The sequence below is a fragment of the Paenibacillus sp. W2I17 genome, from assembly GCF_030815985.1.
In the GTDB taxonomy this organism is placed as follows: domain Bacteria; phylum Bacillota; class Bacilli; order Paenibacillales; family Paenibacillaceae; genus Paenibacillus.
Window position 1 is genome coordinate 2,881,408 of the sequence record NZ_JAUSXM010000001.1, and the last position, 57,671, is coordinate 2,939,078.

49 protein-coding genes and 3 pseudogenes are annotated in these 57,671 nt (G+C 47.6%); 24 read left to right on the plus strand and 28 right to left on the minus strand.

What is annotated here, in order from left to right:
• Positions 1-53: 53 nt before the first annotated feature.
• From QF041_RS31325 to QF041_RS12845, 5 genes and pseudogenes are all read right to left on the minus strand, one after another.
• A pseudogene (locus tag QF041_RS31325) lies at positions 54-212 on the minus strand (DUF3024 domain-containing protein); the annotation flags it as partial.
• 602 nt (positions 213-814) lie between these two features.
• Positions 815-1,651, minus strand: a complete 837-nt coding sequence (locus tag QF041_RS12830; protein WP_307414477.1) for a carbohydrate ABC transporter permease — start codon at positions 1,649-1,651, stop codon at positions 815-817.
• A gap of 14 nt (positions 1,652-1,665) precedes the next feature.
• A complete protein-coding gene (locus QF041_RS12835; protein WP_307414478.1) occupies positions 1,666-2,601 on the minus strand; it encodes a carbohydrate ABC transporter permease in 936 nt (311 codons plus the stop codon).
• A 70-nt stretch (positions 2,602-2,671) separates the two neighbouring features.
• Complete coding sequence (locus tag QF041_RS12840) at positions 2,672-3,973, minus strand: ABC transporter substrate-binding protein (protein ID WP_307414479.1); 1,302 nt, start codon at positions 3,971-3,973, stop codon at positions 2,672-2,674.
• A gap of 525 nt (positions 3,974-4,498) precedes the next feature.
• Positions 4,499-5,623: a GntR family transcriptional regulator gene (locus QF041_RS12845; protein WP_307414480.1), complete on the minus strand. Its 1,125-nt coding sequence runs from the start codon at positions 5,621-5,623 to the stop codon at positions 4,499-4,501.
• 57 nt (positions 5,624-5,680) lie between these two features.
• Between QF041_RS12845 and QF041_RS12850 the strand changes: the two are divergent.
• Positions 5,681-5,821: pseudogene (locus tag QF041_RS12850) on the plus strand (transposase); the annotation flags it as partial.
• A gap of 240 nt (positions 5,822-6,061) precedes the next feature.
• Here QF041_RS12850 and QF041_RS12855 read toward each other — a convergent pair.
• The 8 genes from QF041_RS12855 to QF041_RS12890 form a co-directional block, all read right to left on the minus strand.
• Positions 6,062-9,193 (minus strand): S-layer homology domain-containing protein, encoded by a 3,132-nt coding sequence (locus QF041_RS12855; RefSeq protein WP_307414481.1) that lies wholly within the window; start codon positions 9,191-9,193, stop codon positions 6,062-6,064.
• Between the two features lie 877 nt (positions 9,194-10,070).
• Positions 10,071-12,113 carry a B12-binding domain-containing radical SAM protein gene (locus tag QF041_RS12860; protein ID WP_307414482.1) on the minus strand — a complete coding sequence of 681 codons (2,043 nt, stop codon included), beginning with the start codon at positions 12,111-12,113 and terminating at the stop codon, positions 10,071-10,073.
• Positions 12,114-12,584: 471 nt separating this feature from the next.
• Positions 12,585-14,465, minus strand: coding sequence for a DNA helicase RecQ (gene recQ, locus QF041_RS12865; RefSeq protein WP_307414484.1), 1,881 nt, complete (start codon positions 14,463-14,465; stop codon positions 12,585-12,587).
• Between the two features lie 443 nt (positions 14,466-14,908).
• Positions 14,909-16,039, minus strand: a complete 1,131-nt coding sequence (locus QF041_RS12870) for a glycosyltransferase family 2 protein (RefSeq protein WP_307414485.1) — start codon at positions 16,037-16,039, stop codon at positions 14,909-14,911.
• 932 nt (positions 16,040-16,971) lie between these two features.
• On the minus strand, positions 16,972-17,718 hold the full coding sequence (locus QF041_RS12875) for a class I SAM-dependent methyltransferase (protein ID WP_307414486.1): 747 nt from the start codon (positions 17,716-17,718) through the stop codon (positions 16,972-16,974).
• Entirely contained in the window at positions 17,705-19,108 is a 1,404-nt protein-coding gene (locus QF041_RS12880; RefSeq protein ID WP_307414487.1) for a nucleotide sugar dehydrogenase, read from the minus strand. Before QF041_RS12880 ends, QF041_RS12875 begins: the two co-directional genes overlap by 14 nt.
• A 34-nt stretch (positions 19,109-19,142) precedes the next feature.
• A complete protein-coding gene (locus QF041_RS12885) occupies positions 19,143-20,132 on the minus strand; it encodes a polysaccharide biosynthesis protein (RefSeq protein ID WP_307414488.1) in 990 nt (329 codons plus the stop codon).
• Positions 20,133-20,150: 18 nt separating this feature from the next.
• Entirely contained in the window at positions 20,151-20,840 is a 690-nt protein-coding gene (locus tag QF041_RS12890; protein ID WP_307414489.1) for a glycosyltransferase, read from the minus strand.
• Positions 20,841-21,155: 315 nt separating this feature from the next.
• On the opposite strand from QF041_RS12890, the gene QF041_RS12895 reads away from it, so the two are divergent.
• Positions 21,156-21,866 carry a GT-D fold domain-containing glycosyltransferase gene (locus tag QF041_RS12895; RefSeq protein ID WP_307414490.1) on the plus strand — a complete coding sequence of 237 codons (711 nt, stop codon included), beginning with the start codon at positions 21,156-21,158 and terminating at the stop codon, positions 21,864-21,866.
• Between the two features lie 226 nt (positions 21,867-22,092).
• On the opposite strand, the gene QF041_RS12900 is transcribed toward QF041_RS12895, so the two are convergent.
• The gene (locus QF041_RS12900) at positions 22,093-22,500 is read right to left on the minus strand and encodes a hypothetical protein (RefSeq protein ID WP_307414491.1); all 408 of its coding nucleotides are present in this window, start codon (positions 22,498-22,500) and stop codon (positions 22,093-22,095) included.
• A 330-nt stretch (positions 22,501-22,830) separates the two neighbouring features.
• Between QF041_RS12900 and QF041_RS12905 the strand changes: the two genes are divergently transcribed.
• From QF041_RS12905 to QF041_RS12970, 14 genes and pseudogenes are all read left to right on the plus strand, one after another.
• Positions 22,831-23,838, plus strand: coding sequence for an RluA family pseudouridine synthase (locus QF041_RS12905; RefSeq protein WP_373461389.1), 1,008 nt, complete (start codon positions 22,831-22,833; stop codon positions 23,836-23,838).
• A 59-nt stretch (positions 23,839-23,897) separates the two neighbouring features.
• Complete coding sequence (locus QF041_RS12910) at positions 23,898-24,476, plus strand: SLOG family protein (RefSeq protein ID WP_105597766.1); 579 nt, start codon at positions 23,898-23,900, stop codon at positions 24,474-24,476.
• A 139-nt stretch (positions 24,477-24,615) separates the two neighbouring features.
• Entirely contained in the window at positions 24,616-25,431 is an 816-nt protein-coding gene (speD, locus tag QF041_RS12915; RefSeq protein ID WP_036610662.1) for an adenosylmethionine decarboxylase, read from the plus strand.
• 182 nt (positions 25,432-25,613) lie between these two features.
• Complete coding sequence (gene flgB / locus QF041_RS12920) at positions 25,614-26,024, plus strand: flagellar basal body rod protein FlgB (RefSeq protein ID WP_133386825.1); 411 nt, start codon at positions 25,614-25,616, stop codon at positions 26,022-26,024.
• A 148-nt stretch (positions 26,025-26,172) separates the two neighbouring features.
• Positions 26,173-26,661 (plus strand): annotated as a pseudogene (locus tag QF041_RS12925) (GNAT family N-acetyltransferase); the annotation flags it as partial.
• 210 nt (positions 26,662-26,871) lie between these two features.
• Positions 26,872-27,273 (plus strand): NUDIX domain-containing protein, encoded by a 402-nt coding sequence (locus tag QF041_RS12930; protein WP_240768276.1) that lies wholly within the window; start codon positions 26,872-26,874, stop codon positions 27,271-27,273.
• Positions 27,274-27,291: 18 nt separating this feature from the next.
• On the plus strand, positions 27,292-28,155 hold the full coding sequence (locus QF041_RS12935; protein WP_307414493.1) for a helix-turn-helix transcriptional regulator: 864 nt from the start codon (positions 27,292-27,294) through the stop codon (positions 28,153-28,155).
• Between the two features lie 68 nt (positions 28,156-28,223).
• The gene (locus QF041_RS12940) at positions 28,224-28,751 is read left to right on the plus strand and encodes an ankyrin repeat domain-containing protein (protein ID WP_307414494.1); all 528 of its coding nucleotides are present in this window, start codon (positions 28,224-28,226) and stop codon (positions 28,749-28,751) included.
• A 218-nt stretch (positions 28,752-28,969) separates the two neighbouring features.
• On the plus strand, positions 28,970-29,485 hold the full coding sequence (locus tag QF041_RS12945) for a sigma-70 family RNA polymerase sigma factor (protein WP_307414495.1): 516 nt from the start codon (positions 28,970-28,972) through the stop codon (positions 29,483-29,485).
• Positions 29,482-30,798: a DUF4179 domain-containing protein gene (locus QF041_RS12950; RefSeq protein WP_307414496.1), complete on the plus strand. Its 1,317-nt coding sequence runs from the start codon at positions 29,482-29,484 to the stop codon at positions 30,796-30,798. The genes QF041_RS12945 and QF041_RS12950 overlap by 4 nt, the downstream gene beginning before the upstream one ends.
• 110 nt (positions 30,799-30,908) lie before the next feature.
• The gene (locus QF041_RS12955) at positions 30,909-31,952 is read left to right on the plus strand and encodes a S66 family peptidase (protein ID WP_307414497.1); all 1,044 of its coding nucleotides are present in this window, start codon (positions 30,909-30,911) and stop codon (positions 31,950-31,952) included.
• Between the two features lie 64 nt (positions 31,953-32,016).
• Positions 32,017-32,322 (plus strand): acetyl-CoA acetyltransferase, encoded by a 306-nt coding sequence (locus QF041_RS12960; protein WP_211084081.1) that lies wholly within the window; start codon positions 32,017-32,019, stop codon positions 32,320-32,322.
• Positions 32,323-32,557: 235 nt separating this feature from the next.
• Positions 32,558-33,319 carry a threonine/serine exporter family protein gene (locus tag QF041_RS12965; RefSeq protein WP_307416956.1) on the plus strand — a complete coding sequence of 254 codons (762 nt, stop codon included), beginning with the start codon at positions 32,558-32,560 and terminating at the stop codon, positions 33,317-33,319.
• An 18-nt stretch (positions 33,320-33,337) separates the two neighbouring features.
• Positions 33,338-33,796 carry a threonine/serine exporter family protein gene (locus QF041_RS12970; RefSeq protein ID WP_047842069.1) on the plus strand — a complete coding sequence of 153 codons (459 nt, stop codon included), beginning with the start codon at positions 33,338-33,340 and terminating at the stop codon, positions 33,794-33,796.
• A gap of 132 nt (positions 33,797-33,928) precedes the next feature.
• Here QF041_RS12970 and QF041_RS12975 read toward each other — a convergent pair whose 3' ends face one another.
• From QF041_RS12975 to QF041_RS13020, 10 genes are all read right to left on the minus strand, one after another.
• Complete coding sequence (locus tag QF041_RS12975; RefSeq protein WP_307414498.1) at positions 33,929-34,480, minus strand: DUF2569 domain-containing protein; 552 nt, start codon at positions 34,478-34,480, stop codon at positions 33,929-33,931.
• Positions 34,481-34,592: 112 nt separating this feature from the next.
• The gene (locus QF041_RS12980) at positions 34,593-36,434 is read right to left on the minus strand and encodes a transglycosylase domain-containing protein (protein ID WP_307414499.1); all 1,842 of its coding nucleotides are present in this window, start codon (positions 36,432-36,434) and stop codon (positions 34,593-34,595) included.
• Between the two features lie 20 nt (positions 36,435-36,454).
• Positions 36,455-37,195, minus strand: a complete 741-nt coding sequence (locus tag QF041_RS12985) for a hypothetical protein (protein ID WP_307414500.1) — start codon at positions 37,193-37,195, stop codon at positions 36,455-36,457.
• Positions 37,196-37,293: 98 nt separating this feature from the next.
• A complete protein-coding gene (locus QF041_RS12990) occupies positions 37,294-38,427 on the minus strand; it encodes a sensor histidine kinase (protein WP_307414501.1) in 1,134 nt (377 codons plus the stop codon).
• A 55-nt stretch (positions 38,428-38,482) separates the two neighbouring features.
• The gene (locus QF041_RS12995) at positions 38,483-39,217 is read right to left on the minus strand and encodes a response regulator transcription factor (RefSeq protein WP_307414502.1); all 735 of its coding nucleotides are present in this window, start codon (positions 39,215-39,217) and stop codon (positions 38,483-38,485) included.
• Positions 39,214-40,170, minus strand: coding sequence for an aminoglycoside phosphotransferase family protein (locus QF041_RS13000; protein ID WP_307414503.1), 957 nt, complete (start codon positions 40,168-40,170; stop codon positions 39,214-39,216). Before QF041_RS13000 ends, QF041_RS12995 begins: the two co-directional genes overlap by 4 nt.
• A gap of 107 nt (positions 40,171-40,277) precedes the next feature.
• A complete protein-coding gene (locus tag QF041_RS13005) occupies positions 40,278-40,736 on the minus strand; it encodes a DinB family protein (protein WP_051449640.1) in 459 nt (152 codons plus the stop codon).
• 363 nt (positions 40,737-41,099) lie between these two features.
• On the minus strand, positions 41,100-42,041 hold the full coding sequence (locus QF041_RS13010; RefSeq protein ID WP_307414504.1) for a DUF1963 domain-containing protein: 942 nt from the start codon (positions 42,039-42,041) through the stop codon (positions 41,100-41,102).
• 342 nt (positions 42,042-42,383) lie between these two features.
• Positions 42,384-43,673 carry an ammonium transporter gene (locus QF041_RS13015; protein ID WP_036610695.1) on the minus strand — a complete coding sequence of 430 codons (1,290 nt, stop codon included), beginning with the start codon at positions 43,671-43,673 and terminating at the stop codon, positions 42,384-42,386.
• On the minus strand, positions 43,670-44,089 hold the full coding sequence (locus QF041_RS13020; protein ID WP_036610699.1) for a hypothetical protein: 420 nt from the start codon (positions 44,087-44,089) through the stop codon (positions 43,670-43,672). The genes QF041_RS13015 and QF041_RS13020 overlap by 4 nt, the downstream gene beginning before the upstream one ends.
• A 285-nt stretch (positions 44,090-44,374) precedes the next feature.
• On the opposite strand from QF041_RS13020, the gene QF041_RS13025 reads away from it, so the two are divergent.
• Complete coding sequence (locus QF041_RS13025; protein ID WP_307414505.1) at positions 44,375-44,866, plus strand: DinB family protein; 492 nt, start codon at positions 44,375-44,377, stop codon at positions 44,864-44,866.
• Between the two features lie 117 nt (positions 44,867-44,983).
• Here the strand turns inward: QF041_RS13025 and QF041_RS13030 are convergent, their stop codons facing one another.
• Together QF041_RS13030 and QF041_RS13035 are read right to left on the minus strand one after the other, a co-directional pair.
• Entirely contained in the window at positions 44,984-45,487 is a 504-nt protein-coding gene (locus QF041_RS13030; RefSeq protein WP_289391572.1) for a GNAT family N-acetyltransferase, read from the minus strand.
• 107 nt (positions 45,488-45,594) lie between these two features.
• Positions 45,595-46,695, minus strand: coding sequence for a peptidoglycan DD-metalloendopeptidase family protein (locus QF041_RS13035; protein WP_307414506.1), 1,101 nt, complete (start codon positions 46,693-46,695; stop codon positions 45,595-45,597).
• A gap of 220 nt (positions 46,696-46,915) precedes the next feature.
• Between QF041_RS13035 and QF041_RS13040 the strand changes: the two genes are divergently transcribed.
• The 3 genes from QF041_RS13040 to thrS all read left to right on the plus strand — a co-directional run bounded on the left by QF041_RS13040 (position 46,916) and on the right by thrS (position 51,906).
• Entirely contained in the window at positions 46,916-47,677 is a 762-nt protein-coding gene (locus tag QF041_RS13040) for a response regulator transcription factor (protein WP_307414507.1), read from the plus strand.
• Entirely contained in the window at positions 47,674-49,434 is a 1,761-nt protein-coding gene (locus QF041_RS13045; protein ID WP_307414508.1) for a sensor histidine kinase, read from the plus strand. The genes QF041_RS13040 and QF041_RS13045 overlap by 4 nt, the downstream gene beginning before the upstream one ends.
• A gap of 471 nt (positions 49,435-49,905) precedes the next feature.
• Positions 49,906-51,906, plus strand: coding sequence for a threonine--tRNA ligase (thrS, locus tag QF041_RS13050; RefSeq protein WP_307414509.1), 2,001 nt, complete (start codon positions 49,906-49,908; stop codon positions 51,904-51,906).
• A gap of 12 nt (positions 51,907-51,918) precedes the next feature.
• On the opposite strand, the gene QF041_RS13055 is transcribed toward thrS, so the two are convergent.
• Positions 51,919-52,782, minus strand: a complete 864-nt coding sequence (locus QF041_RS13055) for an SDR family oxidoreductase (RefSeq protein ID WP_307414510.1) — start codon at positions 52,780-52,782, stop codon at positions 51,919-51,921.
• Between the two features lie 104 nt (positions 52,783-52,886).
• Here QF041_RS13055 and QF041_RS13060 point away from each other — a divergent pair, with 104 nt between their 5' ends.
• The 4 genes from QF041_RS13060 to QF041_RS13075 all read left to right on the plus strand — a co-directional run bounded on the left by QF041_RS13060 (position 52,887) and on the right by QF041_RS13075 (position 55,952).
• On the plus strand, positions 52,887-53,429 hold the full coding sequence (locus QF041_RS13060; protein ID WP_076319141.1) for a hypothetical protein: 543 nt from the start codon (positions 52,887-52,889) through the stop codon (positions 53,427-53,429).
• A gap of 29 nt (positions 53,430-53,458) precedes the next feature.
• Positions 53,459-54,217, plus strand: a complete 759-nt coding sequence (locus QF041_RS13065; RefSeq protein ID WP_307414511.1) for an MBL fold metallo-hydrolase — start codon at positions 53,459-53,461, stop codon at positions 54,215-54,217.
• A gap of 542 nt (positions 54,218-54,759) precedes the next feature.
• Entirely contained in the window at positions 54,760-55,077 is a 318-nt protein-coding gene (locus QF041_RS13070) for a transposase (RefSeq protein ID WP_036673079.1), read from the plus strand.
• A gap of 11 nt (positions 55,078-55,088) precedes the next feature.
• Positions 55,089-55,952 (plus strand): IS3 family transposase, encoded by an 864-nt coding sequence (locus tag QF041_RS13075; RefSeq protein ID WP_307414512.1) that lies wholly within the window; start codon positions 55,089-55,091, stop codon positions 55,950-55,952.
• Between the two features lie 324 nt (positions 55,953-56,276).
• On the opposite strand, the gene QF041_RS13080 is transcribed toward QF041_RS13075, so the two are convergent.
• Positions 56,277-57,488, minus strand: coding sequence for a PQQ-dependent sugar dehydrogenase (locus tag QF041_RS13080; RefSeq protein ID WP_307414513.1), 1,212 nt, complete (start codon positions 57,486-57,488; stop codon positions 56,277-56,279).
• Positions 57,489-57,671: the final 183 nt, after the last annotated feature.

Sequence of the window (57,671 nt, forward strand, 5' to 3'; positions counted from 1 at the left end):
CGTCTCTTCAATGGTTTCCGGTTAGGCATTCAGATCTTTTAATGTTAATTGGGTTACTCAACTCTCCAACACTTTTTTTGAAAAATTAACCCCATCTGTACCCATTGATCACTTCGAAAGGCTTGTCTTTCTTCAATCAACGTCACATGTTTTCCTCTGATTTTATAACTAATCTTTATCTGACTTTTCACATGCTCGGGTACAGCATTTTCGGTGTAATGGTCTTGATTATATCATGTTGTTCTCTCCGATTTAAATGATGCTTTTAGTGTTGTAAAAGGTGAAACGGAGCGCGGCTTATGCAATGGCAAGCCGCGTCAGGATGAGTTGCTGCACCCAATGGGGCAGTACCTCATGGGGTTGCACCGCGTGCATTAGTGCGGTGCTCATGCTGCCATCACGAGCACACTTTCATGATGGCAACACTTGGTGCATCACGATAGCTACGCCGTGATGCCCGCAAAAAAGCGCCGCGACTTCATCGTCGTGGCGCTTCCTCCTGCTGTATAAGCCAATCGGCCATGCAGCTTTTGTTATGCTACTGCGTCCCATAGGCGCAGCATAACGTTTTCTTTCGATTTTACAATTTTAACAATGGGGCTATGCTAATCATTTACGACTTAGGGAACAGACCACGAGCTGGATGTTTCTCCTCATCTAAAAGCTGCCTCTCAACCCAACAGAGCCTGAGCGATCTGATCGATAATGCCATTGATGCCTTTGGGTCCATAACAGCCGATCCATGTCGCGGAATGATCCGTCCTAACATCCCTGGGGTTCCACATCGCTGGAGCTTAATTCATACCAATGATGTTCAACCTTTTATACCACTAAATGTAATGCCGCTAATAAACGTCTTTTGAAGAAAAAAGAACAAAACAATAATAGGTAATGTCATCAAGGTGGATACCGCCATTAATAGACCCCATTCGGATCCCTTTTGACTCTGAAATTGCTGCAATCCGAGCGAAACCGTGTAAGATGGTTCATTGGTTAAATAGAGCAAGGGGCCCATGAAATCAGTCCAGCTCCCCATAAATTGAAACAATGCCACGGCTAATACGGCGGATTTGGCTAGTGGAAACATGATCTGTAAATATATGCGGAACTCACTAGCGCCGTCTAAGCGGGCCGCTTCGCGCAGGGCATCAGGCAGTCCCATGAAAAACTGCCGCAATAGAAAAATGTAAATGGGCACTCCAAAAAATTGGGGTACAATCAGTGGAAGAGGTGTTCCTACCCAACCTAATTTAGTAAACAACAGGAATAGAGGAATCATTGTCACCTGTCCGGGGATCATCATAACAGCAAGGGTAACAAAGAAAAGTAAACCTCTCCCACGGTACTCTAACTTGGCAAAACTATATGCAACCAAGGGACAGGATATGATCACACCAAGCGTACTAACGATAGTTATAATCGCCGTGTTTTTCAGATATGTCCAGAAAGGGATATACTCAACAGCACGGGAATAATTACTCCACAGAATTGGACGCGGAATCCACTCTGGTGGGAATGTAAAGATTTGTGTGAGTGGTTTAAGAGAAGTCGAAAGCAGCCATATGAACGGAATCATGAAAAATGCAGAAGCAACAATTAGACATAAATAGGCTAACGCACGATTGATTCTTTTGATAGCGGTAGGATTCATCCCTTACTTCCTCCTTATTTCCCTTGATAATGAACCCAGCGTTTAGACGTAATAAAAATAATTCCGGTTAATGCCATAACGATAATAAATAAGATCCATGCCATTGCGGAGGCATAACCCATTTTGAAATACCTGAATCCGTTCTCATATAAATACATGACGTAAAAAGTCATGGAATTTGCAGGAGTTCCTTGCCCTTTGGTCAACGTATAGGGAAGAGTAAACTGTTGGAATGCACCAATCATTCCCATGACAAGGTTGTAGAAAATAACGGGAGTGAGCAAAGGCAGCGTTACCTTTCTCGTTTTCTGAAACCAGTTAGCTCCATCGATTTGCGCCGCTTCATAGTACTCCTCAGGGATGTCTCCTAATCCAGCAAGGTAGATGACGACAGCTTGCCCAATACCCCAAAGCGACATCAGAATGAGAGAGGGCTTGGACCACGACTCACCACCAAGCCAGGAAGGCCCATCGATACCGATATTCGCTAACATCCCGTTCACCAATCCGAAGTTTGGATGTAACAGCCACATCCACAGAACAGCCAAAGCCACTTGTGGAACAAGTGTAGGCAAGAAAAAGATCGTTCTGAATACAGCCATACCCTTGACCTTCATATTCAACATCATAGCGAGTGCCACACCGAAAAATATACTTAAGGGAACAAAAAATACGGTAAAATAAAGCGTATTGTATATGGATTTCCAAAACAGAGGATCATGGAAAAGATCTTTATAATTATTCATTCCGACAAATTCACCAGGCTGCAGAATGCTGTAAGTCGTGAAGCTGAAGTAGATGGACATTAGCATCGGAATTGCATAAAAGCACAGCAGCCCTATAGCCCAAGGTGAAGCAAACAGCCAACCAATCACATTGGTTCTGTGGAGTGCTCGTTTCCTTGCCGATGGAATTGCGTTTACTTTAACTGGATCGGCCAGTTTCGCCATGTGCATTCTCCTTCCAATTGTCATTCATGAATAGGCAAGGAGAGAGTTCCCTCCCTGCCTACCGAGCACCCTATTTGTCGTATTTTTCCAAAGCCTTATTAACAGTCTCTGTTACTCTATCCAGGTTCTCTTTCGGAGTACCGTTACCGCGGGTAGCCTTTTCCGTAGCGGAAGCTAACTCATTCCACAGCAGCTGGCCTTCAGGAATAACCGGGCGGTTATGTGAATTGGGTAAAATATTGATAAATTCCTTCATAATCGGATCGTCCTTGTAACCGTATTTGTCGTTAACCGAATCGATAACGGAAATTTGAGAGTCAGCGTTTAATAACGTTTGCCCCTCTTCTTTCCCTAAGAATTCGAGGAATTTCCAAGCAGCAGCGACGTTCTTGGCGCCTTTAGGGATAATAGCGGACCCGCCTCCCGACCATGTCGTAAAATTAGTACCTGTTGGGGTCGGTATTGGTGCAACACCGTAGTTTAAATCCGGCTTAAATTTTTCGATACCCTTCACCGTAAAGTTTCCACTTATCTTCATGCTGACTTGACCGGAAATGAACGGATCCATTTCCTCCGTACCCGCTGCACTTGTGAATCCGGCAATATCCTCGACATTGTATTTTTTGCCGAAGTCGGTCATCCATTGTAGCGCTTCCACGACTTTAGGATCATTTGCCGTAATTTTGCCGGTGGCAGCATCCTGGAATTCTCCTCCAAATGCCCATCCCCAAGTATACAGCCAGCCTTGCGAATACCATGGGATGAACCCGATCCGTTTGAAACGTTTACCTTCCTTGATGGTTAACTTATCGGCGGCCGCTTCAAGCTCGGCGATCGTTTGTGGTGGTTTGTTGGGATCCAACCCCACTTCTTTGAAATGATCCTTATTGTAAAATAGCAGGCGAGAGTCCGTATCCATCGGCATTGCATAAAGCTTTCCTTGATAACTGGACTCCTCCCATGCAAATGGATAATACATTTCCTTACGTATTCCGGATTCTGCTGCCATCGAGGATAAGTCAGTAAGAGAACCTTGCGCAGCCCAAGTACCGACCTTAAACCGATCGAAAAGTGCAACGTCAGGAGGATTGCCGCCTGCGACTGCAGTCAGCAGCTTCTGATCGGATCCCTCGTTGGATTCTGTATAAACCAAATTCATTTTGATCGTAGGGTTTTTCTCTTCAAATGCCTTCACGACTTTATTCATATTATCTAAATCAATTGAGGTAAGACCATGCCACATCGTAACCGTTGTAATCCCCTCTCCGGCCTGATCGCTAGAGCCTCCATTCGTTGAACAAGCCGTTACAAGTAGTAACATAACCAGAAAGCAAACAAGAATTGGAAATGCGATTTTTTTGGATCTCCTCATTCAAAGTCCCCCTTAGTTAAATGAATTCGTTTAACTTGAATTCCTATAGGATCCACTTCATTTTCTGATCATCCACAACTTATGTAAGCGTTAACAACTTTGGTGATATGAACTATTAAAATCAGAAAATGATGAACACCGTGAATTTGTTATAGGAACCCACTAGTTATACTAAGTATATTAATATGACATCATAAAACATGTCAATTGCAATATTACGACATCACTATTCATGATGTATGGCTATAATTTAGATATAGAAATCGACGTTTCAAGGTTGGTTAATCTCCGGTCCCCTAACCAATTCCCTGATGTGAAACATGCTTTACCATAAGAACATCGCCTATCGACATACTTCATAGAAGACAGACCGCGTCTAAAAGGGGTTTTTCTTGCGATATCAGGTCAGGAAGGTCCCTGCTTCGAAGTTTATATGTCTGATATCAAAAAAAAGTGCCGATAAGCCCCTTGGGACTTCTCGACACTTTGAACAATTGCTTTGGTTTAGCTGCACTTGTATAAACCCTACCCGTTATTTTTCACGACCATACGATGTTTAATAATGTTCAGCTCGGGAACTGCTGTTCCATGCAATTGAGAGATTAACATATCCACTGCCAATTCACCCATCTGCTTCTCATCCTGCTTAATATGAGTGAAGATGGGTTGACCCAGGTGATCGTTCAGGGAGTCGAAACAAACGATCTCGAATTCCTCCAGAGATTTCCCCATCGAGTGGATGACTTGAGCCAGCATGGTAGCTATTAGAAATTCCGATGCGACAAACGCCTTTACATCAGGGTGTTGTTTCAAAAAATTCTTTACTATTTCTTTATCATTTTCAATCGCTGTTCCATTTATGTTCTTGGGAAGGGTGCCCTTCAAGTTTGTCAATACATAATCTTTGTTCAAATTCATTCCTTCCTGGGTGAAGGCAAACGTATATCCGAGCAGCCTTTCCTCCAATGTTGAAGTGTTCTCTTCCGGCGGAGATAAAAAGGCAATTTTTTTATGACCTTTGCTAATCAGATGACGCGTAAGATCCATGGCTGCTTTCTTATTGTCTGTATATACCGAACAAACCGGAATTCCTTTTAGATATCTATCGGCCAAAACAATTGGAAACCGATCTAATACAAGTCGAAGCAGTTCAGAATTATAGTGTTGACCATGAATGGGGGTCACGATTAATCCTTTGATGCCTAAACCAATAAATAAGTCAATCGCACGTTTTTCCTCATCACGATCCCCGCAAGTTCGCTTGATAATGAGTTGATAATTATGCTCAGCACTCCGCTTTTCCATCGATCTAAGAAGTTGCAGGCCAAACTCGTCAGAAAAATTCGGTATAATAAATCCGATCACCCGCTTATCGTCCTCAGGAACCAAAGTTGTTCTTACTTCTGAATAATGCTTCGGTTCTTGTCCTCCAATGATACCATCGGCCACATATGAACCTTTTCCTTGTATTCGTTTGATAACCCCAGAATCTGCCAATTTCTCCAGAGCCTTTTTAGATGTAATACGACTGACGCCAAATTTTTCAGCCAACTCTTTTTCAGAAGAGACTCGGTCACCTTCTTTTAAACGACCTTCTTTAATCTCTTGTACAATATAGCTATATATCTGCTCGTATAAATGCAATTCCACAAAACCACCCTGACATCATAATATTAATATACTAAGTATATTACACAAGAAGTAATTCGCAAAGTTACTGAAAATACCGACGAACTTCTGTGCATGGAGTTTTCCAAGTCTACGGTGTCAGACCTCTGCTTACAATTAGACCCCCTGGCAGGGGCATGGAATAACCGGCCTTTAGTCGACAGCCGATTCCTGTTCTTGTGAATGGCAAGCCGCGTGAGGATGAGGTGCTGCCCCTAATAAGGCAGTACCTCACGAGGTGGCACCGCATGCATTAGCGTGGTCCTAATGCTGCCATCACGAGCACAGTTCCGTGGTTGAAACACTTGGTGCATCACGATAGCTGCGCCGTGATGCACGCAAAAAAAGCGCCGCGATCAATGTATAAAAAAACAACCACTGACGGTTTTAGGCTGTCAGTGGTTGATTGAATAAACTTGCTTACTTGTCAATTAAATTGGTAATTTTCAGCATCCTTGCAATCAGTGCCGTCACTTCAGCACGCGTCATCGGAGCTTTCGGGCTGAGATGAGTACCTTCGCCCTGAATGATGCCTGCTTCGATCAATTGCCCCACATCCGCCTTGGCCCAGTTCGATACGCTCGCACCGTCTTTATATTCGGACAGAGCAGAAGTATTCTGACTAACGACAGCTTCGGATTTAATCAGGCGGTACGCGCGGGCTACCATTGCGAAGCCCTGCTCTCTCGTAATTGGCTGGTTGCCGTAGAAGTTGCCATCGTCATAACCGCGAACGATATCAAATTCATCCGCAATCGCGAGGGCATTTCCGTACCAGGCGGAAGTCGGTACATCCGGGAAGTTATTCTGCGACGCTTCCTGACGCATCAGACCCAGGCCGAGGACCACGATCTCCGCGAACTCGGAACGGGTTACGCTGCGTCCCGGCGAGAACGTGTTATCCCCGTTCCCCTTCAGATCCAGTCGTGCCGCAATGTTATTCACATCCGCTTGACCCCAATGGGTTTTCACATCCGTGAAATCCTGCGGATTCCAGATTACCGAGTACGTACCGATGCTGCGCAAATCATGGATTTGTGCATAATAACGATTGCCGATCTTCGTTACAACGGTTGGCAGATGATATACGCTGCCGTCCGGATTCACTACAACACCCGTCGTAATCCGGTTCGGATCGATGCCTTCCGGGAGAGCGATGTATTTCGCCGCATAGCCGTTCAATTGACCGGATTTTACGGTTTGACCCCCATGGCTAAACGTCAGGTCCAGATCAACCGGATCAACCAGCAGCTCATAACCTCCTGCTGCTGCCTTGTTCTTCGCAGATGCAATCAAGGCATCCGAAGAACGCTTGATGTCGATGCGAACACCGATATCGTTCAGCGCTGCATTGCCCAATTGACCGGCGACAGCATTCAGGTTCATTTTTCCGACAGGTACCGGATAAATGGCCAGTGGGTTACTTATTTTCAGGCTTGCGCCCTTATCGCCCAGTTTCTTCAAAGTGTCTGCCGTCAAGCCATCAACCGTCATATCCCCTTCATTTGGCGAGTGAATCGACAGATCCTGGCCTGTACCTTCCGATACAGCTTTACCCAGCTTGTCCGGGTCTACCTTAACTGACGTTGTCGTACGGCCGTCTGCAGTTGAAGTTGTGCCTGTTGCAAACGGATCGTCTTTGCCGTTCAAAGTTACGTCGAGATTACCCTTTGGAGCTTCAGGAGTACTTGGTGCTGCTGGCGTTGTTGGAGTCGTGCTTCCGCCACCTCCGCCTCCGCTGTTACCATTATTTCCATTATTGAATGCACGGAAGACGGTCAGCGTATAGAGTTTTTCCCTTCCGTTAACGGTAACCTTAACAACAATCGTGTTGCTGCCTTCATTCAAAGGCAATTCATTGCTGGCTTTACCGCTGGCTGCATCCGTCCAGGCACCATTGTTGAGCGAAAACTCAATCTTGGCGTTCGGATCCAGACCTGCAAGCGAGTCCAGTGTTGGTGTGAAATATACGCTGTACGTTGCAGTAGTAGCAGTGTAATTGTACGTATTCTCAGCAAAAGCCGGTGACAGAGGTATCGAAGTTCCATCGTTGGCATTCAGCTCGAGACCGGTAAGATGCGATTTTTGAGCAGACTCGACTACGATTGTCTTGGATTGTTTGGTCACTTTTCCATTTTTCAATGCCGTTACATCAACCGTATATTTTCCATCCGGCAATTCTGCCGACGGGGTAAAGCTCCAATTTCCATTACTATCTGCTTCTACTTCCCTTGTTTCAATCACTTTGCCGTTCTCATCCTTCAATTCAACGGTGACTTTCGAATCTTGGTCTACCACACCTTTGAGTTCAGGCTTGGACACGTTGACCAGCCCACCGCTCGGCTCGGTGATCAACATGGGTTTCAGCAGCTCTCTCGCTGTTTTCAATTCCTGAAGTGCTTTATCTACTTCTTCTTGAGTTTTGGTTTTGTTGTCAAGCACGGCTCTGGCGTCTTCCAGAGCTTTTTTATACGCTTGCCATTCCGCTACCATATAATCTTCTTGGTCCAGTTGATCCCCTTCTTCAACGGCTTGCTTAAGATCGGTACTATTGACAATAGCAACGGTTTTCTCGGCGATGATATCCAAATTTTCGTCGCCCGCCATGCCGCCGTATTCAATAACATACCCTGTAACATTGTTGCTCAAAGGGTAATCGTTCCAATGTCCTGCTTCTCTGCCGGGCCCATAAATATGGGCAACATATTCCAAACCAGAATAATTATTAGGTTCACTGGCGGCCCAATTTGCATACCCTATTTTTGTGCCGCCCAGATAACCCTCATAGAACTTCTGACCATTCCCGCTATCTTGCTGGCCCTCCGGCCCGGTTACCCAACGCCAGTCACCAGTATTTACGGGTTCACCGTTTTTCCGTTGGATATCTTGTGCGCCAATCCATCCAAGACCTAACGTCTTTTCTTTTACAAACTCATTCTCTTGAGCATCTGTAATCGTGACCAGATATCCTTCGCGCCCGAAATAATTGTCGGCGGCAGCCTCATTCTTCGCGGCAGCCCAGGTAATACTGCTTCTCTTATTGATATATTTATAAAAATGGCCGTTAGCATCATTTGGAAGGGCATCACCCAAGGCAAACCTAACGGTTCTGACTGACGTATTACTGGAGGTTGTTGAGAACGCAACAGTTGATAATGTCTGATTATAGGCTTCCGATGAAGCAGTTCCCTTCAACGTTAAGACACCATTCGCAGGATTATATGTTCCTGTGATTCCTGTCGCTGCGGTAAATGTCAATTGATCCCCTGCTTGAAAATTTTCAAGCAGCACGGTGGCAGCGTCCAGATTTATTGTATAAGGGGAGTCTTGAATCAGAATTCCAGGATCAATAACGGCCCCGGACGATTGCTCTCCGTCCACAATATCGTATCTGGTTGTACCACCTGATGTGGATATTAAAGCTTCGCCTGCATCAGCTGCACTTGCTGTCGTCGGGAACATTGCTGGTGGTAAACCGCCCACGGTCAGAGCCGCTGCGAGAAATAATGCTCCATGCTTTTTCTTAAGAAACTTGTTGTTTTGTTTTGACACGTACCTTTCCCCCAATTCTTTTTTAGACTTTCTGATGTAGACAAATCCTTTTTAGCACTTTTTCATATGAGCAAATGTTTTTCTTTTTTTCGATGATCCCCCTAATTTAATTATCAATTTATGAAGTTACCTCATGTTGGATTGTAAAAATAGAGCTCTATTTTCCATCCAATCTCTTCTAATTAACATGGGGTTATATTCTCGACAATTCCCCACAGTTTCTGCAACTCATATTTTAACGATTGAATCTATACAAAAACTATACAACTCATCTGGCCGGGTAGTAATCTGCACATATACTGCATCAAAATGGTTCGTTAAATCCTGGATGGTTGCAATAGAGTAGGAATGATCCACAGTTTCTTATTTGGCTCCCACCGTCTGCCCTTTAACTGACGAATGCGTTGAATATGTACAGCGTTATAGGGAATATGGACATGCAATGAGTCAGCTGAACCTTTAGTTACTGTGTTTGTCTCTTCAGTTTTGGCCTTATCATTCATACGAAACTATCCTTTGACTGAATTGGGTATGTGATTCTATGGGGATTTGGAAAACAAAAAAAGGAAGATCATTCTTCATCCCGTATAGGAGTCAGATGACCTTCCGATGCTTTCGAAACATATATGATTTTTTAAAAGGTGGAGCGGAGCGCGGCTTGTGCAATGGCAAGCCGCGTAAGGGTGAGGTGCTGCGCCCAATGGGTGCAGCACCTTCTTGAGACACACCGCGTTCATTAGCGCGGTGCTCATCATTGCAGCATCACGATTGCGACGCCGTGATGCATGCAAAAAAAGCGCCACGACTGCATAGTCGTGGCGCTTCCTCATGCTACATGGCACCAATTAGCCATGTAGCTTATCTCAAGCCGCTGCACCTACATGGCAGCGGCTTCTTCTCCCAGCGGCAGCGTGTAATACTGCGCCTGCTGCCCTTCGTGCTGCTGGTACACAACGACCAGCAGCGTCCGGCCTTTCGCGGCAAGCGGGCTGGCGCCAGCTAGCACACGCTCAAGCCGGAACGGAAGCACATCCAATACGGTGTGCTTCTGCAGTTCTTTTTCGCCGAGACCAAGGTCGGCGAAAGCACGGGCACCCATGACCGTCTGTGCGGTCATGGCCGAGGTCATCGGCAACGCACGCGAAGCGTTGCCGTCCACCATGTCCGCCGCTCCATCCGCGGCGGACCCTGTTGCGTCGCCCGAAGTGAGCGACGCTGCATCCCCGGCTTCGCTGCCGATTACACCCGCCGCATTCGCGGCAGAGTCTTCCTCGGCAGCAGCCGAACTTGCCACAGCGGCACTCGGACCCGTGCCGCTGCTTTCCAGCCATGCCGTGCCTGCGGCGCCGGCGACACGTGGCAGTCGAACGTCCTCCGGACGTTCAGCCAACGTTTTCATATAACCCGCCCACTGGTCTTTCTGGAGCGGATCTTCCCACCAGATTTTGCGTGGTTTGTATTTGTGACCGAGGAAATAATCCAGCTTCATCAAGCCGAGCACGATATCCATATGCGGCGTATTCCGCGACTCCAGGAAGCTGTGCAGACGAGTGAACAGATCCTCCAGTTGGTGACCGATCTTCTGCCAACCTTGACCCTCCCAATAATCCCCGAACGCCTGGAAGAAATCAAACGGCGAGTTGAACTCCTGCTCCATCAGATACTTCAGCGTATAGTCCATCCGATGTGCGTTCCAGTATTTCTCCAATACATCCTCCAGCCGCTTCAAGCGCACGATGTCACTGAACGGCAGCACGTCACTGCCCAGAATCTCATACGGCGCGTGATCCATGTACGTGTAGTTGTACTTTTCCGCATCCAGACGCAGACCCGTACCGCGCAGCATTTTAAGGAATCCGAGTTGAAGTTCTTCCGGCCCCAGTGCAAACACATCGTTAAACGTTTTGCGGAACGTATTGTAATCTTCCTCCGGCAGTCCGGCGATGAGATCCAGATGCTGGTCGATTTTACCGCTGGCTTTCACCTTGTTCACGGTACGACTCAGCTTGGTAAAGTTCTGGCGACGTTTCACCAGTTCATTTGTCGGATCATTCGTAGACTGAACCCCGATCTCGAACCGGAACGTGCCCGGAGGCGCATTCTCTGCCAGATAATCCAGTACTTCGGGACGCATAATATCCGCCGTAATTTCAAACTGGAACACCGTCCCCTGATGATTCTCGATCAGGAATTTGAACATTTCGAGCGCATAATCCCGCTTGATGTTGAACGTCCGGTCCACAAACTTGATCAGCTTCGCACCCTTCTCAATCAGATACAGAATATCCGACTTCGTCCGCTCAATATCGTAATACCGCACGCCGACCTCAATACTGGACAGACAGAACTGACAACTGAACGGACAGCCCCGACTGGTCTCAAAATAAACAACCCGTTTCCCAAGATCCGGGATATCCTCTTCAAATCGATGCGGTGACGGCAGATCGTTCAGATCCGCCTTTGGCCGCCCTGGCATGAGAATGACCTCTTCCCCTTTGCGATACGCCAGTCCATAGACAAAGTGGAACTTCTTGCTTCCTTCCAGCTCCGTCAAAAGCTGATGCAACGTCTCTTCCCCTTCACCCATCACGATGAAATCAACATTGGGAATCCGGTTCATCCAATATTCCGTGTCGTAGGACACTTCCGGCCCGCCCAGCAGAATTTTCACATTCGGCATAACCTTTTTCAGATTATCAATGACCTTGATCGTCTCTTCAATGTTCCATATATAACAAGAGAAACCAATCACGTCCGCGCCGCGCTGGTACAGATCAGACACAATATTCATCACCGGGTCCTTGATCGTATACTCCGCCAGATCAATATCAAAATCCTTCTCACTGTATGCCTTCAGACACCGCAAGGCCAAGGAGGTATGGATGTACTTTGCATTTAATGTAGAAAGAATAACCTTCATGGTTCACAACCTTTGCCTGGACACCCAGACCATATTTTTTGGTAAAAAGAAAGCTGCACAGCCATCCTGTCCCGGATGCTGTTCATCTAAACCTCTTTTGAACTAGCCACTCCATGCCTCATGGACATATCCAACTTTTGTCTTTCAAAGAGTGGACACTCTTTTCAAAAAGACATATACACCCCGCCAAATGAAAACCACAACATACAGTATAAAACCCATATAATAAAACTACATGCTGTATACGATACGGTCAGCCATTTCTAACCCCAATGTCCACCCTGAAAGACAATTCGCCACCATTTGTCCACTCTACAGAGACACGATAATCAACTTCAAACTCAACTTCAACTTGTAAAAGACCTCAATAGTGTTCAATTATCTATCATCTTTTCAATCATTTAAGCTTTACGCACATGAACTTCAAATATTGTAAAGTCCGATATCTAACAATTCATACTCATTCCACACTCACTCATACTCGTAAAACGCATCATCATCCGTATCCACTTCTTCGCCCGATTGCTTCTGGAAAAACTCCAGGAACGGCAGTCCGTACTTGCGGTACTTGACCTCACCGACCCCTTTGATATCCAGCATGTCACGTTCTGTCTGTGGACATACCACACTCATCTCACGCAGGGTCGCATCATTGAAGATAATGTACGATGGTACATGCTCTTTCGCCGCCAGATCACGCCGGATCAGGCGCAACTGTTCAAATACCGTCTCATTAACCGCAGATGGCATCGCATCGCGCCCACGACGTCCGCCATAGTTCGTACCCGAAGCCGTCGCCGCTGTTTTGCGGACGACACGTTGCATCACTTCACGCTGGCCTTTGAGCACTTCCACCGCTAGTGGTTGCAGACGTACAACCGGATACTGTCCCTCAGACAGCATCAGATACCCTTCGGATACCATCACGTTGATGATCTCCGATATCTCACGCTCTGTCCGATTGCCCATCACACCGTAGGTTGGCAGAGAGTTGAAGCCATAATCAAGCACTTTTTTGGCACGGGAACCTTTGAGCACCGAAGCGACCAGCGATACACCATACCGTTCACGCATGCGGTGAATGCAGCTGAATATTTTCTGTGCATCAATCGTCATGTCTACCAGCTCGCGGTCGTCCGTACAGGAACTGCAAATACCGCAAGGTGTATCGTCATGCACCTCACCGAAATAATCCAGCTGTGCACTGCGCAGACAGCGGGTCGTGTAACAGTAATCCACCATCTGTTGCAGCTTCCGGTAATCGTTCTGTTTACGGTCGCCCTCCATCGGATTCTGCTCAATCAGAAACTTCTGGGTGATAATGTCCTGTGCCCCGAATAACAGAATACACTGACTTGGCTCTCCATCCCGGCCTGCACGTCCGGCTTCCTGCACGTATGCCTCCATATTTTTCGGCATGCTGTTATGAATAACGTAACGCACGTTCGACTTATCAATCCCCATCCCAAACGCATTGGTCGCCACCATCACTCGGATATCATCGTACAAAAAAGCTTCCTGGCTCTGCGAGCGTTCATCGTCCGTCATCCCAGCATGATAGCGTCCTGCGGGCAATCCCGCCTGCAACAAACGCTGATGCAGATCGTCCACATCCTTACGGGTCGCGGCGTATATAATACCTGGCTCGCTGGCATGCTCGCGCGCGTAATTCAGGACAAAATCCTTCTTGCTCTCACCGCGTAGCACGCTAAACGCCAAATTATCCCGCCCAAGTCCGGTCACATATGTCTGCGGGTCCTGCAAACGCAGCAACCGCAGAATATCGCCCATGACCTCGGGCGTCGCTGTAGCCGTAAAGGCCGCAACCACCGGCCGCTCCGGCAAACTGTCCACAAACGGCGCTACCGCCAGGTAGCTTGTCCGAAAATCATGCCCCCACTGCGATACACAGTGGGCCTCATCCACGGCAACGCACGAGATCGGCAAATAGCCCATCTCCTCGCGGAACCAATCCAGCTCCAGTCGCTCAGGCGCGACATAGAGCAACTTCAGCTCACCGCGCTGCGCCGCGCGGATACGATCATTCACTTCTTTGCCGCTAAGTGTACTATTAATATACGCGGCAGCAATTCCGGCGGTCGTCAACGCATCGACCTGGTCCTTCATCAATGAGATCAACGGGGAGACAACAAGCGTCAGACCCGAATATAACAGAGCGGGGATCTGATAACAGATCGACTTACCGCCCCCGGTTGGCATAATGCCCAACGTATCTTCACGTTCGAGCAGGCTGGCTACGATCTTTTTCTGTCCCTCACGGAAGTCGGGGTAGCCATAATATTTTTGCAGGAGACCCTGCGCTTCTTCTAATGTAGGTGTTTGCACACTCATGTAAAGACTCCTTACTTATCACCGGTGTTTTTCCACCAGCTTGGTCCGATCCGATTCTGACATCCGAAAGCGGCTCATATCCCGCATCCTTGACAACAAAATGGCGTTCTCATGACTTGTCCGTCAAGCAAACGCCGCTCCCTTTAGTTTAACGGCCCAGCCCCGAATGAGCAACCGCGTTTTACTGTAAAACGTTTGAAGCTTCTTCATCAAAATAAAAACAACCGTCCTGCCCTAGTTGGACAAAACGATTGCATCTAATTTTGACAAACTACTACACCCTCCAGAGACTGTTTCGTACTGGTTATACTTCTGATCTTTCTATTACTAAATTCATACTCAGATAAGCCGCTTGTTTTGGCAATCTTCTATTTCAATCTATTTTCCCTATTTCATAATAACACTTCAAACCCTTCTGTCCTCATCTGTCCCAATTCGTCTCCCTACTTACGCGGTGACACTTCACCACGTTCTTCCCGCTCTTTCATCTCTTTGCGTACCACCACTTCGAGCTTCTGGCGATTGGCAAGCAATCCGGGATCGTTGGGCAAGTACTCACGGGCTTTGGTGTTATACATCAATGCCTGCTCCCAGTTGCCCAGATGAGCATAACAAAGGGATAAACGAGCATGTGGCAGCCATGTACGGCAAGCCATAGGCACCGGGCGCAGACCCGGATCGCGGCTGCTCACGTCCACCGCCTGCATATACCAGTAGATGGCCGAGACGGGTTCCTGCCGCTCATGGAAACAGGCCGCAATGGCGCAGCAGAAATCCGCATGTGGCAGATCATACTGGAACGACTGCAGCAATGCACCCAGCTTACGGCCCGGCTCACCCAGTCGTTCATAACATTCCGCCAGCCGCGCGCAGGCAATCAGGCGATCCTCGCGGTAACCGCTTGGCTGCTCCAGCAGCTTCGCGTAACCGCGTGCCGCCGCCGCATAACGCTGGCGGTCATAACATTCGCCTGCATAATAAAACAGCAGGCGACCTTGGGCTACGCCCTCTTCGGCGATCCATTTGCGCAGAATGCGCACGTTTCGCGCCGAATGATGTCCCGCTTCGCGGCGATGCGTAACGGCAATGTCTGCCGTAATAACCTCGCCCCGCGGGAAGCTAAGCTGCTCGTGCAGCCGGCCATGCCAGCGGCACCCGGCATCCCGCTTGACCAGGCGAAGGCGTCGGTCCGTCACAAGTGGACTCTCCTCCGCTCCCTCGGCCAGCGTGTAGTTCAAGATCACAGCTTCCGTCTCCTCCCCAGACGGAAGCTGCTGCTTCAACACCTCCAGCTTCGCCCGTTCCGCGGGCAGCAGCACATCATCCGCATCCAGCCACAGGATATACTCCTGCGTGGCCTTGGCGAATGACTCATTCCGCGCTGCGGCAAAGTCTTCCTTCCATTCATACGTGAAGACCTGGTCGGTATACTGCGCAGCGATGTCCATCGTGCGATCCGATGAACCAGTATCCACAATGACGATCTCGTCCGCGATGCTGGCAACCGAGTCCAGACAGCGTGCCAGCGTGCGTTCCTCGTTCTTCACAATCATGCACAGACTGATGGTGATCACGTTTTGAGCCCCTTCCTGTCGTACGCGTATTGCGAAATGTCATAACGATTTGCTTTCGTTGGTTAAATACTTCGAACAAAGTCTATCGTAATTTGAACTAAAAGATATTTACACTGGACACTCCGATAACAGAACAACCTTCCGATCGTTGTTATCCCAAGGCGAAGCATATGCTTCCGATGCAGCTTTCATTCAGAACGCTTTTAGCTCCGCTTCTTGAAATACTTTTTGTTTTCTCCGTTTCGTGTAAATGTTTATTCCAATTTATTTGGCATTTGGTATTGGTCACGGAATTCATATCATTTTCACTGTGGCTAACGAACTGAGGCGACGCTATTTGTTGTATTTCAGCCACTTGGAAAATGTAACGAATCTGAGACACGCTATTCTCGCATTTTAGGAAACTATTCGTCGTTTATCGCAGCTTTCAGATGAAATAGGATCGCTGAGATTCGTTACATTTCTCATCTCTCCAAAATCATCAAAATAAGGCGTGTGAGATTCGTTAGAACATAGAATAGATCTGTCGTTATACTAAACAGCAGTGTTGAATAGAGGTGATCTAGCTAAGTGATCTGATAAATGCTCTGGGAAGCTTGCAGGGGAAAATTTCGGGACCATTTCTTTAATCTAAGCGGAAGCGCCCTAGTCCCCTTCATAACAAGAACCGCAATGATGCTCCAGAGCACCCTCCTATTCACATTTACTCTGACAGGCGGTTTTCCTCTGGTCTTAAAATTTAAGTTTAGATTTACGTTTGCCTTTACAGTTACTTGTAGCACAGTTTCAGCGTCAGTGTCCTTATCCTTAGCTTTGGGTTTGGGTTTGGGTTTGCCCTTGCCCTTGCCCCTACACTTGCAGTGTCCTTAGCTTTGGCTCTAACCCTGCTCTTACCCTTGCTGCTTTCTCTGTCCCTGTCCCTACCTTCACTGTTATACTTCTCCACTCTCGTGACGGCGAAGCCGTTTCACCTGCTCCACCGCACTGTCCAGTACCTTCTTGCGCTGCTTCATTACGCGGAGATGCTGTTGTTCCACCTCGGCAAAATGGGTATGATCCAGCGCCATCCACTCCATCAGTTGATCCAAACTCGGCGACATATGCACCTGAGTTCTCCGCCGTTTGCGGGCCACACAACATAGATATTTATGATGAACTTCGAGTTTCAAGACTTCAAAATACGGCATCAGACACATCGCCAGGCTTCCTGCATAGAACGTCTGCTTGTGGTCATAGAACGGATGATATCCATACGGCACGGTCACAACCAGCGTCCCATCCTCTTGCAGCAGCCGATGAATCTGGACCAACAACATCTCCGGATGAGCAAAATGCTCAAGCACTTCTCCAAGCAGCACAGTGTCAAAGGTAGTCCTTACTTTCCATTGCGTAATATCCAGCATCCGAAAATCCACATTGTTCCTAACAGGTCGGGACTCTTTGGCAAGCTCTCCTTGGGCATACCGGATACTTTCTTCCTCCAGATCAATGCCTGTTACACGAAATCCTTCACGTGCCAGCAGAATCGACGTAATACCCTGACTACACCCGACATCCAGGATGCGTTTGCCTGTCGCCTCACGGCACATCCAGTGGATACGTGTTCTTGTCGCTTCATGAGAATCCTCCGAATTGATCTCGCCGTAATAGCGTTCACTCACTCGATCATGATTCGCCATAGGTTTCTCCCGTTTTCGCTCGCCGAACAGGCTGGCCCAGCACTACAATATTTCCCCCGTGACATCCGGCTGTTGCATTGCGTGTATCGAAGATCAGCTTCGCTTGATCCGCCATCTCCTGATAATCGAATGCCGAATGATCCGTCGTGATGATCACCAGATCAGCCCATGTCCACAATTCCGGCGTAGCCGGCCGGGATTGAAGCAACGTACCGTCATCCTTACGGAAGACAGGCACCATTGGATCAGTGAAAACGACTTCTGCACCCGCTTTGCTCAACAGCCGGAAGACATCCAGCGCTGGAGATTCACGCAAGTCGTCGATGTCTTTTTTATAAGCCATACCCGCCAGAACAATGCGCGCTCCCCGAACAGATACACCATTCTGCTCCAGCAGCTCCGCTGCACGCTTCACCACTCGCTCTGGCATCTGCCGATTGGTTGCATCCGCCAGCTGGATGAATTGCAGCTCCGATCCCTGACGGCTTGCAGCCCAGGACAGATAGATCGGATCGATTGGGATACAGTGTCCGCCGATGCCGGGACCGGGATAGAATGGCATATAACCAAACGGCTTGGTGGCCGCCGCACCCAGCACCTCCCAGATGTTCACACCCATCTGTTCACAAGCCGGAGTCAACTCATTCACCAGTGCAATATTCACACTGCGAAATGTATTTTCGAACAGTTTTGCCGTTTCCGCTACGGTTGTTGAACTGACCGGAACAACTTCGTTGAGGAATGAACCGTAGAACTGTTTGCCATAGGTCAGACAAGCCGGTGTGGAGCCGCCAATGATTTTTGGGGTATTTTTCACACCATAATGTACACTGCCCGGATCTACACGCTCTGGAGAATAACAGACATAGAACTGCTCTCCAGCTCGCCAGCCGTTTGCTGCTTCAATCGGTTGCTTCACACGTTCCTCGGTCGTTCCTGGATAAGTCGTACTCTCCAATATGACGAGACTGCCCTCCAGCAGATAAGGAGTCATACCATCCACCGCTGCCGAGATATAAGAGATATCCGGTTGATGCTTGGCGGTCAGCGGAGTGGGCACACAGATGACAATGACATGGGCCTGCGCCACTTCTGCATAATCGTCACTTGCCGTGAACAGTCCTGTCTGCATAAGCGACTGCAGGACATCATCTTCTATACCGATGACATATGAATGCCCGGCGTTCAGCTTGGTTATCTTGGAGGTATCGATGTCAATCCCGTGGACCTGATAACCTGCCTGTGCCATCTCCACGGCCATGGGTAAACCAACATAACCGAGACCGATGACAACAGCCTTCAGGGAGCGATCATTGATGTGTTGAAGTGTATTATGTTGCTGCGGCCCTTCTTTTCCTTCGTGCTGCTCGTGCTGATGTTTCTCTTCCATCCCTTCCACCTCCAAACGCTCCGCCTCCCTTCGATTAGTCGATATAGCCGCCTGCACGCAAGAAATTGGCAATCGCTGGCTTGTTCATCATGGCACTGTCCGAACGATACTCGGAGAAGTTCACACGAGGCAGGTTGCTGTACTGATCTGTCAGCCCCTTGTCCGGGTGCTCCGGCAAGATCACGTAATACTGCGCATCGTATTGACGAGTGCGTGGTGCTTCAAAAGGCGAGATCAGCACTTCATGCAATTTCTCACCTGGACGTATGCCTGTCACCTTATAGTCGAAGGATGGACGACCTGCCTGTTCCAACATGACGGAGGCCAGTTCCGTCATCTTGCAAGCTTTCATTTTCATCACAAACGTCTCCCCGCCCACAGCAGCCTCAGCTGCCTTAAGCAGTAGATGTATGGCTTCGGTGCGCGTCAGGAAAAAGCGGGTCATGCCTTTGTCCGTAATGGTCAGGCTCTTGCCTTCATCAATCTGACGTCGGAATAAAGGCACCACGCTACCACTGGTTCCAAGCACATTGCCTCCACGAATGCAGACAAACCGCGTACCTTCACTCAGCCAATTGGCACGAATCATCATTTTCTCACCCAAGGCCTTCGTCATGCCGTATACGTTAATCGGATCTACCGCCTTATCGGTGGACACATCAATGACTTTCGGAACCTGCATGCGAATGGCAGCCCGAATAATATTCTGCGTCCCGATCACATTGGTCTTGAACGCTTCATCTGGCTGGTCCTCGCAGACCGGAACATGCTTCAGCGCAGCCAGATGGAAGAGCACATCCACGCCTTTACACGCATCTTCCACTGCCCGATAATCACGGATATCCCCGATGACGAATCGCAGACGCGGGTCATGATTGAATTCACGCTGCATCGCAATCTGGCCATATTCGTTACGAGACAGGAGACGAATCTCTGCCGGGTCCTGTTCCAGCAGCACCTCGGTCAGCTTTTGACCCCAGGAGCCTGTGCCCCCGGTAACCAGAATCGTTTGTCCTTTAATCATGCATATACCCCTCCCTGATCAGATCATGAATTCGCGTAATACCTGTGCCATCTCTTCGCGGCTTAATCGGTCTTTAGGCGGTACCTTTTTGACTGACGTATTGCTCGAATGCACGATGTTGACATAGTTACGCGGCGTCAGCAGCTCATGCGGCAGATCGATGACATTGCCATGCGTACCTCTGCCCGGCAGCTTCACCCGATACCCGGATGCGTACTCCGCTGTTTTATACAGGTAGACATAGAATTGCGGAGAACGATGAAACGCAGGTGCCATCTCGTTGTTCACGCTATCCCAGAGATAGCCGTTCTGGTTAATCAGGGCAATCGTCTGCGGCTGTGGCTGCACATCATATAGCTGCTGTACAAAGGTCCGGTGATATAGGTCATCCGAATCCAGACGGGCAATATAGATGTGCTCCGCCCCTTCAGCAAATGCCAAAATCGCCCGTACACTCTCAATATGGGTTCCAAAACGAATGTTGGCAGGCAGCGGCTCCTGTTCCGCGAGAATCTCCTGCATCACTTCTCCCGACTCCTTGGATAACTTCACCACCGTGAGGAAATCCTGATTCGTCTGAGCTTTAAGACAGTGCAAAGTAAATGTGCGAAAAATGCTCATCCGCCGCTCCAGCCATTCTCTCGTCAATCGCTGAGGGTCGAGCCCATAATTGTTGAAGTTAATCTCAATAACCACTTTCCTGGACATAACATTCCTCCTCATAAACTCTGCCATTATTTCAGCGGATACCGACCATTTTCATAGTTTCAACAGTCGTTTGGAACGAAACACAACTTCCGGCTGTCTGGTAACTGACAGTCCATCCAGGTCTCGCTTGCCAATCCTGCCGACTCTATAAGGTATGAAATGTTAATAGAAGCGGTACGGACTAATGCACTGATTTCAACGAAATAGATTGATATACAGCTGAAGATGGTGCCCTGCGGGTCGAACGTACATATCATTGCTGCAGCCGCAACATAGAATAGAGCAATTCAATTTTCAAAGGAGGCAACCACTCGAATGAATTCGATCTATCTTGAAATGGATGGTGTGCTTGATCAGCTTGAAGCGGCAGTGCTCGAAGAGCGACCGCTGTCTCTTGTACGCGTTGGCGATGGAGAGAATATCGTCATGTCCCAGGAAACGGTGTGGACTACGGAACAGGTTCTTCAGGAGCGTTGGGCCATTAAGGCCAATCTCGGTCAGAAGGGACTTCGCCTTCCAAACATACAGCTCCGTGACGAAGTCGCCGCTTCCCTGCAACGTGCAAGTATCGTCGGGGTGCTTCCCCGTGGTGACACTACCATCAAAGCTCCGGATTATCTCAAAAGACCCCTGACCGATATGCTGTTTGCACACTTTGGCATCTCCCCCCCACTGACCTGTCATGCCTGTGTGAATCGGGAGCTCGCGCAAAATCCCCGTTTCTGGCAGATGCTTGCAGGCAAGCGGGTGCTCCTGGTTACTCGTGAGACCCAAGAACTGCGTGCCGCACTCGTTCGAGATCCATACCATCTAGACATCGTGAGCGCACTGCCCTTCGACAGCTATGATCAGATGCAGGAGACACTCGAATGGATTCAGACCAATCAACATACCTTCGATGTCGCTCTCTTCTCCTGCGGAGTAAACGCGGTTGTTCTTGCTGAGCGAACAGCCGCACTGGCTGGCAAAGTCGCCATCGACTTTGGCAAAGCCAACAACATCATTCTGAAAGGCCGTGCCAACTGATTTTCAGACACCTCCAACCTCGAATCAGTGAGTTTGCAGCGAATCTTGCATATGGTTGTATGACAAAAACCCCCGGCTCTTTGAGTCGGGGGTTTCATGCTGAGCGCTAGTCGAAACTGGTCGCTGCATTACTTTGTACGTCTGGTTGTCTGGGGTATGAAGCGAACTCTGCCGTCAACAGAAGTGATGACGAAGCACTCTGCCTGTCATAATACGTCCTTCACTACTAGCCGATGGCTGCAATACCGTATAACATCTCCGGCCCGGTTCTTACTGCTGTGGACACCCCAGAGATGAACGAAGTATACACACTTTCCAATGCTGGTGGTGCAGACAGATCCTGAGCTGTGAACGAATGGAATTCGGCACCTCCGTTCTGTCCAATCGTACCTTCAGCACGGTAGATGATATAGAAAGGATCATATAAAAAACCACGCACAAGCTCCACAACAAAGGTATCTCCCAGTTCTCCCGTAACACCTACTGTCCCGTTCAACGTAATAATGGGATTCACCACACCTTGCGTCTGTAGACCAATGGTGCCGAAAGCTGTCGGGGATTCTGACAGTGACAAACCGGGCTGTCCTACGGTTGCCGAGTTCATCGAAGTTCTCATATCGAGAAACACGCCCATGAGTAACACCTCCAATGCTATGGGATACCCTATCCTATGAATCTCACTACTCTTATGATTGGATGTATGCAGATTGCATGAACCTATTTTTATTTGTCGACTGTTAATGGTATATTGAACTGCATAACGAAAATGAACGGATCGTATGCACACAAGCGGTACAGGCTGTTCAGAAGGAGATTACTATTCATGAATAAACGCAAACGTCCAACAGGCAAGACATCGGCCTCGGCCAAGGGGAAATCTTATACAGGTTCATCTTCAGCATGGTCCGGCAAGTCCAACTTCTCATCTGCCAAAACATCAGGTGCTTCCGCATCACGTAATACGGTGGAGAATAAGAAGCCAATAGCCGCGAAATCATCGGGTGCACCAAATAAAGCTGGAGGCAACAAACCCAAAAATGCCAGCGCATCCAAACGACCAGGCAATTCCTACTATCGCAAGCAGGAACCACCACGCCAATACAAAGTGACCGAACCGGATGAACTGTTGAACTTCCTGTTGCAGCATTTGAAATCAGGACGGAATGCAGTGAAGTCCATTCTGGGTCGTGGACAGGTATCCGTGGATCAGAAGGTCGTAACCAAGTTTAATGAAGCGCTGACGCCAGGTCAGATTGTCTACATTCGAAAAGAAGGTGCAGTCGCTGCTCCTTCCTTGACGGGTATTAACATTTTGCATGAAGACGATGATATCATAGTCATCCGCAAGGAAGCCGGACTGTTGTCCATTGCCGCTGACAAGACAGATGACCTGACGGCTTATCGCCAACTGACAGAGCATGTACGCCGCACCAATCCGCTCAACCGGATCTTTGTTGTCCATCGTCTGGATCGGGACACATCGGGTGTCATGATGTTTGCCAAAAGTGAAGAGGTACAGCAGAAGCTGCAAAACAACTGGAAGGAAAATGTGCAGGACCGCGTCTACGTTGCCCTTGTTGAAGGTTCGGTAGCCAAAGAAGAAGGCACCATCTCTTCCTGGCTGAAGGAAACCAAAACGCTGAAAATGTATTCCAGCTCTCGTCCGAATGATGGACAACATGCCATTACACATTACAAACGTCTGAAGTCGAACCGTGAGTTCTCCCTGCTGGAAGTGCGTCTGGAGACAGGACGTAAAAATCAGATTCGTGTGCATATGGAAGATCTCGGTCATCCGATTGCCGGTGACAGAAAATATGGTGCACGCACAAGAGACCTTGGACGTCTCGGACTTCATGCACGTATACTCTCGTTTATTCATCCCACAACGGATGAGTTAATGTCATTCGAAACGGATATTCCGAAGCCATTCCTGTATCCGTTCCGTGCAGAAACTCCACCTGCGAAATAACTGCATCGTTATATAGAACCGACTGATCGATTGATCATGCCTGAAAGGAGGAACGGACACTGAAAAACCTGTTGATCACCGGTTACCGGGCACATGAATTGCAGATTTTTGGACAGAAACATGAAGGTATTCCTTTTATCAAAAAAGCCATCTCCTCCCGTCTTACTCCCCTTGTCGAAGATGGTCTGGAATGGGTGCTGACGCCGGGACAATACGGTGTGGACCTGTGGGCCTGCGAAGTGGTGATTGATCTAAAGAAGATGTATCCACATCTGAAACTGTCGATCATCACTGCCTTTCAGAACCCAGAAGAGCAATGGAAAGAAGACAAGCAGGAGTATTACCGTTCCATCCTCTCGGGTGTGGACTATTACGGTGCAATTAGCAATCAACCTTATATCGGGCCGTGGCAGTTCACTGCACGGGATGACCTGTTGCTGCGTAAAAGCGACGGTCTTCTGCTCGTCTATGACGAAGATGCCGGAGAAGGCAGTCCCCGTTTTGTGAAGGAAAAAGCCGTGAAGAAACAGCAAAACGAGGACTATACAATCATCAGTGTCACTTCAGAGGATATTCAATCTGTAGCTGAGGATGAGCGCATGAACGATGTTATAGACTTTGATGATTCTTCATTCTAATTCATTGTGTATCAGTATAGTTCGTCAGAGGTGCATAACATTTCGAATGACGTACATATGTTTTTTTTCGAGGCAGGTTGGGTATAAGTAGTATTATAACTGCGATGATATGTCGTATGGGATAAGGGGAACTGCAGCCATGACAATTACGCCAGAGCAGCGCATTCAACTGCATGGATTTAACAACCTGACCAAGTCGTTGAGTTTCAATATGTACGATATTTGTTATACCAAAACCAAAGACGAACGCGAAGCTTACATTGAATATATTGATGAACAGTATAACGCCGCCCGGCTGAGTAAAATTCTGAACAACGTCTCCGATATCATCGGAGCCCACGTTCTTAATGTTGCCCAGCAGGATTACGTGCCTCAAGGTGCGAGTGTTACGATGCTTGTCTCGGAAGGTCCAATTGTGGAGATCCCTGAAGAATCACTCGATGAATCTCCCGGCCCTCTGCCAGATAACGTTGTCATGCAGCTGGATAAAAGCCATATCACTGTGCACACCTACCCTGAGTTTCATCCTAGTGAAGGTATCAGTACCTTCCGTGCGGACATTGATGTCTCCACCTGCGGTGAGATCTCACCGCTTAAGGCGCTGAATTATCTGATCCACTCATTTGATACGGACATTATGACGATGGATTACCGGGTGCGTGGTTTTACGCGGGATACAAGCGGGCGCAAGCTGTTCATTGACCATGAGATTGGCTCGATTCAGAATTACATTCCGGACGAGATCAAGAGCAGCTTTGACATGATTGACGTGAACGTCTATCAGGAGAATATTTTTCACACCAAGTGTAAACTGAGGGAATTTGATCTCGACAATTATCTGTTTGGGTACACTAAAGATAAGCTCAGCAAGAAGGAACAACAGGAGATTACGGAGTGGCTGAAGCTGGAGATGGACGAGATATATTACGGCAAAAATATTAATCGTCCCTCTTAAAGAGGTTGTTCAACGCTGATCCATAAGGGCAAGGGCTAAGACAAGATTTCATGAAGGCAGGGTTCTTCTTATCGGGGACCTCCGGCATGTGCTTGTCTTTTTCTTTGTTTTGTTGACAGTGTGCAACTTTATTTCTTATTATAGAAGTAACTGTACAATCTACAGTGAAGGAGACTGAGCCCGTGATCGAAACGAATACGACAAGACGTAACGAATCACTGTTACAAGCACTGACTGCACAACACAATGCCATCACCAACAACATTGCCAATGCAGACACACCCAACTACAAAAAGAAAACGGTAGAATTTCAGGAAGAGTTGCGACGTATCGTTGAAAATGGCAAAACAGATCAGCTCGCCATGAAGCGGACTCATAACAAACACTTTCCTATCAGTGATCCCAATTCTTCCATCGTTCAGTACCGAATTGTCGAGAACAATGAAACAACGATGAACAATAACAACAATAACGTTGACATTGACAAGGAAATGGCGGACCTTTCAGAGAACCAGCTCATGTATAACTACATGGTTGATCGGGTCAGTGGACATTACAAAAAAATGAAGAATTTATTGAATGATCTGAAATAATGAATGTACAAGCAGCCCGAAATGGCTGCTTTTTTTTGTTGTTTTTCCCTGAGTGCAGCTCGTTTGGTGCCATTTTTCGGTATCCTCTCCTGTTCGTAGTATAATGGGAAGAAACGAATGATTTCATATCGTATAAAAGAGGTGCAACATGTCTCCACGTCATTTAAATGGATTTCAAGGTTCCAAAGTCAGATTAGCGGCCCCATGCCCGGAAGATTGCATGCGTCTCTCCCGCTTCACAGACGATTATGAATATTTGCGCAACATGGATACCGATATCGCGATCCCGTTAACGCCGGATGAGACAGGTTCCTCCTCTGTCCGCCGAGACAACGGATTTGAATTTGCATTACGTACACTGGAGGGTAACCGATTCATTGGATTCACAGCCCTCTACCGGATTGAATGGAACAATCGCTCTGCTCGTCTGGCCATTGGTATCGGCGAAGAAAATGATCGGGGTAAAGGATACGGAAGCGACGCTCTGGCTCTGATTTTAAGGTATGGATTCCACGAATTGAACCTGAACCGGATTGCGCTGGAAGTCATCGAATACAATGAAGCTGCTAGACATGCGTACCTAAAAGCCGGATTCCGGGAAGAGGGTCGCCAGCGTTCTGCAGTTTTGCGCGATGGCATGCATTATGACCTGATCTCGATGAGTATCCTTACGGAAGAATGGTCGGCACAGTCTGGGCTTCCCTTATCATTCCGGTCTAATCGTACTCCTGAATCTGGGGATATGGTAGCGGGTGGTTTTTCACAACGAAACGGGAACGAACAAGCTGCGCTGTCTCTGTCGGAATTAAGTTCTGTTCCAAAAGATGAATCTAAAATTTCACCTCGCATCGGCGTAGGTGCGGTCATCCTGAATGAACGGGGCGAAGTGCTTCTCGCCTGGCGGAATCGTCAACCCGAGCAGCACACCTGGAGTATTCCTGGTGGGAAAGTAGATCCCTATGAATCACTGGAAACTGCTGTTATCCGTGAAATCAAGGAGGAAGTGAATCTGGATATCGCCATCGACAGTCTGCTCTGTACGGCGGAGACAATCCAGCCACAACAGAAGGAACATTGGATATCCGTGCTCTATTCCACCAAGGTGATTGGCGGCCATGCTCGTAATCTGGAAGAAGGCGGAGCCATCGGTGAGATCGGCTGGTTTCCACTCCATGATCTGCCCTCTCCACTCGCCTGCTTCGCCGTACCTGGGCTGGAAGCTGTGAAGAAGTTATATAACCAGAATTAAGCTTGGAGGTGCTTGCAAGTGTTGGAGATTCCTCTTCCTCGACCTGTACCCTTCATTCTGCATGAATCGAGTTCTCAATTCGATTGGAAAGGCAGCGGCTCGCTATCACTGAAAACATTCCGTAACGGAAAAACGCTCTATGAAGCGGGACGCGGTCACTTCGCAGTCAATAATGAGAACTATCTACTTCTGAATGAGGGCCAGGAATATAGTCTTCACATTGATTCATCTACTCCAGTTGAATCCTTCTGTATCTTCTTCCCTCCCGGTTATGTGGAAGAGATCGGCCGGAATCTAATTACCAGTGATCTTCGGCTACTTGATGAGCCGTATAGTTATTCATCCTCAAACAAGATGGAGTGGGTAGAACGTACATATTCCATGGATAATCGGCTTGGCGCAGCTCTAAATTATTTGCGGAATTTGTACAGTCAAGACACGCTGGATTCCTGGACAATAGCGGAGCAGCTTCATCAGCTCGCTGTCCACATGCTGGATCTACACCGTAACGTTCAGCAAGAGATCAACGAACTGGATATGATCAGACGTTCAACCCGAGAAGAGTTGTATCGAAGAGTGTATATCGGGCATGAGTATATCTCCGCCTACTATGATCAGCCGTTAACGCTAGAACAGACTGCAGCGGCTGCACAACTATCCGTGAATCATTTTCTACGCAGTTATAGGAAGTTGTTTGGTACTTCACCCCATCGTTATCTGACTGAATGCAGACTATTGGCTGCGAAGCGGCTTTTGCTATATTCGGACAGGTCTGTCACCAATATCTGTTATGATGTGGGCTTCGAGAGCCTCGGTTCGTTCAGTTCATTATTCACTAGACGCTTCCATAGCTCTCCTTCCCAGCTGCGGGCAAAAAGGTGATTATGAAGAAGAACCTCTGAAGAGGAACATCTATAATTACATTATCTCATCAGATGGAGGTATTCCTTATGAATCATGCAGAACAGATGAATCAACTATTTCAGGCTGCACAGTCTGGAGATTTGGCCAACCTGCAATTATTGCTCGCTTCTCACCCGGAACTCACCAATACTGAAAATCAGGATGGGTTAACTCCGCTGGGATATGCCTCTCATTATGGACAAGCAGGAGCAGTTCGTCTTCTTCTGCAGCATGGAGCCGATGTTAACGCCCTTTCTCATTCCAAGATTTCCTTTATTCCGTCCAATACTGCACTTCATGCCGCACTTGCCGGAGAACGTTCACTAGAAGTTATCCAACTTTTACTCGAACATGGGGCAGCCACGAGTATTCTGGACAGCGATGGACAATATGCGTTGCACTCCGCAGCATTTCATACGGATCAGATCGAACTTATCGAGATGTTACTTCAGCATGGAGCTGATCCAAACGCGCTAAACTCAGCGGGCAAGACCTCACTGGAGATTTCACTTGAACGTGGTAACACGTCTACAGCCTCATGTCTGCGAGCAGCCGTTACAGCGCATCAGCAATAATGATTAGATAACGTGAGCAATACCGTTAATAACCGTCAGGACTCTTTTTGGAGTACAAAGAGAAGGTCTGACGGTTATTTCTGTCCTCTACGTTCTCATGCAAATACGTAGTTCAACTATATAGAAATCGGATACATACATATTTTTCTAAGAAAATAAGAACCGTTTGGAGCCTTACGCGGTCTAATACTCAACATATTCAGGAAAGGAGGAGCCATGTGACCCCTATTCAGCTCACCATCGCCGCACAAAAAGGGGATGCCGAGGCTTTTGCAGCCTTAATGGAATTACATCAGAGCCAACTGTACCGTATCGCCTATGCATACCTGCATAACGAAGGTGATGCGCTCGAAGCGATTCAGGAATCAACGTTCAGGGCGTTCCATAAACTCAAAAAATTAAAAGAGCCCTCCTACTTTGGCACTTGGCTCATCCGCATTCTGCTCAACTACTGTGCGGACGAACGCAAACGCAAAAGTCGGTTCCGTCCCGTCACCAAGATTCAGGAATCCAGCAGTTGGGATCGTCCTGCGGACCCCGATCTTGCCGCCGCCGTCTCCACTCTTGACCGGGATTGCAAACAAATTATTATTTTGAGTTATTTCGAAGGTTTCTCCTTAACTGAAGTTGCCGATATTCTCGAAATCCCGACCGGAACTGTAAAATCCCGATTACATCGGGCACTCGGACAGCTCCGTGATCAACTTGAAACGAAAGGAGATGCATCCTCATGACGGATGAACACAACTCATTTGACGCATTGGAAGAACGGCTGAATGCTCGCAAGACGGAATACGAATCCATGCCTATACCGGATGCTGCCTATCAGGCTGTTCAGTCCGGAATCCACCAGGCTGCTAGCAAACGCAAGTCCCGGCTGCGCTGGTACATGAGTTCCATCTCGGCAGCGGCCCTCATCCTGCTATTTACCGGATGTATCCGTGTCTCTCCCGCTTTTGCGTCCTTTGTGGAGCAATTGCCCGGCATGGAAGGCATTGTGGGTATGATTCGCCAGGACAAAGGATTAATGATGGCGATTGATCAGTCCCTCTTACAGCAGGTCGGTGTCACCGACGAGCATGATGGTGCTTCCTTGACCGTTGAAGGCATTATCACAGACGAGTCACGTATGGTCATTTTTTACACGATGAAGGGCATGAAAGATCCCGAAAAATTCAACTATGACATCGATTTGCTGGATGAGAATGGTAAAAAGTTACCTGTTGCGTTTAGCTATTCCTCTCCTAATCCGGATTCAGAAAGTGGCGTTTACGAGGACAAAATCGATGTCTCATTCACAGAATCTTTACCGCCACAAGAGCTGACCGTTGTATTTAAGAAACGAGGTAAGGAACCGAATAATAAGTGGAAGGTTACCTTCCCCGTGGATCACAGCTTAACAAAAGGCATGAAAAAAAACATTCCCGTAAACCAAACTATGACCGTGGACGGGCAGCGTATTTATGTAAAACAGGCCGTTCTGTATCCCACACGTCTTGTACTTGATATCGAATATGATCGGAACAACACCAAAAAGATCTTTGGCATTCGTGATCTGCACTTGGTAGATGAGCAAGGCCGAGCATGGAGAACGGATTCATCTTCCATCGGAGGCTCTGGAAGTTCCGTCTTTTTCGAAAGCATGTACTTCTCCACTCCGAAAAAACTGACTTTGCAAGGGTCTGGACTTTCAGCAGTGGATAAGGATGAACTGGTTATCAGCATCGATCCATCTTCAGGTGAAATACAAGGCGGCCCATCGAGTTTGAAATTGCTGCAAAGCACGGTCCAGGGCAATAATCTGATCCTCGAGTTTTCAATTGCAGATGCTCAAAATGCTACTTCAGGGCTATCATTTACCAATATCGAAGACAGTAAAGGAAACCCTTTCGACATTAATGAAGTAGGCTGGAGCCCTTCCGTCTTTGAAGCAAGAGTTGTCATTAAAAATGGAGCCGCAGCCAAAGGAAATCTGACAATGGAAATAGACTCTTACCCTGACCAAATTCGTGCACCGTTCTCTATTGAAATTCCTGTGACTCCCTAAAGAAATGTAACAGCCATAATTGTAAGCCACACGACGTAGTCATGCACTATAATGAAAATATTAAACAACTACATTAAATCGATATATTCCCAGGAAAGGGTGTTTCCACAATGAATCAACGTTCGATCCGTTATCCACAACCACTCGCTCCGGGAAATACCATCGGTGTGGCAGCACCCTCCAGCGGTGTTGGCGAATCCCTGCACCATTACCTTGAGGAGAGTAAACGCAACATGGAGCGCCTTGGTTTTGGCGTTATGGAAAGCCCGTCGCTCCGCCACAATACCAAATGTGTGAGTGCCTCCAAAGAAGAACGCGCCGAAGAGATGAATGAATTTTTCCGCAATCCAAATATTCAAGCCATTATCCCTCCATGGGGCGGGGAATTTCTGATGGATATCCTCCCCCTGCTGGATTGGGAAGCCTTAAAATCGTTGCCGCCCAAATGGGTCATGGGATATTCGGATATCAGTACGTTCTTGTTCGCCTATACCCTGATCACCGGAACAGCATCAGCACATGGCACCAACTATGTTGATCTAAGATCAAACGCCCTCGATCCCGTGACTGCGCGCTGGATTGATGTGTTACAGACCAAATACGGCGGACAGATCACACAATCGTCTTCTACACATTATCAATCGGCATGGAAACCGGAATCTCCTGGATTTAACCTGGATACACCTTCGTGCTGGAAACAGCTCGGCCACTCGGAAGATGCAGATACAGATGTGGCGTTCTCCGGTCGGCTGATCGGCGGCTGCATGGATACGATCTCCAGTCTGATTGGCACGCCGTATGCACCTGTTGCATTCTATCTGGATCAGTACTGTGCAGACGAAGGAACGATCTGGTATCTGGAAAGCTGTGAGATGAATGCGGGGGATATCTACCGTCATCTGTGGCAGATGAAACAGGCTGGCTGGTTTGCAGGTGTAAAAGGCTTCATGTTCGGCCGACCTGCCGGTTATTCCGATACAGCCGATTTTAATTTCACCGATGCCCTATCCTCTGCACTTGGGGATCTGGATGTCCCTGTACTGTACGATGTGGATCTCGGCCATGTTCCGCCCCAGCTCACCTTTGTGAATGGAGCATTAGGCAAAGTCGCTTATGAAAATGGACGCGGGAGCCTTGAGATGGCGTTTGTGTAATCACCTTTTATAGGCAGATGCATACCTTGAAGTAAGAACTTATTTTGAGGAAGGGTTGTGCATCATGTCTGAATCCACATCCACGCCATCCACGCGTGTCGTGTATCAAGCCAATCAACCGACGCTTCAATCCGTGCAAAGTGTACGGAATATGCTTCATCATACAGCCCGGCAGCATGTAGGCAAGAAGGTACAAGTCCAGAATATCGATGGGCAAGTGTGGGAAGGTGTCATCATCAGTGCAGACCGGGGGATTTTGTATCTCCAGGTTACCCCGATGCATGGATATCCTGAACCGCGCGCCTTGTTTGGACCAACCATTTTGCCGCTTGTGCTGTATGAATTGTTGGTTATCACACTGTTGATGTAGTGGTATTGTACTTCCATATTCGAACCTGTTCCAAGAAGCTTCGCTCCTGAGATCTTTAAGTCTTGGGAACGAGGCTTTTTTATCGTCCTGGCGATGGTGCGGTATGATTCCTTGCGAGCGTGTGAAATATGATACAATGGTGTCGCACCACCCCATATCTCATATGAAACGGAGCTTGATCCGGTTGGAATACATACGTCATGATTCATCACCCGTATCGCAAGCCGAGACGGGTATGATTGGCAGCAACCCTACTGAACAATCCCGCGTGATTGCAATCTGTCTGCTCGCAGGCAAAATCATGCTGCAAAGCGGTGGTGAAACCTACCGTGTGGAAGATACGATGAAACGTATGGCGGCTGCGCTTGGTTTACCCCATTCGCACAGTTACGTTGTTCCGACAGGTATCTTCTTCTCTGTTGATGCAACCGAACCCGCCAAGCTGATTCGTATCTCCGAACGTACAACGGATCTGGACAAGGTGTCCGAGGTGAATGCGGTCTCCCGCCGCATCGGACAAGGTGAGCTATCCGCTCAGGAAGCCCATGATCTGTTGGTACAGATCGAAGGCAAGCCCTCCTCCTATTCAACGGCTGTGCAACTTACGGCCGCAGCGTTATCCAGTGGTTGTTTTACCATTATGTTTGGCGGGGGCTGGAGCGACTTTCTTCCGGCGCTAATCTGCGGGGGCATAGGTTATGCAGCCGTTATTGCCTTTCACCGGTTGGTGCGGGTCAAATTCTTTGCCGAGCTTACGGCATCCTTTGTTATTGGCTTACTCGCTTTTCTCCTGATCTATCTGGGGGTCGGTCATGAACGGGACAAAATCATCATTGGTTCGGTTATGCCGCTGGTTCCAGGGCTACTGATTACCAATGCAGTACGCGACTTGATGGCCGGGCATCTCGTATCCGGATTATCCAAGGGAGCCGAGGCATTTCTGACTGCTTTTGCCATAGGTACAGGCATTGCAGTTGTATTTTCACTTTTTATGTAAGACGGAGGAATGCAGGATATGCTCCATTTTATTGAACAAGCCTTAACCAGTTTTGTCGCTTCAGCCGCGTTTGGGATCATCTTCAACGCACCACGGCGCATGCTGCTCCACGGTGGATTTGTCGGCATGATCGGCTGGATCATCTATATCGTGCTTGAATATGCAGCGGATGCGGTTCCTGCTACACTTGCAGCGACCATAGCCGTAGGTGTCATCAGTCAAGTATTCTCTCGCATGTTTCGCGCACCCGTTATCATCTTCAGCGTCGCAGGCATCATTCCTCTCGTTCCTGGTGGACTGGCGTATAATGCAATGCGAAGTTTTGTGCAAAATGACTACAGTGCCGCTATGGAGATGGCCGCCAAGGCACTCATGTTATCCGGCGCTATTGCTGTAGGCTTGGTGTTATCGGAGGTATTAAACCAGATGATACGCCGAATTCCCGCCTCACTGCGGACAAAATCATCATCGAAATGATTATTCTTTTCATAATATTCAACACGTGGAAGGCCCGTTAGGCATACAGGATGAAATCTTGTATACTAACGGGCCTTCCGTATCGCTTTTTATAGAGCACTATAGTGCAGTGAGACAATCAAAGAAATCTATTTACTTCACAAACGTATTTTTCACACGTACCGACCTCAGGAAATATGGAATGAAGATACAGCACGTCAGAATGGATCGTACGATCAACTGAAAAGCCGGAGTTGCATCAAGCACATGCTGTTCTCTTGGGATTTCATTGCGCGCAATCAGAATCCACGTCACGATGCTTATGATCACATTCATCAGGTACATCACCATCATCATACGCGGAAACTGTCTCTTCCGTTTATATAAAAGAATGAGATTCACGATAACGATCATTAATAGAATGGTACTGCTTATGAAACCAAACCACAGGAGTGGACGGATCATCTCCGTGTAAATCTGAGGATCGACACCACGGCTTACTTCCCATCTGGCAGGGTCCATGATGACATTCACCTGCGATACATCCGAGATGAGAAACACCAGCGCAAGCCAAAGACTGATCTGGATTAAAATAAGCCATCCGCCCAATCCGGAGATACCAGGCCGTTCCGGTCTGATACCGGTTTTGGATTGCAGCGAGTTCATATCCGTATCTGTATCCGAGTTCCTATATTTATAGTTCATTTCAGCCTCCGTTTACGATAGATAAGACACATATTATACACTAGAAGCTATACTCTGTGTTATCCAAGAGAAGGAAAGAACCGTCTGGGCTATAGTCTCTCTCTCTTGCATTCTATTGGGTAGCACGTCTCATCACTGTTGCGAACAACTCCGCTGCAACACCACTTCCTGACCTCATATAATGTTCTTCATCCGTATGATCAAATCCCATCCAGACCGCCGCAGTCCAGCTGCTCGTATAGCCCACAAACCACAGATCCCGATTGGCCTCTCTTCCCACACCAGGTAATGCAGCCTGTGTTGTTCCCGTTTTCCCTGCTACCTTGTGCTGACCTAACTGTGCACGGCTTCCTGTTCCCTGACTGACTACATTTTGCAGCATTCTGGTCATGGCATTCGCCGTACTGGAGGAGATTACCTGCTTATTTTCCGACTTATGAGCAAATATTGTCCGTCCTTGTGAATCTGTAATCTCGCGTATCAGATGGGCTGTATTCAACTTGCCATTATTCGCAAACACCGTGTAGGCCTGAGCCATCTTCATTGGAGACGCCCCCTGATGCACACCGCCCAGAGCAATCGAGAGATTCATATCCTCTTTCCCCAGTTCAATACCGAGCCGTGCTGCAAATTGATGTGCATAGTTCAGTCCGGTCTCATGAAGCAGCCATACGGCTGGGGCATTGATGGACTTTTGCAAGGCTTGGGACATGGCAATTAAACCACTGTAACGCCCACCGAGATTGGAAGGTTGATAGCTGCCATATTGCATGCGTTTATCCGGTAGTATGCTCTCTGGCTTGAACTTCCCCGACTCCAACGCAGGGCCATATGCAATAATCGGTTTAAAAGAAGAGCCTGGCTGCCTTGCATCCATAATCGCTCGGTTGATGCCCCCTTTTAAAGGATTACGTCCACCCATCATTGCTTTCACTTCACCGTTATGCTGGTCGATAATAACCATACTTGCCTGAACCAGCTCGTCTTGGCGATCATCGGGGAATCGGGTAGCGTCTGCAAAAGTTTCTTCCATCGCCAGTTGCGCCTGTTGGTCTAGCCCAGTTTGAATAACCCAACCTGCCGATTGAATCTCTGCTTCACTTTTACCTGTGAGCCGAGAAGCCTCCTGAATCACAGCATCCACGGCAGACACATATGCGGGCTCGCTCAAGCCCGGTGAAGTTGTTGCATTCAATACGGTTTCAGGCGGCGTGAAATCGACGTCACGGGCTACGAGCATCTGCTTTCGTGTAATTAGTCCCTGTTCATGCATTAGTCCAAGGATAACGGCACGTCTTTGTTTGGAAAGTTCAGGATGATCTACTGGATTGTATATGGATGGACCTTTGGGGATTCCGGCTAATGTAGCAATCTGCCATAGTTCCAACTGGTGCATATCCTTAATTCCGAAATACCGCCAGGCTGCCGCTTTTACACCATACTGCTGGCGTCCCATGTAGATCTGATTCAGATACATTCCCAGAATTTCAGCCTTGCTATACTTCTTCTCCAGGGCCATCGCAATCGATATCTCATTCACCTTTCGACTCAACGTTTTATCCCCATTCAAATACAGATTTCTTGCCAGTTGCTGCGTAATGGAGCTTCCTCCCTGACTCAGATCCATATGTATAATGTCTTGCACAATGGCCCTGCCGAGGCCGATGAAATCCAGTCCATCATGGTTGTAGAAACGTCGATCTTCTGTAGCCAAAAAGGCCATCTTTAATAAATCTGGCATAGCGTTCAGGTCAGCATATTCGGAATACCCTTTGGTCTGCGTATGCAACCTCGAAATTTCGGTCCCCTCTGCATTCGTAATAATGGTTGAAGAGGCCTCCTGCATGGCCTCTGGACGATTGCGAAGCATTCCTTCGCCATAAGTAATTAGATAGAGATAGAAAAGGGTCAATATCAAAACTACAATCACTGCGGCATCAAAAACGTAATACATCCATCGCTTGCTCCCGTGCTTCAACATTCAGGCTCCTTGTTTACCCGTTCAATTGAAACTTCGTGTTCCTGTCTATCTCGTTGTGTAATCTCCAGAGCATGTTGAAGCAGCAATGTCTGTTCATACGCCAACTTGACCCAATGCTGAACTTCAAACTCGCCCTGGCACCGGCCTTGGATGATCTCATCCAGAGAAGATTGAATACCGTAGAGAGTAAGTTTTATTGGCAAGTCAACCTGTATAGAAGTAGTTTGAGCCTTCTCCTTGTCTTCTTCATTCTTTTGCTGAAGGCCGGGTTGCTCATTCTGAATAGATGCTCCCTCTATCTCTCTTCTCTCCTGTTTCGGTCCTGATATGCTCAGCCCATCCTTATGCATGAGAAACGCAATCGTATTCAGATTAGCAGCAATTTGTTGTAATTCACCACCACTTAGAACATCAATTCTTCCAGGATTGTGGCCCAATGCAAGTTCGGCTGTTCTGCGTGCAAGTTGACTGAGATCTTCCGCAATCTTCTGGGATCGAATCCAGAAAAAGATCGCAAACACGGCTCCTCCAATGAAGATAAAGAGCGGCTTTGTTCCGATATGGTTGATTCCCCAGTTCATCATACGCGTTATCCATGCTGCATCTGGAAGGACGTGGTGATGCGCAAATCGTAGCACGTGATAAACGACAAAAAGGAGCGCTGCACTCAGTAACGCGCTTGCTCCTGCAATGTATATGTATCTTAGTCTTACAGTACTGAATTGAGACTTCATACTCGGTATCCTCCTCATACAATAATATGGTAATAGAGGTAGCATACCGAATATTTCTTAATGAGGAAGTAGTTAACTTCTTACCAAATTCTTAATTATTATTCCTCTGAGTAGTTACTTGATGGAGCAACAGTTACAGGGAATCGGGTAACAAAATCCGTTCTGCCATTTTCACTGTAAGCAACGATACTTCCTCGATGTAATTCAATCATCGATTTGGCAATCGCTAGACCGAGACCGGTACCTCCCGTATCGCGGGAACGGGATTTATCTACCCGATAAAATCGATCAAATAGATGTGGCAGATCTTGTGCCGGGATCGGTTCACCATAATTACTGATGCGGACTACAGCCTCTTTACCTTCAAGGGCCAGCCCAATCTCCATTAGTTTACCTTGCGAACCATACCGAATGGCATTGCTGAACAGATTCTCATATGCTCTTACAAGCTCCCCCGGAGCAGCTTGTATCCATAGTGGCTCTTGCCCGCCGATGATCTTGTAGGTCATGCCAGCATCCTCCAGCATGGGAGCAAACTCTTCAGCCAGTTGCATCAGAAACGAATTCAGGTTCAACGCTTGAAAAGACAACGGAAGACTCCCGCCGCTCACACGCGTATATTCAAACAAGTCATCGATTAACTTGCGAAGGGTCAGGGATTTCTCATAGGCGATGCTAACGTAATAGCGCATCTCAATCTCATCCTGGTACCGATCCTTCTCAATGTACTCCAGAAATCCCAGAATAGAAGTGAGTGGTGTTCTCAGATCATGTGATATCCCCGTAATCAGATCGTTTTTGGCAGCTACCGCATTACGCTCTTCCTGAAGCGATAACTGCAATTGTTCAGCCATCTGATTAATGCTTGCAGCAACCACTCCAAATTCATCCGAGGTCTTCACTTCGATGCGATGGGATAACTCTCCTTTGGCAACCTCCTGAATTCCTGCCGTAATTTCATCCAGAACCCGCATCACCTTACGAGAGAACAGGAAAAAAAACAGCACAAAACTGAGCACGCCTACCACAATCATCAAAGGCACCGAACCGATATTATTCACCAACCACCTGATCCCTTGGGCTGGAATGGAATAATCGGGATACGTCTGAGCTTCCAGGATGGTCTGCCCCACCTGACTGCCCCCGTACAAAATAACTGCAGTCAATATGCCGCTCAGCAGAAATGCATAGATAAATTTCCATCGGACTGTATTAATCAACTTTGAATTCATAGTAGGAACTCCCTGAATGTGTTCATGTCACATGACATCCTTTGGATGTACATGTTTATTGCGGTTTGATCATCTTATAACCAACACCCCATACGGTCTGAATGAACTTGGGATGTTTGCTATCGAGTTCAATCTTCTCACGAATCTTGCGAATATGCACCATGACGGTATTGTTCGACTCCATGAATTCTTCTTTCCAAACTTGACGATAGATCTGTTCCATACTGAGTACTGAACCTTGGTGGCGAGCCAGTAATTCAAGAACAGCAAATTCACGCGGAGTCAGACGAACCGGCTGCTCATCCACCCAAACTTCATGTGTATCGGTATTAATGACCAGATCATCAATAACCCACTCGTGCTCTTTGTTCTCCCGACCTTCATTGAAGGTATGATACCTGCGCAGCTGGGATTTCGCCCGTGCGACAAGTTCAAGCGGGTTAAACGGCTTGGTCACATAATCATCAGCACCTATGCTTAGCCCTGTGATTTTATCCATATCCATACTTTTGGCGGACAGCATAATAATCGGCATTTTTTGCTCTTCCCGAATTTTCATACAAGCTTCGATTCCGTCCATATTTGGCATCATGACATCCAGAATAATGAGATCGATCGACTCTTTTTTCAATTGTTCCAGTGCTTCAAGCCCATCATTCGCGGTGAGAATCCGATAACCCTCGTTGCCAAAATAAATTTCCATCAGTTTAATAATCTCCTGCTCATCATCCACAAGCAGAATGGTTGCTGGCTGTGCCACGGCATTATTCCTTTCCCTTTCATAATTCATGATCTGTTCAAAGTATACCACCGAGGTATGAAACTACGAAAATCATCGTGATCTTCACGGACACGCTCGATCTTGGCCATCATCTCAAGCGTCTCTTCAGGCTTCACCTGCTGAATCCACACCACAGAAGACACCAGCGCCATAGCCGTATACAGTGAATACAATCTCCAGAATAACTCATCCGGTTCATTGCCATCGAAATAGCCCTGAATTTGACCTATGGAATATGGAATACTGATCTCCGAAGCAAACAAACCCAGCTTCAAAAATTCATGAATGGGATCACCTTGATCATAACGATTAAAATCAATCACTCCTGCGAGTTTATCCTGCTTAACGACAAGATTGCTCGGGTGAAAGTCATCATGCTGAAATCCATCTGGACGATTTTTCATCCAACCGAGATGATCTGCAATAAACGTTAGAATAGCATGATCCTTTTTCATCACGATAGGGCACTGTTTATAACGCTCCACGTACCGTTGATGCTTCGTGCTCTTGCGTATATACCATGATTCGGTCTGTTCCCCCATCGGCAACTGGTGAATCAGCTGTAGCTGCACCCCTGCTTCAAAGCCAACCGCCCACTGTTGCTGTTCATTCAGTTGTGGCAATCTCTGGGAAGCATCTTCGCCTTCAATGTAGCTAAGAATCATATATCCGTTCTTCTCATCCAATCTACCTGTGCCCAACGTTGCTGGACACAGTACACCTAATTGTTGCATGCTCTGCAAATATTGATATTCCCTTTGCTTCATCCATTCCTCAGCGATATCATACACCCTCACCAGCACATGGCCTTGACCAGGGACAAACATTTTGAATTTAGTATCTGCTGAATAACCCTTCATAACAGGTTCAATCCGCGTGGCCTGACCAAGTTCAGGAATCTGTTTTAACCTGTCAATCAACGTATTGTCCATCGATGCATTCCATGTATCGTGTTGTTCCACATCCCGAATCCTCCGTTATTTCACGTATGGCGTGTAGTATCGTCGGTCTATTCCCACTTTAACCTATGATGTTTCCTATAACATGCTTATATGTATTCTATCCGTTTCTATTTAAAAAGTACTGATTCGGGTTCTTTGCCCGTTAGGGTCAGCATCGTATACAATTGTCCTCTGTGATGATATACATGCCCCATAATCTCAAGTAACCACTCCAGACGACTATAGGAAGCTCCCCAGTACGAATCCGTCACATGTAGTAACTCTTCCGTGTTAAACTGCCTGTACCGTTGGTATAGATACATCTGGTTATCAATCAAAGCCTGCTTGATCTCACCGAGCGAATGCACCTGATTCTCTGCATAGAATTGAGCCATCTCTTCTTCCGATGCACCTTCGGAAATATAAACATCCGCTCGGCAGATCACAGACAGATGGGCTAGTAGTTCTCCAACAGGCCGTTTACCTTCAATTGGAGTCAAAGCCAAATCTTCTTCCGACAGCTGATCACATATATCAATCAACGATGTTACGGCCACGTCAATATGTTTGAACGCAGATTGAATCAACAGATACACTTCCTTTTTATCCCATTATACAGAACATATGATCGGTTATCAACCAAGATATCCCTCCCTAATTTATACCCCAAATCTATATAAATTGAACAAAACATTTACACAAAACGTAGAAGACAGAAAGGACCTGAAGAAGCGGAGTGTTCGCCTTTATCACCGGACTTCCCCTTTATAAGAGGAATCAAAAAAATCTGGGGATAACAGCGATCGGAAGGTTGTTCTGTCATCGGAGTGTGCAGTGTAAATATTCTTTAGTTCAATTTATATAACAATCTACGAACAAAAAAAGTCCTTCCTCCTTCTTATAGACGGGATTCAGGACATTTTGTTGCCTATTTGTTTTCAAATCTTTGCTCAACTTGAGTATAACGAACAATACGTATGCTCGAATCGTCCAGCCTCCAAGTCAGACTTGCGAATGAAAAATTGCAGTTCCCCGCAATCCCACCATTGGAAACCAATAGCATCATGTGTATCTATCTTCAACAGCAGCAGCGTATCGGATAGTTCCTGCCATGTCCGATCCTCATCACCGCCGTAATGCTTGGTCAGCTTCTTCTCACACTCCTGCTCATTATAATCGTACTCTTCTCCCAGTGCGATCTGTAACAAGGCACGATGCTCGGCATCCGGATGCTGCCCGTCAGGATATCCAAACATACCACCCCAATTCAGCGTACTCGGATGATTCCAGCTCGACTCGAATTCAAGGTATCGGTCATACAGACTCACTTCCGTTTCGGCCTCATCGGTCTCAAGCAGAGACGGCGAGAGCTCATTCAGCGCGTTGGCGTCAATATATGCATATGTAGGAAACTCAAGGTTAGGCAGCACGGTCACCGAATGTGCAACAAACGGGGCTCCATCCAGCGCGGTATCACCCTCAGGCTCTCGCCTTATCAGGTTATGAGAACTCGGCTCAAAAATCACACGATGTTCAATGGGACAAGCAGTTTCATCCGTGCCAACGAAAAAGTATAACATTCCACGTTCAGGCAAAGTCCCGCGCCCATCATTCGGCGTATACGGCGACAAATCCACCAGGTTCAACTGGGCCAGGAAAGTCATTGGGACTCCTTCTTGTGTTACAGGCCATTCCATGCGACTTGGCAAATCCGGATGTCCACCCACACGTGAGTTTCCTGTTCTGCGATATTCATCCAGTGTGGATACATCGAGGCGAATTCCCCAGCGGCTTGAAGATAACAACAGATCGGCAGCAACTCCCAAACCATATTCCTCAAGTGTTTTACGGGCTTTTCTGGTCAGACGTTCACATTGTTCTGGCTTAATCATATAGATCCTCCCCTTTTGACAATACACCTATGCTGAGACATATTCAGGTTCACACCTGTATATTCTTCCGTCCCGACGTCTTTCCCTGCTTCTATATAAATTGAACTTAAGAATATTTTACACTTACCACTCCGATGACAGAACAACCTTCCGATCGCTGTTATCCCCAGAATTTTTTAGATTCACCTTTGCAAAGGTAAAAACCCGGGGATAAAGGCGAACTCTTCGATTCTACAGGTTCTTTCTGTCCTCTACGTTCTCGTGTAAATGTGTAGTCCAATTTATATAGAAAAAAGAGACTGACATCCCCTGTCAGTCTACTTCCTTAATTCTATATTCCATTTAACGATTTGGATCAGAAGACTTTTCCTGGTAAGCACGCATATGCTCCTCACCGTCCAGGAATTCATGGGCCTGATGGGCTGCCATCACACCATGATAGCTGATATCCAGACCCAGATCTTCCTCTTCTTCTGTCGAACGCACAGGCACAATTTTGCCAATCAACTTTAACCCGATCCAGGTCATGGCGAATCCCCAGATGACCAAGGCTGTAAGGCCAAGTGCTTGAACACCCAGCAACCTCCAGCCGCCGCCCATGAATAATCCACCATCCGTGGCAAACAGACCTACAGCAATCGTGCCCCACATTCCGGATGCAGCATGCACCGGGAAAGCACCAACTGGATCATCAATCTGCCGACGGTCCAGCCAGTTAGTGGCAGCCATCATCAACAAGCCAGATACTGCCCCAATGAATATCGCTGCTACATCACCAACAAAAGCACAGCCTGCCGTAATACCGACCAGTCCCGCAAGCGAACCGTTAATGACCGAGGGTGCATCTGAACGATTGAAGCGGAATAACGTATACAACAGCGTAACCGCACCACCCGAAGCCGCAGATAACATCGTGACAATCGCAATGTGACCAATTCTTACATCCGTCGCGCTGAGTGTACTACCCGCATTGAAGCCAAACCAGCCGAACCATAACAGAAATGCACCTACAGATGCCAATGGCAGATTGCTCGGGAGTGCAATGGCACTTACGCCAAGTGGCGTGTACTTCCCTTTACGCGGACCAATGATAATCGCAGCAGCCAGTGCTGAGAATCCGCCGAGCGCATGGATGACAGCAGAACCGGCAAAGTCTTGCATCCCCAGCTGACTAAGCCAGCCGCCGCCCCATGCCCAGTGTCCACCAATTGGATAGATGATCGCCGTCATCAATATGATATACAACAGATAGGCACGGAAGTTGATGCGCTCGGCTACCGCTCCTGAAACGATGGAAATAACAGCAATGGTAAAGGCAGCCTGGAACAACCAAAATGTCTCCAGGGATACCGGTACATCCAGGTGAGACAAATCCCCATTCAGGAAAAATCCCGTTACTCCCGCAAAACCGCCAACGTCCGAACCATACATCAGTCCAAAACCGATCGCATAGAACAGTAACGTCCCAATCGTAATGTCAGCAAAAACCTTCATAATAATGTTCACACTATTTTTATAACGCACAAAGCCAGCCTCGAGCAGGGCGAATCCACCCTCCATCAATAAAATCATCGCTGCACTCAGTACGACCCAGACCGTATCAATCCCGGTGCTTAACGTCTCCAAAGTCATGCTTGTACATCCTCCGTTTCACTAAGCTGTCTGAGCTCACGGATTGTATCGGGCGCAAGCTCGATTTCGTCCCGCTCAATGCTGTCCGGATGCTTAATTCGTTCTGCGATCTGATCCAATTCACGAATACGTCTGCGAATCTGTTCCATCTTGCGAAAACGTTCCTTTACCTGCACCATATATTCCACCGCCTGATGATGGGATGCTGGACGTCCCGCAAACCATTTGCGTACGGGCGACAACGATTGATAAGCAACCTCTTCCGCTCGACGCTTTTGTTCGAACTGTTCGATCTTCTGCTTGAGCGTTTGGATCTCATTTTCTTTTTTGACCTTCAGCCGTTCGATAAGGTACAATAAATCGGACGATGATATTTGCAATGCTGTATGGTGATACACCTCGTCGATTACTAACATATCATGTCAGGACTCCTTACATATCAAGTTACTTGTACCGATTATAGTTTGCCGGGGTCTGCCCGTCAATCTTTTTTTGGACTTGAGATGGATTTAAATGAACCGTTCATGGAGAACGGCTTTTTTTATTTGGCACAGATTACATCTAACAAGGCTAATCTTGCCCAGGTTCGCATTCACTCTTTCCATTCTCAATACTTATAGAATAAGCATCCACATTTTGGGTAATGAACATACACAGACTACCCGCACCATAGAACCCGTATATAAGGAGAGGATTGCACGATGTTTACTCGTAATGACGATATACGCAACCAAATCTGGGAAGCCGTCTCGGGACTTGAAGAAGAACAATTGAACCGAAAACCTTCACCTGAACAGTGGAGTATTATGCAAGTACTACGTCATCTGAACCTGATGGAAAATGTCATTGGAAAACAAGCCCGCCTGGCTCTCGAAAAGGGACAGACGGTGTCTGTGGACAAAAAACCATATGAATTATCGTTGGACCGCAGCCGCTCCGTCGAGGCACCACCCCATCTTCAGCCTCTAGCAGCGCCTGAAGCACTTGCACACGTACGCGGTGATCTGGACGAATCTCACCAAGCGTTAAACAACTTTGCATTGGATCATGATCCCGACCTGCTGCGCAGCAAGTCCTTTCCTCATCCCGTATTTGGTGAGATGGATCTTACACAATGGATTGACTTTACAAGTTATCATGAGGAACGTCATCTGGGACAGATCCAAGAGATCAAACAGCAGCTTGGCGTATAAACACAACCTCCTCTTTCACATAGCGAAGAATATAGTTGAACGACAAAAAACCTCCAATCCTATAACCTGGGTTGGAGGTTTTCAATGTTCTTATCCTACGAATAAGAACGACGACACTTATATTTTTTTGCCCAAAATCGCCAGATCTCTATTCACACCATCCAACACGGCCACTTCAGGATAATAACCCCACTGTTCAAAACCATGCTTGCGCAATAACCCCAGACTCGGTTCGTTATGCCCAAAGACAAATCCGAGAATGGTCGTAATCCCAAGTGCAGGACACGCCGCAAATACCGTTTCGAGCAAACGTCCACCCGCCCCAATTCCCCGACATTGCTGATCCACGTATACACTGACTTCCACCGTTCCATTATAGGCAGGACGTCCATAGAATGAACTGAGACTCGCCCAAGCTACCACCTGTCCTGCCTGCTTCATCACCCAAAGCGGACGATGTTCCGGTGTATGTTCCTCGAACCAAGGCAAACGTTGCTCCACCGTCACCGGTTCCAAATCCGCTGTTGCCATACGGCCCTCAATAGTAGAATTATAAATTTCCACAATCCTCGGCAAGTCCTCCAGGCGTGCATATTCAATCTGCACATCTTCCAGTTTCATCGCTATTCCTCCATCATTCCAGATCGTTCTATAACCATAGAGGATATTATAATGGAAAATAGAAGCCTTCGTCATCCCTAACATTCTGACAGAGAATTACTCAATCATTACTCTGCCAGTCCCTGTATTGTGTTCCCACGCGTTAACTGCTGAGTCTGGTCTGCCCAACGAATGTTAATTGAGCGAGATGTGAACAGATCCGGGCCATCCGATACCTGGAAATGCAGATGAGCTTCACTGGAATTCCCCGAATTACCAAGCTCACCGATAAGGTCTCCCTGCTTGAGCTTATCTCCTTTTTTGACCGCAACACTGCCTTCCTTGATGTGTCCTGTGATGCTGTATTCACTGTTGCCATGGTCGATTACCACATAGTTACCAGCCGGTTCTTCCGGATTCATGACACCCGGTACATTGTCCGGTATATCGTTCTTGATATCGACGACAGTACCATCAGCAGCTGCATAAAGTGGTTCACCAAAAGCATAGTAGTTTTCGTTTGCCGTTGCATCACCTTGATAACTGGATTGCTCTTTGGTCCGTACGATATCCAGCGCATAGCGCTGCGTTTCGTGCTCATAATGATAGTTCGACAAGGCATCATTGCCTCCCCAGAATACATACCATTCCCCCTTCATCGGCAATTGAAATTCCGTTTTGGTGAATTTGGCATCCGTGTCCTCATGAGCTTGCAGCGGTTGGATCGAGAGACCTTCAATTTGATTTTCTTCGGAAAAATAGGCTCGAATCCCTTTGGTCCCAGTCTGATCCTTCCAGGCAACCTCGGTTAATTGATTCATTTTGGCGTCTACCACTTGCTCCCACGATTCAACACCCTCCAGAAAAGGATCAGCGGTCGTCTTGAACTGCTCAAGCGTTAACGTCCCCTTCAATTCCGGAGAGAACTGATTATAGATTGCATCCTTTGAACCGTTCATCAACGTATCTATGAAATTGTCCGGTGTTACCACCGCGCTCACCTCTGAACTTGAGTTCTGCTCCTGATTGGAGTTCTCGCTCGCTTCATTATTGGATGCCTGTTCGGCTGACTGCTGCTCTGCCTGGTCGGAAGTAATGGAATTGCTATTGCCGCAAGCAGACAATATCACACAAGCTCCAAGGGTAATCGCAAGCACCTTCCAGCCCTTTCTATTCTGTAATTTTGAATGTGTATTTTGTTCTGATTTCAGATGACCTTCTCTGTTCATTCTCAACATCCCTTCTGTTAATCGTTATACTTTCCAGTTAAGTGTACAGAATGAGTCTTATCCTTCGTCTAACCCCATCTTACATGTAGTTAAACTTGCAACGCCTTTTGAGGTTGTATAATTAAGATTCCGTTAAGATAGCTCATACGCTATACAGCCTTCTTGGATGGTATGATTAGCAATACACACAACGGAAGGATCAGGAGGTCATTTTTAAACTATGGATAACGTCTCATTACTGCTTGTGGATGATGAACAGGCGATTCTGCATATGCTCAAAACCGTTCTGCTCAAAGAGCAGTTTCTCGATATTGATACCGTTACAACAGGCGAAGCTGCCCTTGAGGCATGCAACAACAAGACCTATCATTGCATCGTGCTCGACATCATGCTTCCTGGCAAAAGCGGACTGGAAATCTGTCCTTTTCTACGGCAAGTCACCGATGCGCCTATCCTGTTTCTGACGGCCAAAACAACCGATTATGACAAATTAACCGGATTCGCCGTTGGTGGCGACGATTATGTTGCCAAACCCTTTAATCCTCTGGAAGTCGTTGCTCGAATTAAATCATTGCTGAAGCGTTATTTACCTTCTAAAACCGCAGCGATCTCGGACCACGTCCCATCTAACGTAAATACGTCATCTCCCAGCACATCGGAAGGCGTGTACAATTTTGGACGATTCCAGGTGCTGGAATGGGCTGGTGAGCTTCGGGTTGAAGGAGAATCCGTATCCTGTCCGGCACTTGTGTTTCAACTACTGCTCTTTTTCTGCAAACATCCCAATCGAATCTTCACCAAATCAGATCTATATGAGCGGGTCTGGGGCTCTGAAGCCATTAGTGATGACAATACCGTGATGGTTCATATTCACCGCATTCGGGAGCGCATTGAAGCCGATCCTTCCAATCCGGTGTTTCTCGTCAACGTCCGTGGTCTGGGTTACAAACTGATTCAGCCGGAACATGTGTCACGCCCATGAGTATTCGTCGCAGGTTAATGACCCGGTTTATCGGGATGCTTGCTGGTGCAGTCGTTCTTATCATCCTGCTTGGGTCTGTAGCCACTTACTGGGTCGTGCAAAAGGTAAATGAAGTGAATCTGGTAGATGATTTTGCTGCCAACGGTCTGGACCAATTAATTAATACAGCAGAGATCATGCCGGATGACACCATCCGATATGACCCCGAATTGCTGAAGCAAGTAGACAAAAATCAAGGCTGGCTCCAGGTTCTGGATGAACAAGGTTACGCCATTGATGAATATCACACACCTGCCGATGTTCCTATTCACTATAAACCGGGGGAATTGATTGCATACTGGGAAAGCCAGAGGCCGTTCCCTTATCAGATTGTCATGCTGATCCGGGAGAAAAACGGGAAGGAATTCACCTTGTTATATGGTGAGAGTAACCCGGCCAAGTCCTTAATGACTAAGATTCGTTCAGACCTTGCTTTCACCAACGGGAAGCTTGATCTTCAGCCCGACCAACAGGAGGCCCTCCGTGCCGCCAATGCTTATCTTCAAGTATTGGACGCGTCAGGAAGCGAACTCTCCTCCTATAACAAACCGGCCATGGGCGTACCTAGCGAATACACCATTCAGGAACTCGTTCTGCAAGTTCGCTATCCGAGTCGATCAGGTATGTCTGTTGCAACGTGGTACGACGAACAGAATGAAACTACCTGGCTGATTAGCATACCTAGTAATCCATTGGCGACCGGAAATCAAAACCCCTACAATTTTATCCTGGAACCGGCATTGGTCGTATTGATCGTGTCCATCATCATTCTGCTCATTTTGCTTGCCTTCTGGTATGCCAACCGATTCGGTTCACCCATGCTGCATATGCTCCAATGGTTACAGCGTCTGGAACGAGGACATTACGAGGAACCCGCCGGAGCCTTTGGAGTTCCTCGCAGTCAGCGTCGTAACGGAAAGTGGAAGCGAAAATACAACGTGTATGCTGAAGTGCTTCGCTCCATGCAGGCCCTGTCTCACACTTTGAAGCAAGATGAAGAACTTCGGAAACAGACTGATTCTCTGCGGGAGGAGTGGATTGCTGGCATAACACATGACCTGAAGACACCCCTCTCCTCCATTCAGGGATATGCTCATATGCTTGAGGCGGATAAGTATAGCTGGACCGCGGAGGAAGTCAGGGAATTCGCAGGCATAATGCTCGATAAGTCCATGTATATGGACAGGCTTGTCAACGACCTTGCCATGACCTATCGATTACGCAGTGGAGGATATCAACCTGTAGTGGAAGAGACAGACGTAAATACGTTGCTCGGTGATCTGATTCAGCGCGCAGAACGGAATCCGGCATATGGGGTAGGTCGCATCCTATTTCAACCTTCCGAAGTGCCTGTGTATGGACTTGTCCATATTCCGTCGTTTGAACGAATTGTGGATAATCTGACTGCCAATGCCCTTCTTCATAATCCGCCCGAGTCTATCTTGGTTGTCAGTGTGCATTCTGGTAAGCAGGCAGATGAATTCAGCATTCAGTTTGCCGATAATGGAAGAGGCATGGACTCCGAGACGGTATGGAAGTTATTTGAACGATACTATCGCGGTACAGATACAGGTACATCGGACGTTGGATCAGGGCTGGGCATGGCGGTAACCAAAGGTTTGATCGAAGCCATGAATGGTCGTATTGAGGTACAGTCCACCCCTGGTGAAGGAACGATCATTCGCTTAATATGGGATGGGCCGTCAGAAACCAATTAAAATATTCCGCTTGACCTTTCCATTTTCAGTCTATATAATCGACACTCAATAACACCTGTTCCAATATATTGATATTGAATGCAACACATTTCAGGATAACTTTAATGAGTTGATCTAACATATTTGGCGATGACCAGAGACATGATTTCGTTTGCGTGCTGCCCAGAGAGAGAGGGGATTGGTGAAACCTTCTTCAGCGAACGGACCGGAATTACCCCTCTGCAGCCGTGACCTCGAACCTCAGCATTTCGAACTTCCCTCGATGTTTGGCATGCTGCCAGTAGAGTTCACCGCCTGATCCCCGATAACGGATTCCAATGAGGGTTATGATGTTTTCTGTTCCGGCGGCTGGCCGAGAGCAGGGTGCACCATAACCAAAATTAGGGTGGAACCACGAGCCAAGCGCACTCGTCCCTTTTCCGGGACGGGTGTTTTTTGCGCTTTCATTTTAAGAAATGGAGAGTGGTTCACATGAGCAAACAAGAAAACAGTAACTCAGCAAGCAACAAATCAGGTAACGAAATAAACAGCCAAGCAAATGGTCTACAACAATCCGGTCATTCCATTGAGGTCCGTCTGCAAGGTGGCGCGGTACGTTCATACGAAGCAGGCATCACTGTAGGTGCGGTTGCCTCATCTATCAGCACAAGCCTGGGGAAACAGGCCATTGGCGGTATTGTAGATGGTCAAAATGTCGATCTCGATTGGGTGCTCAAGCAAGATTGCGAACTCGTTATCGTTACTTTGGACAGCGCGGAAGGTCTATATCGTTATCGTCACAGCGCAGCACATGTGCTGGCACAGGCACTCAAACGCATCTACGGTGCGGAACAAGTGAAACTGGGTATAGGCCCAGTCATTGAAGATGGATTCTACTACGATGTTGATCTGGAGCATGCCTTGTCCATCAGTGATCTGGCTGCCATCGAGCGGGAAATGAACAAAATCATTCAGGAGAATCATAAGATCAGTCGCCGGATCGTTAACCGGCAGGAAGCCCTCCGTATCTTCGGAGAGATCCAGGACCCCTATAAGCTTGAACTCATTCAGGATTTGCCAGAGGACGCCGAACTATCAATCTATGATCAAGGAGAGTTCTTCGATCTGTGTCGCGGTCCCCATCTTCCATCCACTGGTCGGATCAAAGCGTTCAAGCTGTTAAATGTGGCTGGTGCGTACTGGCGTGGTAACTCGGATAATAAGATGCTGCAACGCATCTACGGCACTGCTTTCCCGAACAAAGCCCAACTGGATGAACATCTGCACATGCTCGAAGAAGCGAAGAAACGGGATCACCGTAAACTTGGCAAAGAGCTTGAACTGTTCATGTTCTCCGAAGAAGCGCCCGGCATGCCCTTCTATCTGCCCAAAGGTATGACTGTTCGCACTGAACTGGAGCAGTTCTCCCGTGAGCTGCAATTACAGGAAGGGTATCAGGAAGTCCGGACTCCTCTCATGATGAACAACCGGCTGTGGGAGCAATCGGGCCATTGGGAGCATTACAAGGACAACATGTATTTCTCGGAAGTGGACGATGCCACTTTTGCACTTAAACCGATGAACTGTCCTGGACACATGCTGATCTTCAAAAATACACTTCATTCCTATCGTGAATTACCGATTCGCATGATGGAATTTGGTCAGGTTCACCGTCATGAATTCTCAGGTGCCCTGAACGGCATGATGCGTGTGCGGACATTCTGCCAGGATGATGCCCATCTCTATGTCATGCCAGAGCAGATCGAAGACGAGATCAATCAGGCGATCTCACTGATCGGACGTATGTACGATATCTTTGGGTTCGAATATAAGATTGAATTGTCCACTCGTCCAGAAGACTCCATGGGATCGGAAGAACTGTGGGATCAGGCGGAACGCGCATTGCAAAATGTTCTGGATCGTCGGGGCGTGGAATATCGCATTAACGAAGGGGACGGTGCCTTTTATGGACCGAAAATTGACTTTCATATCCTTGATGCGCTGAAGCGTAGCTGGCAGTGCGGAACAATCCAGCTTGATTTTCAAATGCCGGAGAAGTTCGACCTCACTTACATTGGCGAGGATAGCCTGAAACACCGTCCTGTCGTGATCCACCGTGCCATCTATGGTTCCATCGATCGTTTCATCGGCATCCTGACTGAGCACTATGCAGGAGCGTTCCCACTCTGGCTCGCACCTGTGCAAGTGAAGCTGCTGCCTGTATCGGATCATTACGCAGACTATGCACTCCAAGTACAGAGTCAGCTCCGCGCTGCGGGCATTAGGGTAGAAACAGATCTGCGCAGCGAGAAGCTCGGTTACAAAATCCGTGAAGCCCAGATGGAAAAAGTGCCTTATTCGCTCGTACTTGGAGAGAATGAGAAAAATGCCTCATCCGCCTCTGTCCGTGCATACGGTCAGGGAGATCAAGGCATCCAACGTATTGAAGCTGTTATTGAAATGATCCAGCAAGCTGTGAAGGCAAAAGTCTGAACCACATCCGCATCACAACTTCTCGTCAGGCTTTAGCCCCACCTGTTCTTCGCTCCATGTCCAGAAACGCTCAGCTGAAGCATCATCAACGGCATGTTTCTTCAGCTGCTGCTCTTTCTGTTGATAGAAGTAACGCCCGGTGATGCCGACAACTTCAGGGCTTGTGGCCAGATAAACAGCCGTTCGCGCCCCTTCTTCAGGGGACAGAAAGAATGGAAGTTTACCTGCAAACACCATAATGCGTGTGCCAAATCCGGTATTGCGATCTACGCCAATACTCGTTCCCACCGCACCAGGGTGCAAACAGTTCACTGTGACAGACGTACCCGACAGTTTGCGAGCCAATGCACGAGTGAACAGCACGTTAGCCAACTTGGATTGAGCATAGCTTTTGATCGGATTATAACCTTTGTGCAGATGTGGATCTTCGAAGTGGATTTTGCCGGCCTTGTACGCACCTGACGAAACGTTCACAACCCGTCCCTGCTTCGCAGCTTTCAGAGGTTCTATCAAAAGTAAGGTCAGCAGGAAATGCCCCAGATGGTTGATACCGATACTTTGTTCGAACCCATCTGAGGTTTCCTTCCGCTTAACCATCACTACCCCTGCATTATTAACCAGAACGTCAAGGCGATCATGACGCTCGCGGAATGTGCGGGCAAACTGGCGTATACTTTCGAGTGAACCCAGGTCACACAACATCAATTCAATCGCAGAAGAGCCGGACTGACGCACAGCTTCCTGAAGAGCCTCTTGTCCGCGCTTCTCACTGCGGCATGCCATGATTACGCGATATCCTTGTCTTGCAAGTTCAATGGTGGTTGCCAACCCCATACCTGAGTTAGCTCCTGTTACAATTGCTGTCTGATTGGACATGAGGTACTTCCCTTCTGAACCTGAGGTTCCGAAATTAGAGGCGCGACGACGGACAATATGAGATAATGATAGGATCACATCTCGGTTTCCATGGGAGGACAAGTATGCTGACCAAAGAAGATTTTAAAAAAGTTAAAAAACAAGCCAAACTTGAAATCGCACTACTCGAACAGGAATATCAGGAAATCTTGCAGAACGTTGACACTACGCTGTATGAAAAATACGGTATTTTGGACAAAGAAGAAACACGTGAGCTCACCCGAAAACGCAAAAATCGAAGATATGCTTCACTGGTCATCGAACTATGCGCCATTACTGAACAAATGTTACATCAACTGTATAGAGACGTATATCAGAAAAAGTTTAATTCGACCCAGCTGATGAAAACTCCTGCCTACCGTGCACGCTCCAACATGGAGATTATTCAGGCCGAACTGAGTAAAGAGTTCATTGCTCTGGAATCCGAAAAGGAACACTTCGCTGAAGCCCTTAGTCTGGTGTTTCAGACGAGGAACAAACTTGTTCATGATAACTTCTCGTTTGTCTCCATCGTTAAAGATGGCAGTAATGAAGAAGAAACGTTCGAAGCACTGCTCCATACCGTTAAAAAATATAGAAAACACTTAAAATACAATCGCCCTGAATAACAACAATCATCGCTAAAAAAGAAAAGGAGGTGTACCGGACTACGGTCCGGATCACCATGAGCCATCCATCAACTTCGATTACTGTGCTAAATCTCCAGATTCCCACACCTTCCGGGAACAGCCCCATATTCCCCGTCATGCTTCGTGACGAAGATGGGGTAACCCTGGTGGATACGGGCATGATTGGACAATTTGCCGAACTTCAATCCGCATTGGAACAAGAGGACGTACAGCTCCCGGACGTCAAACGTGTGATTATTACACATCAGGACATCGATCATATCGGTAACTTGGGTGCTCTTCTGGATGCCATCCCTGATCTGGAAATCTGGGCACATGCCGATGAGATTCCATATCTAACAGGTGAGAAACCTTTGATTAAATTCACGCCTGAACGTCGCGCTCTGCTCCCCGCGCCCGTTTTGGCACTGGCAGACCAACTGCTCTTGCAGCTGCCTGAAGTGAACATTAGTAGAACTCTGGCGGACGGAGACTTGTTACCCCTTCAAGGTGGTACACAGGTCATTCATACACCGGGACATACGCCAGGTCATATCTGCCTGTATTTCGGGGAGCAACAGTTCCTGCTCGCTGCCGATGAACTTCGTGTGGTTGATGATGAACTGGTTGGCCCTGCACCACAAGCGACACCGGACATGCCTGAAGCGCTGCGAAGCCTGAAGAAACTGACCAACCTTAAGCTCAATAAGGTTCTCTGTTATCACGGTGGCGAGTACATGAATGATCCGGCTCAGCGTATTGCCACACTTGCGGAGAGCGCAGAATAAGTAAAGAACGCGGACTTGTGAGTGCTTTTGAATGACAAAAGCATCCTATTAACGCTGTTTCTCTTCGTGCGGCATTGTGCGTTGTAGCTCATTCAAGATTAGGATGACACATACATTACAATCAAGGAGCTGTCCCAAATGTCATGAACTTGACAGGGACAGCTCCTTTGATTAATTAACCATGTGCATCTACTACTGCACTGGTGTTGACCGTATGGTAGCTCCTATTGCGCACGCTATGCATACAGTATGCACGCAGTATCTTATATTGAACTACGACATGTGCACAGTATCTTTCCCCTGCCCGTTTGGCAAAACAATTCACCGGAAAACCGTAACGTAAGTGTCTACTTATTGACTGAGGTCCGCCTCTAATGAATTGGGCACAGTCTAAACGCTATACTTGTTTTGTAACGAATCTCAGACACCCTATACGCAGTATTTTGAGTATCAAGATTTTCTAACGAACTTCATGGAGCTAGAATAAAAAGTGGACACCCGTTAACGGACGGAAGGATAATAAGACTAACGGAGGTGTCCACATGGGAGAACAGCGGCAACGATATAACGAAGAATTCAAGAAACAAACGGTCAAATTCATTCAAGAGCAGACGAAGACACTTGGAGATTTGGCAGAAGAACTCAACATTCCAAAAAGTACGTTGCACCAATGGATGAGTAAGTACCGCGAACTAAAACATGAGCCTGTTGCCAGTGTAGATCGAGTGAAGGAACTGGAAGCAGAGCTTCAAGAGATGCGCCGGTTGCTTCAAGAGAAAGAGCACACGCTTGCGGATACACAAGAAGAACTGGCGATTGTAAAAAAAGCAGTGCACATCTTCAGCAAACCAAAGAGCTAAGATTTCAGTTTGTGGAAGATCATCGCTCCGAGTTTTCTTTGGAGAAGATGTGCAGAACCTTTCAAGTATCACGGAGCGGATATTACAGATGGCGAATGGACCGAACCAGCAAGCGGCAGAACCGCAAAGACGAGGTCATGAAGCGTATTCGGTATCATTTTTACGACCACCAGATGCGGTGTGGAAGCCCTAAAATTACGTATCTGCTCCATTTAGAAGGGTTGCGAATCTCTTCCCGTACCGTCAGTATATACATGCGTCAAATGAATCTACGTTCTGTGGTCATGCCCAAATATCGCGTTCAGACGACGGATTCCAAACACGACCATCCCCTTGCGCCAAATACGCTGAATCAGCAATTTAAAACGTCCAAACCGAATACGGTATGGGTTACCGACATCACCTACATTCCTTGCCGAGGAGGTCGTCTATATCTGGCCAGCGTTCTGGATTTGTGCACACGTGAAATTGTAGGCTGGCGTCTATATAACCATATGGAAACCAGTTTGGTGATGGGTGCACTGGAGGAAGCTTACAAGGCCAAACGCCCCGCTCCGGGATTACTCCATCACTCGGATCGCGGCTCTCAATACACGTCAAAAGAATACGTGGAGCAACTAAAATCATACGGAATGGAATCAAGCATGAGCCGCCGAGGAAACTGTTATGATAACGCCTGTATTGAGTCGTGGCACAGTATTTTAAAGAAGGAACTCATTTACTGCAACCCTCGTTTTAAGGCACCGGAAGAGGCTTATACTGCCATCTACCAGTACATTGAGTTCTATTACAACCGCAAGCGAATGCATGGCGCGCTAGGGTATCTTTCCCCTGCTCGTTTTGCGATGAAATTTACGGACAAATCCGCAGCGTAGTGTCTACTTTTTTGACATAGGTCCACCAGACACCTTAGTTACTCATTACATTGGTTTTTCCGCAGGTTTCGAGTGAATTTTGGCATTATAGCGTGGCTGAGGTTCGTTAAATTCTACGATCTTCACCAAACCTCTATTTAAGGTGCGTCAGGTTCTTTAGAAAAATTTTATTTAGAGCGATTTAGATTCAGGGCACTTCAGGGCTTTAGCTCAAGATAAGCGGAAACCGTTCGTTTTAAACTTACTCCATTCGCTACCTTACGGCGAGACCGATTCGGTGCGACGCTGTCCTGCAACACTGATTTTCTCTCCCCTGACCCCGACTCAACTCTCCGGAGTAAGCACTATCAGCTTGTCATCTCCATCACGTGGCGATCCCCGTCCATCCCGGTTGTTTGTAAGCACATATAACTTGCCGTCCTCGCCAGCACTCACATTACGAATTCGACCCCATTCATCTTCGAAGATGGGTTCCACCTTCTCCACCTGTGTGCCATCTTCCGAAAGAGTAACCTTCAGCAACTGCTCTCCACGCAGATTTGCAGCAATCAGTGATCCAGCCCAAGGTCCTTCCTCAACAAAAGCTACACCAGACGGCGCCCATGTATCATTCCCACTATGTGCAAGCGGAGCCTGATATGCGCCATTGTCATCGTCGTCTCCCTCCACCTCGGGCCAGCCATAATTCTCTCCGGCCACAATCCGGTTGATCTCATCATGATTCCGCTGACCATGCTCAGTAGAATAGAGGTAACCGTTGTCCGGGTTCCATGCCAGTCCCTGTGCGTTGCGGTGTCCCATACTGTATACAGGTGAATTCGGCCATGGGTTGTCTGCTGGGATCGATCCGTCGAGACCTATCCGCAATATTTTACCTCCAAGACTATCTTCGTTCTGTGACAGTTCCGGTTCATAACGCTCACCTGTCGTGATATAGAGCAACTTGTCCGGGCCAATTTTGATCCGCCCACCATTATGATTTGTTCCGCCTGGAATGTTACCAAGCAACTCTTGATCTATGACCGCTTTGCCATCATTCACCTTGAGACGTAACACTCGATTGGCAATGTCATCGCCTTCCAGATAAGAGTGGTATGCATACAAGTAACCGTTCTCCTCAAAGTCCGGATCTGCTGCAAGACCCAACAAACCTCCTTCACCTTCTTCATTAAATGGGGCTGAGAATTCAATCAGTGGTTCAGAGGCTAGTTTTCCATCCTCAATGACTCGAATCGCACCAGGGCGTTCCGTTACAAACATCCGACCATCAGGCACACTCACAATCTCCCATGGTGCATTCAATCCTTCAACCAGAACAGAAGCCTGATACGGAATAACCGTCTCTCCCTGCGCTCCACTCTCATTTCCACTTGCACCGGTATTGCCTCCATTGGCTGTCTGTCCCTGACCGGTTCCCTGTCCCTGAGACGTCTGCTCTACTCCTCCCGTTGAGGGTTCGCCTGAAGAACATGACGCGGTTAACAGTGCCACACTTAATAATGAAGCATACAGCGGAACGGTTGCTCGATTATTCATGATTACATCTCCCTTCGCATATCGTTCTTTTGTATAAAATAATTAAGCCAAGCTTCAACGTATTGTTAATGGATTGCTCGCTATAGTTGTGGTGTTATTATTCATCTGTTAAGCGGTTTCGCCCTGTATTACCCTTCATACTCGCCGCTTAAACCGACAATTCAAGGGATTCTGGGGACATGA

Excerpts from the sequence above, each read along its gene's own strand:
- QF041_RS12830 (WP_307414477.1), bottom strand. The coding sequence starts at position 1,651 with ATGAATCCTACCGCTATCAAAAGAATCAATCGTGCGTTAGCCTATTTA.
- QF041_RS12835 (WP_307414478.1), bottom strand. The coding sequence starts at position 2,601 with ATGGCGAAACTGGCCGATCCAGTTAAAGTAAACGCAATTCCATCGGCA.
- QF041_RS12840 (WP_307414479.1), bottom strand. The coding sequence starts at position 3,973 with ATGAGGAGATCCAAAAAAATCGCATTTCCAATTCTTGTTTGCTTTCTG.
- QF041_RS12860 (WP_307414482.1), bottom strand. The coding sequence starts at position 12,113 with ATGAAGGTTATTCTTTCTACATTAAATGCAAAGTACATCCATACCTCC.
- recQ (WP_307414484.1), bottom strand. The coding sequence starts at position 14,465 with ATGAGTGTGCAAACACCTACATTAGAAGAAGCGCAGGGTCTCCTGCAA.
- QF041_RS12875 (WP_307414486.1), bottom strand. The coding sequence starts at position 17,718 with ATGGCGAATCATGATCGAGTGAGTGAACGCTATTACGGCGAGATCAAT.
- QF041_RS12880 (WP_307414487.1), bottom strand. The coding sequence starts at position 19,108 with ATGGAAGAGAAACATCAGCACGAGCAGCACGAAGGAAAAGAAGGGCCG.
- QF041_RS12885 (WP_307414488.1), bottom strand. The coding sequence starts at position 20,132 with ATGATTAAAGGACAAACGATTCTGGTTACCGGGGGCACAGGCTCCTGG.
- QF041_RS12890 (WP_307414489.1), bottom strand. The coding sequence starts at position 20,840 with ATGTCCAGGAAAGTGGTTATTGAGATTAACTTCAACAATTATGGGCTC.
- QF041_RS12895 (WP_307414490.1), top strand. The coding sequence starts at position 21,156 with ATGAATTCGATCTATCTTGAAATGGATGGTGTGCTTGATCAGCTTGAA.
- QF041_RS12900 (WP_307414491.1), bottom strand. The coding sequence starts at position 22,500 with ATGGGCGTGTTTCTCGATATGAGAACTTCGATGAACTCGGCAACCGTA.
- speD (WP_036610662.1), top strand. The coding sequence starts at position 24,616 with ATGACAATTACGCCAGAGCAGCGCATTCAACTGCATGGATTTAACAAC.
- QF041_RS12940 (WP_307414494.1), top strand. The coding sequence starts at position 28,224 with ATGAATCATGCAGAACAGATGAATCAACTATTTCAGGCTGCACAGTCT.
- QF041_RS12950 (WP_307414496.1), top strand. The coding sequence starts at position 29,482 with ATGACGGATGAACACAACTCATTTGACGCATTGGAAGAACGGCTGAAT.
- QF041_RS12955 (WP_307414497.1), top strand. The coding sequence starts at position 30,909 with ATGAATCAACGTTCGATCCGTTATCCACAACCACTCGCTCCGGGAAAT.
- QF041_RS12960 (WP_211084081.1), top strand. The coding sequence starts at position 32,017 with ATGTCTGAATCCACATCCACGCCATCCACGCGTGTCGTGTATCAAGCC.
- QF041_RS12965 (WP_307416956.1), top strand. The coding sequence starts at position 32,558 with ATGATTGGCAGCAACCCTACTGAACAATCCCGCGTGATTGCAATCTGT.
- QF041_RS12970 (WP_047842069.1), top strand. The coding sequence starts at position 33,338 with ATGCTCCATTTTATTGAACAAGCCTTAACCAGTTTTGTCGCTTCAGCC.
- QF041_RS12975 (WP_307414498.1), bottom strand. The coding sequence starts at position 34,480 with ATGAACTATAAATATAGGAACTCGGATACAGATACGGATATGAACTCG.
- QF041_RS12980 (WP_307414499.1), bottom strand. The coding sequence starts at position 36,434 with ATGTATTACGTTTTTGATGCCGCAGTGATTGTAGTTTTGATATTGACC.
- QF041_RS12985 (WP_307414500.1), bottom strand. The coding sequence starts at position 37,195 with ATGAAGTCTCAATTCAGTACTGTAAGACTAAGATACATATACATTGCA.
- QF041_RS12990 (WP_307414501.1), bottom strand. The coding sequence starts at position 38,427 with ATGAATTCAAAGTTGATTAATACAGTCCGATGGAAATTTATCTATGCA.
- QF041_RS12995 (WP_307414502.1), bottom strand. The coding sequence starts at position 39,217 with ATGAATTATGAAAGGGAAAGGAATAATGCCGTGGCACAGCCAGCAACC.
- QF041_RS13010 (WP_307414504.1), bottom strand. The coding sequence starts at position 42,041 with ATGATTAAGCCAGAACAATGTGAACGTCTGACCAGAAAAGCCCGTAAA.
- QF041_RS13015 (WP_036610695.1), bottom strand. The coding sequence starts at position 43,673 with ATGACTTTGGAGACGTTAAGCACCGGGATTGATACGGTCTGGGTCGTA.
- QF041_RS13020 (WP_036610699.1), bottom strand. The coding sequence starts at position 44,089 with ATGTTAGTAATCGACGAGGTGTATCACCATACAGCATTGCAAATATCA.
- QF041_RS13025 (WP_307414505.1), top strand. The coding sequence starts at position 44,375 with ATGTTTACTCGTAATGACGATATACGCAACCAAATCTGGGAAGCCGTC.
- QF041_RS13030 (WP_289391572.1), bottom strand. The coding sequence starts at position 45,487 with ATGAAACTGGAAGATGTGCAGATTGAATATGCACGCCTGGAGGACTTG.
- QF041_RS13035 (WP_307414506.1), bottom strand. The coding sequence starts at position 46,695 with ATGAACAGAGAAGGTCATCTGAAATCAGAACAAAATACACATTCAAAA.
- QF041_RS13040 (WP_307414507.1), top strand. The coding sequence starts at position 46,916 with ATGGATAACGTCTCATTACTGCTTGTGGATGATGAACAGGCGATTCTG.
- QF041_RS13045 (WP_307414508.1), top strand. The coding sequence starts at position 47,674 with ATGAGTATTCGTCGCAGGTTAATGACCCGGTTTATCGGGATGCTTGCT.
- thrS (WP_307414509.1), top strand. The coding sequence starts at position 49,906 with ATGAGCAAACAAGAAAACAGTAACTCAGCAAGCAACAAATCAGGTAAC.
- QF041_RS13055 (WP_307414510.1), bottom strand. The coding sequence starts at position 52,782 with ATGTCCAATCAGACAGCAATTGTAACAGGAGCTAACTCAGGTATGGGG.
- QF041_RS13060 (WP_076319141.1), top strand. The coding sequence starts at position 52,887 with ATGCTGACCAAAGAAGATTTTAAAAAAGTTAAAAAACAAGCCAAACTT.
- QF041_RS13070 (WP_036673079.1), top strand. The coding sequence starts at position 54,760 with ATGGGAGAACAGCGGCAACGATATAACGAAGAATTCAAGAAACAAACG.
- QF041_RS13080 (WP_307414513.1), bottom strand. The coding sequence starts at position 57,488 with ATGAATAATCGAGCAACCGTTCCGCTGTATGCTTCATTATTAAGTGTG.